Origin of the sequence: Pseudoalteromonas sp. THAF3, assembly GCF_009363775.1 — a bacterium.
GTDB classification, from domain to species: domain Bacteria; phylum Pseudomonadota; class Gammaproteobacteria; order Enterobacterales; family Alteromonadaceae; genus Pseudoalteromonas; species Pseudoalteromonas ruthenica.
In genome coordinates this window covers 2,417,599-2,475,001 of record NZ_CP045418.1, presented here as the reverse complement: position 1 = coordinate 2,475,001, position 57,403 = coordinate 2,417,599, and the positions used below count along the sequence as shown (strand labels likewise).

The following is a 57,403-nucleotide window of genomic DNA, read 5'->3' as shown; positions in this document are numbered from 1 at the left end:
CAGCAGATCACTCCGGCAGTCAGTCCGGCATACACGCCATATGCATGGCCTCGGCGCCAGTATAAGCCGCCAACAATAGCCGGAAGCAACTGAGTTACCAACGAAAAAGCAACCAACCCCATAGACGCTAACGTTTCGCCGTGACCAAATACTTGTTGGTACAGGTAGGAAAGCAGCAGGATGGCGGCAATAGTAAAGCGCCTGACTAACAAGATGCGGGCACGATAACTACGGTTAATTTGGTTGCGGCGAAACTTACGCTTGAGTATCAGTGGCAGCACCACATCGTTAGACACCATGGTGCTTAGGGTCAGTGTTGCTACTACAATCATCGCGGTCGCGGCCGATAGTCCACCGATAAACACGAAGGTAGTGAGTAACCAGTGTCCAGTACTTAACGGAAAGGCGAGAACAAAGCTATCAGCACTGTGCCCGTGGCCGATTTGCGGCATGATGGCGGCGCTAGCGATGGGTAGGATCATAGCGCCAATAAGCAAAAGGTATAGAGGAAAAGCCCAGCGTGCGGTCTTTAAATGACGGATATCCTGATTATCAACCACGGTGACGTGGAACTGACGTGGCAAGCAAATGATTGCAGCGGCGGCCATCAAGGTTTGACCGATAAAGCCAAAGCTGAGCATATCGGAGCTTTGCCAATGCTGCCAGATTGCGTCAAGGGAGACAGAACCGGGCAACGAATAAAGGGTGTACACCGCAAGGCCTGCGACGAAAATGAGTGCCAGCAACTTTATCAAGGATTCAAACGCCACCGCGAGCATCAGTCCCGAGCGGTATTCGGTGACATCGACCTTGCGGGTACCAAAGAAAATGGCAAAAACGGCCATGATTAGCGCACCACTAAGCGCCAATATAGTGCCGGATACCTGAGCCCCGCCGGGGAGTAACAAAAAGCTGCTGGAAAGTGCTTTGAGTTGCAACGCAATGTAAGGAATGGTGGCCATCAGCGCGATAAACGTGACTAAGATAGCGCTCAGTTGGCGTTTGCCATAGCGCGCAGAGATAAAATCGGCAATGGTGGTGATATTTTGTTTTTTACTGACCAATACCAGTTTGCGTAAAAAGCCCTGACAGAAGATAAACAACAATGCCGGGCCCAGCAAAATAGGCAGATAGCTCCAACCGCTGCTTGCCGCTGTGCCCACTGAGCCATAATAAGTCCACGAGGTGCAATAAATCCCCAAAGACAGTGCGTACACAAAGGGGTGGTGACTAATGTATTTGGCCCAAGGCGTAGTTTTGTCGCCCCAATTTGCCAGCCAAAACAGCAAAGAGATGTACACCAAGGATACGAAGATAAGAGCGAGGGTCATAAGCCGCAGCGTTATTGTTATTAGTAGCAAATACCATAGCAAACCCACAGCCTATTTAGCAGTGATTTTTAAGTGCTCAGCGCATGCGACTTAAGGTTATTAGACTAATGTATTAAGCCCTTGTTCACCTTCGAAAAACGTCCTGAGTTTATCTATATTAAACTCTAAACTCATGAAAATTATAACTTTATTTTAAATCGTGTTCTCGATGTTATTGACGTTAAGTTTTTGTTACGACTAAGGTCTGAATTTCCTCTGGCGCTGGCGTTGCTAGATTCAAAAGTGATGATAACAACCAGTCATACTTTTAGTGTGACGTGAAGGGGATACGAAAATGGCTTTTAAAGATGCAGATCACGCTAAAGCCTATTGGAACGAAAACCTCAGTCTAGTGTTTAAATTGCTAGTGGTGTGGTTCGTGGTTTCATTTGGCTGTGGCATTTTGCTAGTCGACGTACTCAATGAGGTGCGTTTCTTCGGGTTTAAACTGGGTTTTTGGTTCTCGCAACAGGGCGCCATTTATACCTTTGTGGTTCTTATTTTTGTCTACGCACACAAAATGAATGCGTTAGATAAAAAATACGGCGTAGACGAATAAGGAGCGCAGTGATGGATGTTCAAACGTTAACTTTTTTAATTGTTGGCCTTAGCTTTGCCATGTACATCGGTATTGCTATTTGGGCTCGAGCGGGCTCAACCAACGACTTCTATGTAGCTGGGGGCGGCGTACCACCTTTGGCAAACGGAATGGCAACCGCTGCAGATTGGATGAGTGCTGCGTCGTTTATCTCTATGGCGGGGATTATTTCTTTCGCCGGTTATGATGGCGGTGTGTATCTAATGGGCTGGACCGGCGGTTATGTGTTACTTGCGCTGTGCCTTGCGCCTTATCTTCGTAAGTTCGGTAAGTTTACCGTGCCGGACTTTATTGGCGATCGCTATTACTCACAAGCGGCGCGTATGGTGGCCATCTTCTGCGCTATCTTCATCTGCTTTACTTATATCGCAGGGCAAATGCGTGGTGTGGGCGTAGTGTTCTCACGCTTCCTTGAAGTAGACATTGAAACTGGCGTCTACATTGGTATGGTGATTGTGTTCTTCTATGCCGTATTAGGCGGTATGAAAGGCATCACTTACACCCAAGTAGCGCAGTACTGTGTACTTGTTTTTGCTTATTTGGTTCCGGCAATCTTTATCTCGTTGATGATGACTGGTCACTTGCTGCCACAAACTGGCTTTGGGGCGACACTGAGTGATGGCTCGGGAGCTTATATGCTCGATAAACTCGATGGCCTCAGTACCGAGCTCGGGTTTGCGCAATACACCGAAGGCTCCAAGAGCATGATTGATGTGTTCGCTATTACCGGCGCCTTAATGGTTGGTACTGCGGGCTTGCCTCATGTAATTGTTCGCTTCTTCACTGTACCTCGAGTGCGTGACACCCGTATCTCTGCGGCTTGGACTTTAGTGTTCATTGCCATCGTGTATACCACGGCACCGGCAGTTGCGTCTTTCGCGCGTGTTAATATGATTGACACTATCAATGGCAAAGATGGCAGCGGAACGCTATACAGCGAAGCCCCTACGTGGATTAAAAACTGGGAAAAAACCGGCTTAATCACGTTCAATGACAAAAATGATGACGGCCGCATGTACTACTCAGCAGGGGATGTTAACGACCCAAGCAGTGCCAACGAGGTGAGTGTCGATCGCGATATTATGGTGCTTGCTAACCCAGAGATCGCTGATTTACCGGCTTGGGTTATCGCCTTGGTTGCAGCCGGTGGTATTGCTGCGGCATTGTCGACCACTGCGGGTTTATTATTGGTCATTTCAACCTCGGTGTCCCACGACTTGTTGAAGCGTACCTTGAAACCAAATATCAGCGACAAGCAAGAGCTACTGGCAGCGCGATTAGCGGCAATGGTGGCCATTGGCATCTCCGCCTACTTTGGCATTAACCCGCCCGGGTTCGTGGCATCGGTGGTGGCCTTCGCCTTCGGCTTGGCAGCGGCCAGCTTCTTCCCTGCGATTATCATGGGCATTTTCTCTAAGCGCATGAATAAAGAAGGGGCGATTGCCGGTATGGTAACGGGTATCGGCTTTACCGCTGCGTACATCATCTACTTCAAGTTTATCAGCCCCGACCTAAATAGTGCCGAGCATTGGCTGTTCGGTATCTCCCCTGAGGGCATTGGTTTGCTCGGTATGGTGGTAAACTTTGTGGTCGCCGTGGTAGTTCAGCGTATGACTGCTGAGACACCAGAAGAGATTCGTGAGATGGTCGAGGGGATCCGTAACCCGAAAGGATCAGGTACCGCACACGCACACTAATGTGCGAAGCACACAAACAAGCCCGGCCTTAGACCAAGGTCGGGCTTTTTTTGTCGCTGTTTTCAGCCTAGATTTAAGCTATATGCAGGATGCGGTGTTTTTCTATGGTTGGCCAACACGCTGATAAATAGGTAGACACAGCAGTGATCAGTTGAGGTGTGGATAGTGAGCCCACAGCATCAAGATATTATCGATTTTGTCATTGAACAGGCCCCGTTTAATACGTTAGAGCGCTCTGCCTGTGAATACTTTTGTCATCACCTTGAAGTTATTTATGTCACGCGAGAGAACCAGCATCAGTGGCTTGATTCTGACGACCCAAAACTATTTCTTATTCGCAGCGGTAGCCTAGAAATCGTCGCACCAAGCGGAGAAGCGGTCGCGCGCTTAAGTGCGGGTGATTACTTCGGCTATCCATCGCTACTCAGCGGTGAGGCCATTAAAAACCGTATCGAGATAAAGCAGGAAGCTCTGGTATATATTCTCAGTCAGTCCAGTTTTGATTATTTGCGCCACGAATATAAACCCTTTGAGCAGTACTTTGTCCGTGCACACTCGAATCGCTTATTGTCATCGAAATATCAACATCACAGTGATAGCTGGTCAGAACGTAAAATTGCCGAGCTGATGACTCGCCAAGCCGTTACTCTGGGCCCTGAGGCCAGTATTAGGCAATGCGCCCAACTGATGAGTGACCAGCGGGTGTCATCGATTATGGTAACCCACAGCGAAGACACCAAGTTGCTCGGGGTGGTCACCGACCGCGACTTGCGCACTCGAGTTCTGGCAGCAGGGGTGGACCCTGAGCAACCTTTGCAAGCCATTATGACCGCCCACCCTAAATACATTTTCGAGAATAACCGGGTATTTTCGGCTATGCATTTAATGCTCAAGCACAATATTCACCATTTGCCGGTACTGAACGAGGCGCATCAGCCGGTGGGCATGGTGACCGCGACCGACTTATTACGGCAGCAAAAAAGCGATCCCGTGCAGCTCATCGGTCGCATTTATAAGGCGGCGGGGGTTGCCGATTTAAAACGCTATGCCGGTGAGGTACCGAGTCTACTCGATAGCTTTGCTTATCATATCGAAGACACCACCTTGGTGGGTAAGCTACTTAGTGGTATTAGTGATGCGTTGACCACGCGATTGATTCAATTATACCAACAACGCCATGGCGATGCGCCTAAGCGTTTTAGCTGGATTTGCTTCGGCTCACAAGCACGGGAAGAACAAACGCTGCACTCTGATCAAGATAATGGTTTGCTGTTGCCCGACCAATTGAGCGATGCTGAGGCTGATTATTTTCGTGGCATGGGCGAGTTTGTGTGTGAGCAGCTCGATGTTTGCGGCATTGTCCGCTGCCCAGGGAACATCATGGCCAGTAATCCGCAATGTCGGCTATCGATATCGGCCTGGTTAGAAAAGTTTGCTCGCTGGCTCGGTAGTCCCACGCCTGAGGCCATGCTCAACTGTAAAATCTTCTTTGATATTCGCTTTATCACCGGCTCCAGTGATTTGTTTGCGGCATTTACAACGTCGCTTGGCAAGCAAAACCGCGATCAGCTTTTTTACCGGGCTCTGGCCAGTGAGCTGAACCAAAATTCGGTGCCTATCGGACTGTTCCATCAACTAAAAACGCAAACCGACGCCCAGCATCACAAGTTTATCGACCTGAAAAAGCGCGGTATTGTGATTATTAACGACATTGTTCGCCTGTATGCACTGCAAGAGGGTATCCGCAGTGCCAATACCCTAGAGCGCTTGGATGCGCTGATAAAAACTCGGCAGTTATCGAAAAAAGACATTTTTGATTTAAAAGACTGCTGGCGCTATTTAACGCAATTGCGTCTTAAAGCTCAGCTGGATAAAGAGCCGGTGCCAAGTAACTGCATTAACCCCGATACCTTAACGTCGCTCGAGCGCCACCAACTTAAGGAGGCATTTTACTTGGTGCGCCAGGCCCAGCAGGCGGCGAGTTTTAAGTTCGCGCGAGGGAGCTTGTAACTATGACTTATGCATGGTGGCAAAAGCTCAAAGCGATGTTTGGCCAAGACCATTTTGGCTTTACTGATAGTTGGCATCGTCATCGATATGTGGTGGTGGATTTAGAGCTAACAGGCTTAAACCCTAAGGAGCATGAAATTGTATCCATGGCGTGGGTGGTGATCGAAAATCAACGTATTTGCCCGCGCCAAAGTGCCCATATGTTGCACAGTGGGGTGTCGCAGCTAGCGCAATCGCCCATTTATCACGGTATCACCGCGTCGCGTTTAATCAGCGAGGGCGATTCCATGGCGGCGATACTGAGCGCCTTTGATGCTGCCTGCGAAGACAGTATTTTAGTGTTCCATAATGCTTTGCTCGATGAGCGCTTTTTGCGTTGCGCTTACAAACAGCAGGGGCAAAAGTTTCGTTACTTGACGTTGGATACCTTGAAAATTGAGCAACGCCGTTTAGCGCGGCAGGGCACGGAAGTGGCGCTTGATGCATTATCGCTCAGTGCCTGTCGGCGTCGCTACCAGTTGCCGGTTTATCGGGAACACAATGCGTTGAGCGATGCGTTGGCTACTGCGGAATTGTTTCTTGCCCAAGTTAATCACATGAGTCGGCAGCAAAGGCTGCCGCTCAGCGCGTTGATTACTGCTGGTTAATTAAAGGCAGTTCGGCTTGTTGCCATTTTAAGAAATCACCCTCTAAGTGGTATAGCTGGGTAAAGCCTTGTTCTTTAAGCGCCTCCAGAGCAATACCTGCGCGACGACCACTGCGACAATACACCACAATGGCTGTGTCTTTGTTGAGTGTGGCGCCATTTTCAACAATCTCGCTATGGGGGATGTTTACCGCACCTTTGATATGTCCTTGCTGATACTCTTGTTTTGAGCGCACATCGAGCAGCGTCATTGGCGTGGCACTGAACCTATCCGCCATCAGTTGTTGCTGCGTAATCGTCTGTGCTGACTCAGCGTGCAGTGCAGGTGCAAAAACCAGGGTGCACAAGGCGAAGGCCAGCGATACCCCGAATGCAGTGAGTTGTGATGCGATTGTTTTTATCATAATAGCCCCTGTTGTTGGCGTGATTAGTCGTTCACAAAGCGATGACACCAAGTGTGTATGACCTATTCCACTTTGGCACAACGCGTAGCATTAAGGGTGATCATAGTCGCGAGCACCCACTGGCTGCAAGGTTTTCAGCTCCCCGCCAGCACAATCACCATTTATGTATACGGCTACCACCACCGTATTGAGCACATGTTTCCCATGATTAGCCATCGCTTGGTATTGTTGTTTCGTGTTAATATAGCCCCATTTAAAAGCATATAGCGGCTGATTCTGAGCAGCGGCTTGTTATACTATCACAGTTGTTTTTTATAAAAGAGTGAGTCGTCGTGGCTGAAGTAAGAGCTAGGGTCCAATTAAATGTGGGCAAAAACAGTGATATCCCGGCAGAAATTGTCTCATTTTCTGGGCTAAAAGATGGCCAAGAGCATGTTGCACTAATTTTTAATGAGGCGGACAAGCATCAGCAGACACCGCTTATTCGCATGCACTCTGAGTGTTTAACCGGCGACGTTTTCCACTCCAGTCGTTGTGACTGCGGTGAGCAGCTCAATGAAAGTATCGAATTAATGCACCAACAGGGCGGAATATTGTTATACCTGCGTCAAGAGGGGCGAGGCATAGGGTTGTACAATAAGCTCGACGCCTATGTTTTACAGTCTCAAGGTATGAACACCTATGAGGCCAACAACCACTTGGGCTTTGCTGATGATTTGCGTGAGTTTTCCGATGCGGTACTCATGCTTAAAGCGTTGGCTGTGACGCAGGTCAAACTGATGACCAATAACCCTAAAAAACTCAGTGCGTTAGCTGATAATGGCATCGATGTGAAAGCTGTCGTGGGCACGTCGGCGCATATTAAGGTGGGCTTAACGGGAAACCAAGCATACTTAGAAACCAAGATTAAGCATGGCTCGCACATGCTCGACATAAAAAAAATACAAAAACCATAAAGCACGACGCAAAGAAAGAGGAAACGCAGTCATCATGGCTATAGAAATTCGCGTACATAGCGCCAAAGCCGGCGGGCGCTGGATAAAGCAGGGATTGGATATCTTTGCCAAGCAGCCTTTCACTTTTATGTTTATGTACCTGCTCATTGCTGTTTTAGGGTTAGTTGGGCTGGTGGTACCGCTGTTGAAAATTCCAGCAGCACTGGCGACGCCTTTTCTAATGGCTGGTTTTTATCAGTCAGCACTTGCGCGTCAGCAGGGGAAAAACGTTGCCTTTGCCGACATCATCGATGTGTTTTCACAAAAAGGCCGACGTATGGGCTTGTTTCGGGTCGGCTTGTACCAAATGGGTGCGGGGATCTTACTAGGCTTGCTAGCTAGCGTGTTATTTGCGGATATGGCTGCGGTGGTGAGTGACCCGAACATGAACCCAGAGCAGGCGCTACAACTATTAGCACAAAGCCTGTCATTTCCTTCGTTAGCCTTGTTTTTGGTAATAACCAGTATTTACCTGTGCGCCTTCGCATTTGCCATACCATTAGTGTTTTTTGGCGGCCACACGTCGATGTGGGCGGTGATGAAAGCCAGCTTGATGGCGTTTTATCATAATGCCGCAGCGATGACGGTGTACGGACTTATTATGGGTGTTTTGATGCTGTTGTGTGCAGTATTGTCCTTTATTCCTCTTCTGGTTCTAATGCCGATTTGCTACATTAGCCTTCTGGTGGCGTTTCAGGCGATTTTTGCGCCGCAACTGGGCGAGCAGGATGCACCCACAGCGCAGCATGTTAATGCCATTAGCGACACCACCGACAATGGTCGGTTTGACGCCTAATGGACGATAGCGAAAAGCAAAAGCAAAAAAATTACGTTCTGTGGCTGTTAGGACGACAGGACTACAGCCGCAAAGAATTAGAGCGCAAGTTAAGCCGGCGCCAAGTGCCGCAGGCGTTTAGCTGCGAATTACTGGACTGGTGTGAGCAACATGGGTTCTTAGATGACAACCGGTTTTGTGCCGGTTTTGTCCGTCGCGCTGCGGACAAGCGCCATGGCCCGCGACGCATTATGGCTGATGCGCAGCAAAAGGGGCTGGCAAAAGAGCAAGTTAGTGAAGCCATCGATGCGTTAGACATAGATTGGTTTGAACTCGCTCTAGAAGCTTATACCCGGAAGTTCCGGACAACAGATAAACAATTAGATTACAAAGAAAAAGCTAAGCGCATGCGTTATTTAACAGCGCGTGGGTTTGACTACCAACAGATAGAATTTGCACTTGCAAGTGAAGCGAATGACGAGTGAGAAAAACGCAATGCAGCATTTGACGACCGCACAGCTAAGACAAAAGTTCTTAGACTATTTTGCCAAGCACCAACACCAAATTGTGCCTTCGGCTTCATTAATCCCTGGTACCGATCCAACGTTGTTGTTTAACAACGCCGGCATGGTGCCTTTTAAAGACGTATTTTTGGGCGCAGAGAAGCGCCCCTATACGCGAGCGACCAGCGCCCAACGTTGTGTCCGCGCAGGTGGTAAACACAACGACTTAGAAAATGTTGGTTACACTGCCCGTCACCATACCTTTTTTGAAATGCTCGGTAACTTTAGCTTTGGCGATTATTTCAAAGAGCAAGCTATTCAATTTGCCTGGACTTTTTTGACCGAAGAACTCGGTTTGCCTAAAGAGAAGCTGTGGGTGACGGTGTTTACCGAAGATGATGAAGCCGCCGATATTTGGATTAACAAAATTGGCGTGCCAGCTGACCGCGTCTCTCGCATTGGTGAAAAAGATAACTTCTGGTCCATGGGCGATACCGGTCCATGTGGTCCGTGCTCGGAAATTTTCTACGATCATGGTGAAGAAGTCTGGGGCGGTCCACCAGGGACGCCAGAAGAAGATGGCGACCGTTATATTGAGATTTGGAACTTGGTTTTCATGCAATATAACCGCCATGCCGATGGCACGATGGAAGCCTTACCTAACCCATCTATTGATACAGGCATGGGTCTTGAGCGTATCGCCGCCATTATGCAGGGCGTGCATTCAAACTATGAAATTGACCTATTCCAAGCGTTAATCCAAGCGGCAGCAAAAGTGACGAATGCGCAGGATTTAGAAGATAAGTCATTGCGGGTTATTGCCGACCATATCCGTTCGTGTGCGTTTTTGGTGCTAGATGGAGTTATGCCTTCGAATGAAGGACGCGGTTACGTGTTGCGTCGTATTATTCGTCGTGCTGTGCGCCACGGCAACAAACTGGGGGCAAAAGGCACCTTCTTCCACCAACTGGTTGGTGCGCTGATTGAACAGATGGGGGATGCATACCCTGAGCTTGCCAAACATCAGAGCATTATTGAAAAAGTACTGCGTATTGAAGAAGAGCAATTTGGCAAAACTCTAGAACGCGGCTTGGCTATTTTGGAAGAACACTTAAGCGCCTTAGAAGGCGATGTTATTCCCGGCGATGTGGTATTCAAGCTCTATGATACCTATGGCTTTCCAGCGGACTTAACCGCTGATGTCGCTCGTGAACGTTTTATGACCATTGATGAGCGTGGTTTCCAGCAGTGTATGGATGTGCAACGTAAAAAAGCACAACAAGCTGGCAAGTTTGGCGCTGATTACAACACGCAACTGCGCTCTGATAAGTCGAGCGACTTCAAGGGTTATGAAGCCGAGCATTACAGCGGCACTGTGGTCGAGTTGTTCGCTGCTGGCGATAAGGTCTCGGTATTGGAAGATGGTCAAGAAGGTATTGTGATACTTGATCGTACGCCATTTTATGCTGAGTCAGGCGGTCAGGTGGGTGACACCGGCGTGCTGAAAGCCGGTAATGGAGAGTTTATTGTTACCGATACACAAAAACTTGGCAATGCCATTGCGCACTACGGCAAAGTAAGTGGGCAAATGGGGGTGAACGATAAAGTGGATGCGCGTATCGATGCTGAGCGCCGTGACCGCATTAAGAAAAACCACACTGCAACCCACCTTATCCACGAAGCGTTGCGCCAAGAGTTGGGTGAGCATGTAAACCAAAAAGGCTCCTTGGTTGAGCCTGATCGTATGCGTTTTGATTTCTCTCATTTTGAGGGTGTCACGCGTGAGCAACTACAACGCATCGAACAACAAGTGAATATTGAAATTCGTCGTAATTTTGCTTTGCAAACTGAACTGATGGCCATTGACGAGGCAAAAGCGAAGGGCGCTATGGCGTTATTCGGCGAGAAATATGACGATGAAGTACGCGTCGTGAGCATTGGCGACTACTCTATCGAGCTGTGTGGCGGTACCCACGTGCAGCGCACTGGCGACATCGGTTTATTTAAAATCGTCTCAGAGGCAGGTATTGCCGCTGGTGTACGCCGTATTGAAGCAGTCACCGGTGATGATGCATTGAATTATGTTGCTGAGCAAGAGAACAAACTGGCGCAGATAGCGGCATTGCTCAAAGCGGATAATGCCTCGGTGCTTGATAAAGTATCGGGTTTAATTGAACGTAGTAAAGGCCTTGAAAAGCAGGTGGCGCAGCTTAATGATAAGCTCGCCAGTGCAGCGGGCGCCTCGTTGCTTAATAGTGCAATTGATGTAAACGGCGTTAAGCTGCTTGTGGCGAACGTTGCTGGCACCGAGAGCAAAGCGCTGCGTGGTATGGTTGATGATCTGAAGAACAAAATGGGTTCAGGCATTATTGCTTTAGGCGTTGCCAACGGCGAAAAAGTCAGTTTAATTGCTGGCGTCACCAAAGATCTTACTGGTCAGTTTAAAGCCGGAGAGTTGGTTAACCATATGGCGGCACAAGTCGGTGGTAAAGGTGGCGGTCGCCCTGATATGGCACAAGCCGGTGGCTCGCAACCAGAGCACTTAGATAGCGCACTGGCCAGTGTTCAAGCATGGGTGAGTGAACGTGGATAAACAACAGGCGCGTATTTATTCGTGGCACTGTTAGTTCAAAAGTTTGGCGGCACCTCGGTAGGCTCGATTGAGCGTATTGAGGCCGTCGCCGATATCATTATTCGCCAACGTCAGCAGGGCCACCACATTGTGGCTGTGGTGTCAGCAATGTCAGGCGAAACTAATCGATTATTAGCGTTAGCTGAGCAAGTTGATAGCTCCCCCAGTCCTCGTGAACTTGATGCATTAGTCAGTACCGGAGAGCAAGTAAGTGCTAGTCTTCTAGCGATGGCACTGATCCGCCGAGGCTACCCCGCCATCAGCCTGCTGGGCGATCAACTGGGTATTCGCACCGACAACCTCTTTACCAAAGCACGTATCAATGACATCAACAGTGCCCGCTTACGTCAAGAAATTGAACATGGTCGCATTGTTATCGCAGCAGGGTTTCAAGGCCGTGATTTAGAGGGAAATATTACCACTCTGGGGCGCGGCGGTAGCGACACTTCGGCAGTGGCCATTGCCGCTGCGATAAATGCTCAAGAATGTCAGATCTATACCGACGTTGACGGCGTATATACGACTGATCCTCGTATCGAACCAGGGGCATGGAAGCTGTCGAGCGTGTCAGTGCAGGTCATGCTAGAGATGGCTAGTTTAGGCGCGAAGGTATTGCATATTCGTGCAGTGGAAGCCGCTGCGCATTATAAAATGCCATTGCGGGTGTTATCCAGCTTTAGTGTTGGGGAAGGGACGCGCGTTGATTACGAGGATGAAGGTATGCAACAACAGACTGTTTCGGGAATTGCCTCCAAGCGTGAGCAAGCGCTTATCTTTATAAATGATTGCTCAAACGATGGTTCTACTTTAGCAAATATAGTGGAACTCTTGGCTGAAAAAGGCATCGAAATAGACATGATTAACCAAGTTAATCAAAAAGTTGGAAAAGTAGACTATGCTATAAGTGTACCCAGCTTAGAGTTGCAACAAGCAATGAGTTTATTGCAAGAAAGTGATGCTTTAAGCGGGGCCAAAATAGATAGTCGTGACGACCTCGCCATGTTGTCTATAGTTGGCGCAGGGATAAAAACGAACACGCCAATTACGGGGCGATTTTTTCGCGTGTTAGCCGATGAAAATATTGATGTAGTCGTCGCTAGCTCAGGAGAAATAAAGCTTTCAGTTCTTATTGAACGAAAGTACTTGGAATTGGGCGTGCGTGCATTACATGCGGCTTTTTTAACGGCAAGTGAATAATCGCTTTTAAGTTTTACTTACTTTTAGAGTGATTATTCTTTAGAATGCCGGAGACGGAATTTTTTACTAATTTGGAACTATGGGAGCAAGCGAATGCTAATTCTTACTCGTCGAGTTGGTGAAACCTTAATGATTGGTGATGAAGTCACAGTGACTGTTTTAGGCGTTAAGGGTAACCAAGTGCGTATCGGTGTAAATGCACCAAAGGATGTGTCTGTTCACCGCGAAGAGATTTACATGCGAATCCAAGCCGAAAAATCGGACTCAAATCCGGGCAACGCATAAATAAACGAATTCATAAAAGCCACTATCAAGTGGCTTTATTTTTATCAAAGATAAATGCAATCACTTCCTCATTGAGCACTCGTGCGGGAAAATAGTGCCTAGCTCCCTTATCGGTGACAATAATTATTCCCTTCTGCGTACTCAATACTTCTTTAATTTGTGGCCATGAGTATTGCTTCTTATGGGCATTAATCTCGGTACTAATTCCTTGCTCATCAATCCGCAGCGTCACTTCATTTCCAGCAGCTCTTGTTAATCGCTGTCGTGCTACCCACCAAGGTTGCTGATATTTGTAGGCAACCACTTCTAAAATAGCTAAAGCAAACAAAAAATAACCAAGGTAGTTATTTTGCAACTTAAACATGCTAAAAAGAGCAAGTCCTACGAGCAAGAGCACCAGTGGATATTTGAGTTGGCGGCGATGGCTGAAGGGCAAAGACTGCTCAAAGCTTTCGTGGTAGTAGTCTTTATCTAAAATATAGCTAGTGTGGTAATTCATAGTACTCGTTATACGAACTTGATTAATATAGAGGCAGGTATGCGCACGATTTTTATGGCATTAACGGCCGCGCTTTTCAGCGCTACGGTTGGCGCCCAACACCAATTTTTGGTCTTTGGCGATATGCCATATTCTCCTATCGATGAAGCGCTGCTCACCCCACCTGCAGGGCCATTATATCAAGGCGTGCGGCAAACCCCACATCATTTTATTGTCCACGTCGGGGATATTAAGGCTGGAGCTGTCGCTTGCACCGATCATGTTCTGCGCGGCAACTACCAGCTGTTATCTAATCTTAGTGAGCGGCCCTTTGTCTACACACCGGGTGACAATGATTGGACCGACTGCGATAGGAAAGGGCTTAGCACACGCTATGATGAGCTAGAGAGACTAAGCTTTGTACGTAAAGAATTCGCTGTTCATACAGTCGCCTTGCCCGGCTATGAACGCCAGCCTGAGCTGCCCGAAAACCAGGCTTGGCGTATAGAGCAAGTGCAGTACCTAACTGTGCATGTGGTAGGTACCAATAATGGTCGTGCGCAAATTCTTAAGTCTCATAAAAAACAAGCGCTGCAGGCTGTTAAAAAGCGAGATCAGCATAATATTCAATGGCTAACACGCCATGCTGATAAAGACCTAACCGCCATGGTTGTGTTTTTTCAAGCGGATATCTTTCGCTCAAGTAGCGGTCAGGGAGTGTGCAGTGACAATAACCGAAAATGTGATGGCTTTGCTGTCTATCGTCAATACTTAGATAAGCTCGCTCAACACAGTGATTATCCTATTTTAGTGGTGCATGGCGATACCAGTGAATTTTGCTTTTCACAGCGTCAGTCGCAGCTTTGGCATCTTAATGCACCTGGCGATTTTCAGGTTTTAGATATTGCTCATGTAACCGTTAATGTAGATTCCGCAAAGCCTTTTCAGGTGTCCCCCTTGGTGACAAATAGCGCTATTCCTCGCTGTGAAGATGACGGTTAGCTACTGCGGCAGGTAAGCATAAAAAAGCCGCGCTAGGCGCGGCTTTTGTTAACACTGCGAATTAGAACTGGAACCTTAGGCCCAGTTTAAACTTGCGACCAAGCACGTCATAGTTACTTGGGAACGTGTTACCTGAGTTAGAGCTGGTATCACCTGCCTCATTACCCACAACCGGTGGATCTTTCTCGAACAGGTTATCTATACCTAAACTTGCGGTGATATTATCGGTAAGGTGATAATTGGCATACAAGTCAAAGTAATCGTAGGAATCGATACTTCTAAACTCTGGGAAGTAATCGTCGGCAACGACTGGCTCTGCGTCAATGCCGTCAATGTGACGCCATTGCAATGACAGGGTAAAGTCGTCCATCGCCCACGTAGTACGTTGCACCCAGCGCATCTCTGCGAGGGGATCACAGCTGGCACTGTAATACCCTTTACAGTCGATAATTCGCGCTGTATCAGAGCTTTGCGATTCTTGAGTTAGATACTTGTTGATGGTTCCTGAGAACTGCAGCTCACCCATGTCCTCAAGTGGCACGAAGAAATTGAACCCCAGTTCAACCCCTTCAGCGGTCAAGTTCTTGAGGTTGGTAGTGAATTGTTCAATCCCGGCACCAGCAACGGTCAAATCGCCACCAACACGTTGTATTTTGGCACATTCTTGTGCATCACCTAACTTGTAACAGGCATCAAGGATTTCTTGTGCTGAAAACTCGCCGATGATGTCATCAATATCAATATCATAGTAATCTAAACTGATAGTGAAGTTTTGCAAGGTATCGAACTCTGGAGTCCAAACAATACCTGCTGTAAAGGTGCTTGCTTCTTCAGCGTCAGGTGGATTAAGTGGATCGCTTCCGGAGATCACTTGCACTTGACCTGATATCACATCTTGCACGTTACCCACTTGCGCATCGGTCATGCCAGTGGAAATACACAGCTGGCGCAGTTCAGCGCTGATGTTACCGGCGTTGGCAACCGAGCAAGGGTCGCTAGTCGCGTTATCAAGGCCAGTTACCACAGGAGAGGCGATTTCACCGACGTTCGGGGCTCGCGTCGCTTGCTGTTGCATAACACGTACTAATACACTGCTAACTGGGCGCCAGTTGAAACCAAGCTTCCAGGTTTCATTAGAGCCCACGGTATCGTAGTCTGCCCAACGGAAACCAAACTCCACATCAAGCGTATCAGCAAATGCCATACCGTCTAAGACTGGCAAGTAACCTTCCATGAACAGTTCATCAACACTGAAGCCACCTTCAATAGGCAACTGGTTACCTCCAGCACCGCCCTGACAGCTCGCTGGTGCAAGTTTCAAACATTCATCAGGCTCAAATAAGCCTTTTTCTTTGCGGTACTCGTAACCAAAGCTCATTGATAGCGGTGCGCCGGCGCCGGGCACTTCAATAAACTCAATCGGACCATTGATGGTCGCAGTTGCGATACGCTGGCTGTACTTTTGCTGCTGTAATGCAATAGCTGTAGCATAACCGGCCATTTCATCGGTAATGGTGCCAAAGCCACCAAACAGGTTGATGGGTACGCACGTTGGGTCGCCGTTTAAGCAGGTGACACCGTCTTCGGTTTCAAGGGCATTTTGGATGTTAGTTAGGTTGGTGTAGCCACCGCGTACGGTGGTACGGTTGGACTCACCATATTGGAAACTAACATCATACTCCCAGTCGTCAAACACATAACCTTTCACGCCAGTGACAAACTGGAACAACGAGGTGTCATAGCGCTCTGTACGGGGGCCGAGTTCGAGTGTACGCCGACGTAACTGCACAGTTAAATAGTCCTCAGAGTCGACGACGCCATTGCCGTTGACATCATTCCAGTTACTGTCACTTAAGAGACCATCAGCGAGCGCGTTGTTGCCCGTATCAATCATAAATTGCTGTGCTTGATCGCCAATTAACGGGTTAAATAGTGGCAATTCGAAACTAGCACCAAATGTGCCTGATGGCGCAACCTGTGTATCTACCGAGATCGAGCTGTAAGTGAGTGATGAATAAACTTCATGATCGTCGGTGAGGTTGTAACGAGCGAGAGCCGTACCTGAATAGCGCTCGGACGGTGTCTGATAGAAGTTATAGGGGTTGAAGTTGAACACGCTACAGGTATCAGCAGCAAGTGTGCCATCATTTCTAAATTGGCCTGCGGTACCCGCTCCGACAATACCAAAGCGTGTGGGCATGGCCGTTGTAGAACCACCACTTTCTACTGAGTTAGGGGCCTCACATTCAGAGGGCGCTGGAACGGGCGGTTGACCATTGAGGAATTGCTCATAGTTAGCGCCTGATGCGGTTTCGATACCAAGTAAACCCAACGGACGATCGCCAAGGAGTACTTGGTCACGCTTCATCCAGTCCAATGAGAGTACGACGTTACCTCTGTCATCAGCGAGGTTAGAACCGATGGTAAGCGATATATTACTTTTATCGCCGTCACTTTCGTCTGTTTGCTGGTGCGAGGTGTCTAAGGCTATCCCTTCAAAATTATCTTTAAGGACAAAGTTAACCGCCCCGGCAATGGCATCAGAGCCATAAACGGCCGAAGCACCACCAGTAACTACATCGATGCGCTCTACCAGTGCCGAAGGGATCACTGAGGTATCTACCGAACCGTTGTAGTTATATGGGATCATTCGTCGGCCATTAACCAGTATCAATGAACGCTGAGAACCCAAGCCTCTTAAGTTGACCGTTGCTGCACCGCCAGAGCCGTTGTTCACGTTACTGCCGTCACCGGGAATAGTGGATGGTAAAGTACGTAGAATTTGCTCTACTTCAGGTTCTTGTTGGAAGCGCAGCTCTTTCTCGCCAATGGACGTGATGGGGCTGGCTGAGACAGCGCCAGGCTGGCGAATACGACTACCAGTGATGGCAATGACCTCGATATCCTTGGCTTCTTCATCCCCCGCAGCGAGTGCTTGAGGCATAACGAATGAAGAAATACCTACGCCGAGCGCTACTTGTAGCGACAGCGCCAGTTTAGATTTTAACATTGTTTTTCTCCCTAGTTATTAGTACGACTAATACTTCAGGGCCAATCAAACTGCGGTTGTTCCTATTTAGCGTCATAAGCTTAGTCCGATTTGTTCAAACCTGCCAATGACTTAGAGTCAAAAAATAGAGCAAAAACCCTCAACGTAAACAATGTTAAATCAATTTTGGTATGACCAATTATCTTTTTTGAGATTCTCAGCATCATTTATGGCTAATGAAGATGATTTTTTCTCGTATAGATTTTATTTATATCCGCTATTTTTATTATCTATAAAGCTAAAATAACGGCATTGTTGGCGGTTTTTAAGTCTCCTTCCAAGAATTTCAAGGTTATAAATATTGGTATTACCAATTTACACTTATGTAGACATTCTCTTTTTTTTTGATATGGTGTTGGTTAAGTATCAATAAAAAGTAACTAAATTTGCACTGGGGTGAGCATGGATATTACAGCATTGTTAATTGAAGCCGCTTGGCTTATGGCGACTGGTATGGTGGTGGTCTTTGTATTTCTACTCATATTGATAGGTGCTTTACGCCTAATGTCATATATCTTTGCCGATACAGAACAAGCACAAGCGAATCAACAAGCTAGCGCCACTACCACGCATCACAGTAAGCGCCCTTCAAAGGCGCATATTGCAGCTATTGCTGCGGCTGTGCATCAGTATAAGAAGCAATAATAAGGGTCAATTATGTCTAAATTAAAGCTTACCGAATTAGTACTGCGAGACGCGCATCAATCTTTATTAGCAACACGCATGCGCTTAGAGGATATGCTCCCGATCGCTGATAAGCTTGATCAGGTTGGGTTTTGGTCAATGGAGTCATGGGGTGGGGCCACCTTTGACTCCTGTATCCGTTATTTAGGTGAAGACCCTTGGCATCGTATCCGCGCCCTGAAAGCGGCGATGCCTAATACTAAACAGCAAATGCTACTGCGTGGTCAGAACTTACTCGGTTATCGCCATTACAGTGACGATGTCGTGACTAAGTTTGTCGAGCGCGCTCACGCCAATGGCGTTGATGTGTTTCGTATCTTTGATGCGATGAATGATGTGCGTAATTTAGAGACGGCAATCAAAGCCGCTGTAAATATTGGCGCCCATGCGCAAGGCACTATCTCTTACACCGTTTCACCAGTCCACACGCTGGATATGTGGTTAGATCAGGCCAAGCGCCTTGAAGGTATGGGTTGTCATTCTATTTGCATTAAAGATATGGCGGGGCTGTTAAAGCCCTATGATGCCGATAAGTTGATCCGTGGCTTAAAGGAAACCGTGTCTTTACCCATTGCTATGCAATGCCATGCGACCACAGGACTAAGCACTGCAACCTACCAAAAGGCCATTGATGCCGGCATTGATATGCTTGATACGGCAGTTTCTAGTATGAGTCAAACCTATGGTCACAGCGCCACCGAGACCTTGGTTGCTATTGTCGAGGATACCCCGCGTGATACCGGTTTGGACCAAACGTTACTCGAGGAAATTGCGGCTTATTTTAGGGAAGTACGTAAGAAGTATGCGCAATTTGAAGGTAGCTTGAAAGGCGTTGATGGCCGCATCCTATTAGCGCAAGTGCCCGGTGGCATGCTCACAAATATGGAAAACCAGTTAAAAGAGCAAAACGCAGGCGATAAGTTAGACGAGGTACTCAAAGAAATCCCCAAAGTCCGCAAAGACTTAGGTTACTTACCTCTGGTCACCCCCACCTCACAAATTGTTGGCACTCAAGCCGTGTTGAATGTGCTTACCGGTGAGCGCTACAAGTCTATTACTAAGGAAACCGCAGGCGTTCTTAAAGGTGAGTATGGAGCAACACCCGCACCGGTAGATAGCCAATTGCAACAGCGTGTCTTAGAAGGTGCAGAGGCAATCAGTTGCCGTCCTGCCGACCTCATTGAGCCAGAGCTAGACAAGCTGACGGAGGAACTAGATGCTCATGCGAAAGAGCAGAACCTCGAGTTAGCAGACGAGGTGGTTGATGACGTTTTAACCTATGCACTATTCCCGCAAATCGGTTTAAAATTCTTAGCGAATCGAAATAACCCTGATGCTTTTGAACCGGCGCCCAGCGCCGAGCCGGAGCAGCCAAAGGCTGTGGCAAAGGTGGCACCGACAAAGCAAGGGCCAGAGCGTTATAGCATTAGTGTCGATGGTCAGGCCTATGATGTTGTCGTCGCCCCCGGTGGTGAGTTGGAGAGTGTGCGTGCTGTTGAGGGTGAAGGTGAAAACCCACCGCAGTCGGCTGCGATTAGTGGCGGGGAAACGCTGAATGCACCGCTAACAGGCAACGTCTTCAAGGTTTTAGTCAAACCTGGTCAGCACGTGAGTGAAGGTGATGTGGTTATGATCATGGAAGCGATGAAGATGGAAACTGAAGTGCGCGCATTGCACGGCGGTGAAGTCAGTGATGTGTTAGTGCGTGAAGGTGACTCCGTGAGCGCTGGCCATGCCTTAATTGCATTGGTTTAGGAGGGGGTATGGAAGGAGTATTAAATCTCTGGCATGCCACCGGTATTGCCAACTTTTCCGTCGCTCAACTGGTGATGATCTTAGTCGGTTGTGGGCTGTTATATTTGGCGATAGCGCGTAATTTTGAGCCATTACTATTGGTGCCTATTGGCTTCGGGGCAATATTAACAAATATCCCCGTGGCTGGTATGGCAGACCCTGGTGGCATACTGTATTACGTGTATTACATAGGCATTGACTCCGGCGTCTTTCCGCTGCTTATCTTTATGGGGGTGGGGGCACTTACCGACTTTAGCGCGTTGATAGCGAACCCGCGAATGCTACTTCTGGGCGCTGCGGCGCAATTTGGTATTTTCGCGACCTTGTTTGGTGCCATTGCTTTGAATTTTGTGCCGGGCTTTGAATTTACACTCAAAGATGCATCTGCTATCGCCATCATTGGCGGTGCCGATGGTCCGACTGCTATTTTCTTAGCCTCAAAATTAGCCCCAGACTTGCTCGGTGCTATCGCAGTGGCGGCGTATTCTTATATGGCATTAGTGCCCATTATCCAGCCACCCATCATGCGAGCATTAACCTCCGAGCAAGAGCGTAAAATTGAGATGCCGCAGTTACGAGCGGTTTCCAAAAAGGAAAAAATTATTTTTCCACTTATGGTTCTGGCGTTAACTGCGATGTTCTTACCGGCAGCAACGCCGTTGGTGGGAATGTTCTGTTTGGGTAACTTAATGCGTGAGTCAGGTGTCGTCGATAGGCTCAGTAGCACAGCGCAGAATGAGCTGATCAATATAACGACTATTTTCCTTGGCCTAGCAGTGGGCTCAAAGCTAGCTGCTGAGCAATTTCTGACGGTGGAAACCATTGGTATTCTAGCGTTAGGGGCTTTGGCATTTTCTATTGGCACGGCGTCAGGTGTATTCATGGCAAAAGGGCTGAATAGATTATCGTCATCACCCATTAACCCCTTAGTAGGGGCAGCAGGTGTATCTGCTGTGCCTATGGCTGCTCGCGTGGTCAATAAGGTTGGCTTGGAAAACAACCCACATAACTTTTTATTGATGCATGCCATGGGGCCAAACGTTGCTGGCGTCCTTGGTAGCGCTGTGGCTGCAGGTATTTTACTGGCTTTGGTGGGTTAACCTCTGCCGAGAAATTTATCTATTTAGGCACTTCCTAGCCATTTGCGCGTCCTATTCGAATTCGGTGGGGCGCGCTTTTTTATGGCTGAGGCCAGTTTCACAGTTTTGCGATTAAGTGTTATAAGTGCATGCTATAGCATGAGCTGAGACTAACAAAGCAGTCCATGACTAGCCATAACAGTCAAAATAGGGAGCGGCTATGAACGCTATTATCATCATCATTGTATTATTTGTTTCGCTGGCTATTTTGGTGCCGTTACTAGAGCGCTACCAACATCAGTTAGGGCTCAATAAAATGATGCGCTTTCGCAAGTATATCTTGCCACTCGTTGGCATAAGCTTAGTGGTGCAATTGCTTTATATGTTATTTAGGTAAGGACTTGTGATATAGCAGACATAAAAAAAGCACCCTAAGGTGCTTTTTTTATGGCGATGATTAGTTCATCGCCAGCTGCATTTCTCGCTCTCTAACCAGCTGCGCAAGCAGTGTATCGGCTACTGGTTTGAACTTAGCTAATTCGCCAGCGGGAAGCGGCTCAGATTTTGGCAGTTCAACGGTACGAGGATTACGATGTACACCGTTTACAAGAAACTCATAGTGTAAGTGGGGGCCGGTAACGCGACCGGTGGCTCCGACAGTGCCAATAAGCTGACCTTGTTTCACTTTTTGGCCATTTTTCACTTTGCGTTTATTTAAGTGCAAGTACTTAGTTACATAGGTATTGCCGTGTTTAATAAACACATAATTGCCATTAAAACGGCTATAACCTGCTTTAATAACTTTGCCGTTACCAGCGGCTACCACGGGCGTACCTGTACGCGCGGCGTAATCAATACCACGGTGTGGCTTCACCGTTTTAGTTACAGGGTGGAGGCGACGCGGATTAAAGCTTGAACTGATGTATTTAAAATTAACCGGCGCTCGTAAGAAGGCTTTTTTCATACTTCGACCTTCAGGCGTGTAGAAGTTGCCATCAGTGTGGCGCACAGCGGCATAACGTTCGCCTTGGTTGATAAATTCGGCAGCGATGATTTTTCCTGTGCCAATATACTCGCCGTCAACGTGGTGTGTTTCATACAGCAAGCTAAACTGATCGCCTTTACGCAGATCGTTGGCAAAATCCACGTCCCAGCCAAAAATGGTGGCAAAGTTCATAATTTGTTTCTCACTTAGCCCAGCTGAGATACCAGCTGTCCATAGGCTGCCATTGACTGTACCAGACGCTGTTTTAGTGAGGGTTTCAATTTCTTTGGAATCGATAGAGGTGTCGTAGCGTCCCTCTTCGTTAAGCGTAACAAACAAGGTGTCGGTTTTGCTCAGTACGTATTTGAGCTGCTGCAACTCACCCTTGTCGTTTTTTGCAAAACTTAACACTTCACCTGGGTGAATTTTGGTTAGTTTTTTCGTTTCTTCATTGGTATTAACCAATTTATACAAGGTTTGCGCGGAGAAGCCTGCACGTTTAAAAATCAGGGCAAGGTTGTCACCGTTACGTACTTGGTAATCGGTGTGCTCATAGGTTGGTAAAGTCTGAGCTTGCTCGGGGGAGTTCAAATCGGTGATTTGTTCGTCTTCCTCAAGCTTAACTTGAAGCTCGTAACGCTTACCCACTTCCAATGGCTTTGCGTCGTTATCCTTTGATGCTGTGGCTCTTTCCGTAGGTATCAACATCAGGGCAATAATCGTGACAAGAAAGCCCACAATGAGCAATTTGTGTTTTTTGGGGAGCTTGTGAACCACGTTTACCATAACCTACCTTTTTCTGCTGTTAAGGAAAACAAATCTAACCAAAGGCTGAGCATATACGTTATAAAGGGCAAATACCAGTATTTTGTGCATTTAAACCCGGCGCGAATTGCGCTAGAATCGCGCGGTTAGCACATTTTTTTATCGGAGAAATAAATGACAGACTTGCAGACAGCGCTGGCAGAAATTAAACGCGGTGCTGAGGAAATTTTACTTGAGGAAGAACTCGCTGAACGCCTTAAGTCAGGGAAAAAGCTACGAATTAAAGCTGGGTTTGATCCTACAGCGCCAGATTTACATTTAGGTCATACGGTGCTTATTAATAAGCTAAAAACGTTTCAGGACCTTGGCCATGAAGTGATCTTTTTAATTGGCGACTTTACTGGAATGATAGGCGATCCAACGGGTAAAAATGTGACTCGTAAACCTTTGACCCGTGAAGATGTGTTAGCTAACGCCGAAACCTATAAAGAGCAAGTCTTTAAAATCCTCGATCCAGAAAAAACCACCATTGCATTTAACTCGCAATGGATGGAAAAGCTAGGCACCGCAGGAATGATAAAGTTAGCAGCTCGCCAAACCGTAGCACGCATGCTCGAGCGCGATGACTTTAAAAAACGTTATGCAAGTGGTCAATCCATCGCCATTCACGAGTTTTTGTATCCGTTAGTGCAGGGGTGGGATTCAGTCGCACTTGAGGCCGATGTTGAACTTGGTGGCACCGATCAGCGTTTTAACCTGTTGATGGGCCGTGAACTGCAAAAAGACGAAGGGCAAAAGCCGCAAACAGTGCTAATGATGCCGTTGCTTGAGGGCACTGATGGCGTGCAAAAAATGTCTAAGTCTCTGGGTAACTACATAGGAATTACTGACTCTGCTAACGATATGTTTGGCAAAATGATGTCTATCTCCGATGATCTTATGTGGCGTTACTACGAGCTGCTGAGCAGTCAATCTTTGCAGCAAATCGAGCAGCTAAAAGAGCAAGTGCTTGCTGGTACCAACCCGCGTGATATCAAAATTGCTTTAGCGAAAGAGATCATTGCGCGTTTCCATGATGAGCAAGCGGCTGAGCAAGCTCACGCAGATTTTACCAAGCGTTTCTCTAAAAATGCGTTGCCTGATGATATCAACGAGCTAACCATTGAATGTGATGGCGATGAGATGATGATCACCGCCTTGCTTAAGGAAGCTCAGCTTGTGGCTAGCACTTCAGAAGCGATTCGCATGATTAAACAGGGTGCTGTGAAAATTAATGGCGAAACCAAGGTAACCGATAGCAAGCAAATGGTTGCTAAAGGCAGCACCGAAGTTTACCAGGTTGGTAAACGCCGCTTTGCAAAAGTGACTCTTGCCTAAAAATTAATACTTCGAAAAAGCCGCTTAAAGCGGCTTTTTTTTACGCCCACGCTATGTGGCTAAGTGCTATAACCGCCAGCCAAAGCATGTTAACACCGTCAATATATTTCAATGTTGCTTTGATTGTTTTGTCATCAGGCAAGTGATCCACACCAATGCGCATGCGCTCAAAACGATGGCCTTGATAAAAGGCTGGCCCGCCAAGCTGTACTTGCAGTAATGCACTGAAAACACTGAGAGTAAACCCGCTAACGCGGTGATAAGAGTGCCGGCCATATATCCGCAAGTAACGCCATAGTTTACGCTGTTGGGTCATCATCGCCAGCGGTAGCAAGTACATTATTAGGGCCGCGACACAGCAAAGAGTTAGTAACCATTTACTGGCGTAGAGATAAGGACTCGATGGTAAAGCATGCTTGCGCATGGCTGTGTGCAGAGTCCACGTTAAACTGTAGGCGAGGGCAGCCATGCCACCAAATAAACAATACAGTAATAGTGGTGCAAAGTAGGTATGAAGCATGCGCAGCACCACACTCTCAATGCAGGCTTTGGCGACTCCCTGACTATTCAAACGCTCACAATCACGTACCACAATAGTTGCAAGTAGTGCCCGAGCGAGTGATTTACGTTGCTGCTTTAATGCCAAAGCAATACGCGTGCTTTTGCTGCGGATTGTGTGGGAGTCTAGGCTCAGGTAGAGCAAGAGCGCAGATAATGCCTCTGGGTAGTAAACTAAATGGGAGAACAGCGCGATTAATGTCAGCGGCAACAACACACACAGAGCCAGTGACAGTATGGCTATCAGCAGATGGTAGCCAACACTATCTTGCGGATTGAAAGTGCGTTTAACTAAATTGTTGAAGCCCAGGCGCGCCAGGGTAAAAGGGTGATACCAAGGAGAGAGCGGCAGCCAACGCTCGCAAGCAATGGCTGCAAGTAATAATAGCAAACTAAGCTGAGCACTTAGCGCCTCAACCAGCATCTATAGGGTGACACCATCAAGTTTCGTTAGCATCGCCATCACCATAGCCGATGAATTCTTCGATGCGACTTCTAAGTATTCTTCGAATGAATGCGGCGACTCTTTGCCGGCGATATCAGACAGTGAGCGGATAACCACAAAGGCCGTATCAAGTAAGTGGCAGGCTTGAGCGATTGCGGCGCCTTCCATTTCCACGGCAAGCATCGCTGGAAATTGTTTGCGTGTTGCATCAATGCGTTCAGGATCACACATAAATGAATCGCCTGTACACACTAAGCCAACCAACGACTGACACTGTTGTAGCTGTGAAATTGATTGCTCGGCCACTTGTATCAACTGTGGGTGGGACTCATAAGCCGCTGGCATTTGTGGTACTTGGCCATACTCGTAACCAAATGCGGTAACATCGACGTCATGGTGGCGTAGTTCGCTGGCAATAGCTACATCACCCACTTCTAAACGCTGGTCAAAACCGCCTGCTGAACCTGTATTAATAACGCAATCAGGGTGAAAGTGGTCGATTAACAAGGTGGTTGCAACGGTGGCAGCGACTTTACCTATCCCCGATTGCACTAAAGTCACAGTCTGAGTATTGAGTTGCCCATGGTAAAAAGTAAAACCACCGTGTTGGTGAGTTTCTACGTCGCTCATGCGTTCACGCAAAATCGCGATTTCTGGCTCCATGGCGCCAATAATACCTACTTTCATAGCATCTCTGATTAATTAGCAAAAACAGCCCTTAGTATATCAAAGGCTGTTTTAATATGGCATTGGCTTAATTAGATCTCTGCAAGTTGGGTCGATGTAGCGATAGCTGAGCCGCTAGTCTGCGCTTTGGCTTGCGAAGGCGAGAGCACTGCTGGGCGCGTTGGCGTGCGCGTCGGTTTACGTTTTGTTGCTGTTTCTGGCTTGCCAATCTTAAATAAAATGGCGCTGCGTACGTCTTCAACGCGGTAGCCGCTTTTTACTTTCATACGAATATGAGGAATACCGGCGGTTTCTAGGGCACCGCTAACAAACCAATCGCGCTGTGCCTTGTGGCCGTCTTTATTGGCATTATTGACCAGATCTACGGCGGCGACTATGGTCATTTTCTGTTTATCTAACAGCACATAGTCGAGTTGCTTGTTCTTAGTTTTAGTCATGGCAATACGCCGTGATTTGCTAGAAAGTCCTGCCTTGCAATCAAGGACATCTGCTAATTTGACTCGGCTGACGATCCGATAGTTATCGCCAACCGCTCGCTCTAGAAGCGATAGAAAGGCGCTCTCAACCTGCGTATAGATCTCTTTTTTACGAACGAAAGGATAAGGGTTTTCGTTATTATCAGTGAACTTAGAAGCCACCACGGAAGCAACAACAACCAGCACCAATATAGATAAAAGCGCGAATTCCATTTTTTACTCCAAAACGAATTTTTGACACGCTTACATCAAAGCAATAAACGTGCCTAAAATTGAATTGGCTAGGGTTGATAACCCTGGGGCAGGCCTTTAGTGGTGATAGCTACCGCGTCATGGGCGTGAAGCGACTCATAGTGGTTAATGCGAACCCAAAAATCGAGCACGTCTGCCCGCTCATCTAACGCTGCTTTCACCTTACGAGCGGCATCTTCACAAAACATCAAATTGGCGCCATTTAATCGTGCAAACTCTTGCTCGTCTTCTCGTTTCACGGCGGTTTGCACGGGTGTTTTTAGTGTTTGCTCAATTTCATCGATGATGGCGACGAAGTCAAATTCGCCAAGCTGCGCATCCAATAACACCTTGGTTTGTGCGACGGAGCGTTGAGAATGGGGGGTGGCGCTGATCCCTTCTGTTGTGCCCAGCCACTTTAGCACTTGTTCAAAGTTCAGGTTCTCGGCGTCAAAGTCACGTTTAAAGTTTTCTTGAATCAATTGCCTTGCAAGGGCTGCTGAACAGGGGCAAGTAGACGAGTAGGTTACTTCAACACCGGCTTCAACACGCAGCTGTCCTTGATTTAACTGCATGTCTAAGATGATGGGATAGAATTTCCAGCCGCTGTTATCGCTTAGTAACGCACTGCGGCGCAATGGAAGCTCAAAACTGAGGCTGAGTCGCGCTCTATCGCTAATATCGTCATGGGAGCTGATAAACGCATCAAGGGTTGTTTTGAGTTGCGCAGGAGTCACGTTGGGCTCATTAGAAAGTTGGTCCAGAGCCAAAAATAAGCGCGACATGTGAATGCCCTTGGCATGGGTGTCAATTAAGTTCACAAAGGCTTGTGCTTTGGCATTAATAACGGTTGCTGCCATGCCCTTAGTCGCAATTTTTAAAGGTATTTCAATGGCGCTCATACCCACCCAATCAAGCGTATGATGTACTGAAGACGCGCTGGTGTTGGCGATATCTGGCATTGGATGTGGCATAGCCTTCCTCATTATTGAAGCAACGAAAAGGCGACATTCTACCTGAAAATGCGCAAATGTGGAGCGGCTCTAAGTTGCAGGATAAATAGCCAAAGAGGGGATATGTAAAGCAATGCTGGCAGCTAAGTGGCGACAACATGCTTCCTTTATTGTCCAGTAATTGTTAACATTGTGTGTTGCTGTTAAGACGCGCTATTTACACCCATAACTTGCAAAATAACAATAATGACCAGTCCGATGAAATCAATTCTAAAAAAAGCCGCCACTGTGGCGATGTTAAGTAGCTGTAGTGTTGCTGCGTTCGCCAAGCCTCAGCTGATGTTGTTTGCTGACGACCTGCAGGTGTGCTCCAGCGAAAGGCTGAGATATTGTAATTCTGAATCCCGCGAAAGCTTAAGTAAGGATACTTATAAACAACAGCCAATTTATCAAATTACAGAAGAAGGCCTAGGACGTATTGCCGATATGGCCTGGACCGAGCAGCCCGATATTCGCGCCCAGGCAGTCGAGTTATTAAATGCGGCGAAAAAGCATTTTAATGATGAAGCATTCGGCCAACGTGAATTCGAACGTTATCTGCGCCGCAGTGATTTCACCCTTACTGGTAGCGATATATCAGCACGTGAATTTTGGTTTAACTTATTTGATTTCGAACAGCGTAACTTTTTTGATTTACTCGAGCAAAAACAAGCGAATGGTAAGCGTCGTCGCCAAGGCGAAGTTGATGTTCAGGGCACGCGTAATTGGGTAACCAAAGAGGCGTTTGCGCAGCTGCTTAGTGATGCGCAAAAGATTGCCGATGCCAAACGCAAACCGCGTGTTGCCTTTATCACCGGTGGCAGTCGCGACCCTTATCGCGATGTTGATTATTATCAGTCCTTATTTGAGCAGCTTGGCTTTGAAGCGCATTGGCTCGCTATCGATGGGGCTATGCAAACGGTAATGAGTGCTCAAGATACCAAGTTATGCGATAGCTTGGCTGATTATCAGGTGTCGAAGTTAGCGAGCTTCCGCCGTGATGTGCTATACCCTGATCTTTATCAAAAACAGCAAAAACTGTGTCGCGATCCAGAGAAGCTATATAACCTTTTGCGCAAATCTGATGCGGTATTTATAGCCGATTCAAGCCCGCTACTGCTATATCATGCGTTTTATAAAAATGCTAACCAGCCCAGTGAGTTGCTAACAAAAATACAAGATATGGTGGCAAAAGGGCAATTAATGGTCGCCGCGCAGGGTGATGCAGTACATGCCTTGGTCGGTGGTAAAAACAATGCCACTGTACTCTCTGGTGATGGCGTGCAGGTGTTGACTGGGCGACCCACGGTGTACAGCAATGGTTTTGAAGCTTGTCGCTTGGGAGTGGACTGTATCTCAGTGGTAAACAGCCGTGAACTAAGTTATATGCAATCGGGTGTGCTTGGTTTGTTTAACTGGGGCACCTTGGATACTAAAGTAGCCAAGTATGGTAATCAGCCGCGTCTAATTAAAACCGGTATTGATAACAGCAGTAATTTAATTTTTGGTCTCGATAGTGACAGTTATGCCCGCATCAGCAGTGAAAGTGATGACGGCGAGTACATGCAGATGCAAGTATTTGGCGAGGGTGGGCTATGGCTTGGTGACTTACGCCAAAGCAATGACTCTATGGCTACAGCAATGCAGTTTGGCCCTTTTGATAGTTACTTCTTGACTCATGAAGACAAAGTCATGCTCCGTAATGACATGATTAACGTTGAATTAGCGCCATGGAAGCAAGCCATCAATACCACAACCGCCGGGCCATTAGTGAATTCGTCCACGCCATTTAGCCGCTCTAATTACCATAAGCTCGGACAAATGCAGTGCAATACCGGGGCTGCAACTGCCAGTGGTAGCACGGATATTGATTCACAGCGCTTTGAGTTAACCTTAAAAGCCAGTGGCGCTACGAACATGCGAAAAGGCGTGCTTGCAAAAGGCGGCAAACGCATCGGCGTATGCTCGTTTGCAAGAATCTCAACGCAGATACTGCCAAAGGCACTCTAAGTTGATTACAATAAAGGGGTTTGTAGCAAAACCCCTGTTTTTATGTTTGACTCTTCCCTGAGCCCTTGGGTTCGTGTATTAACTAATCTCCTTGCCCGATTTGGGATCTGGTACGCAGCCGCTATTGTTTATGGTGTGTTTATCGTCGCGGCCCTGATCCTTGGCTCAATGTATTATTACGTTGCCACCGGTGAAGTGACCCTACTGGATGTACTCGCAGTGGTGTTCTTCACGGCCATTACCGCACCTGTGGTGATTATGGTGGTGTTGCAATCAGTGGCACAGCTGCAAGACTCGCAAAAGTTTTTGGAAACCGCCACGAAGCAAGAAAAGCTATTAAACCAGTCACTGAAAGATAATATTCGTCTACTCAATACTGAGATTGATGAGCGTAAAATGGCGCTCAACGCTAAGCATCGGGCTATTGAAGAGTTGCGTCGTGAGATAGCGGAGCGCAAGAAAACGCAGCTAGAGCTAGCTCAACAAGGCATGCTATTGCGCTCAATTGTCGACTCGTCCCCTGACTTATTCTATTACCGCGACCAACAGGGAGTATTTGCCGGCTGCAACAAAATGTTTGAAAAGGTGATGAACCGCAGTTCAGGCGACTTAATTGGCAAAACTGCTGAAGATATTTACCCACCGCAGTTGCTACCTGAGGTGTTACACACCGATCATCAAGTAGAAACGACGCATGAACCCATAACGCTAGACGTTCAGTACCCTGTAGAAGGAGAACCCCATTGGTTTGAAATGCGCAAGCTACCCTTTATTAATGACGACGGCGAATATATTGGTCTACTTGCTTTCGGCCGTGATATCACGAGCCGTAAGGAAGCTGAACAAGCGCTCGAGACTGCTTACAAAGACAAAGGTAAATTCATTGCTACTTTGTCTCATGAGTTGCGCACTCCTTTAAATGGTATTGTTGGCCTCACTCGTATGCTGCTTGATACTGAATTAACGAAACAACAACGCAGTTGGTGCAATACGGTCTTCTCAAGCGCTGAAACCTTAGGCAACATCTTTAACGACATTATCGATTTAGACAAGATTGACAGAGAGCAACTTGATATTGTCACCGAACCGGTCGGTGTTACAGATTTTATAAATGATGTGGTGAATTTTGGCTCTCTCATTGCTGAGCAAAAGTCACTGTCTTTCGATGTATCCCGTGAAGGCGACTTGGACGTTTACGCCGAAATAGACCCAACGCGTTTGCGTCAAGTGCTCTGGAACCTCATCAACAACGCGGTGAAGTTTACCAAACACGGCGGGGTGACCTTGGGCTGCCGTCGCCACGACACTGGCAAACAAGTGTGGCTTGAGCTCAGTGTTACAGATACAGGCATAGGTATTCCACAAGAGCAACTGCGGCATATTTTCGATATGTATTACAAAGCGCCGGATGCCAGCGGCGCCAATGCCATAGGTTCGGGGATCGGCCTTGCGGTTACTAAAGCCCTAGTTAAAGCAATGGGTGGGGATATTCAAGTCAGCTCGATGGCGGGTGAAGGAAGTAGCTTTAAAGTACATATTCCTCTTAAGCTGACGCAAGCTCCGCAATTAGAAACATATGATTGTGCCAGCCTAAATATTCTTCTGGTCGAGGATGTTCCTTTGAATGCCGAAATTGCGACCAATTTACTTGAGCAGCGGGGGCACGAGGTCATCTGGGCTGAGACCGGTGAGGATGCACTGTCTTTTGTGCAAACAGAGGATGATCTCGATTTAGTGTTACTCGATATGCAGTTGCCAGATATTAATGGCGATGTGGTAGCTCGTGAAATCCGCGCCGATGAGCACTTCGATAATCTACCTATTGTGGTGTTAACCGCAAACGTGCGCAGTGCTGAGGAAGAGCTACGGGGCATTAAAGTGCAAGGCTCACTCGCCAAGCCGATTAATACCAACAAACTCGATAAGATGCTAGCGACGCTCTTTGGTATTGGCAAAGACTGTGCACAGCAGGCAGCAGCCAAACAACTAGTCGGTGCTGCATCGCCGCAAGCACTGGATGTGGATGAGATACACCTAGATAGAGAGATTATCTCTGAATTCTTGGACTCCATGGGGGCGAAAGCCTTTGCCCGCAGCGTTGACTTGTTTGCAAAGTTGGCACCTGGGTATCAGCAACAAATGCAAGATAACCTTGTCAGTGATGTGGATGAGTACAAATCAGTCGCCCATAAATTGAAAGGAGCCGCAGGCTCAGTGGGACTCAAAGCGGTGCAGTTGCAGGCCAAGGAAATGGAGAATAATTGTCAGCAGGTTGAACAAGGACAGCGCCAGCAATGGTTAACGCAGTTAGATGGGCAAATAAAAGAAGGGCTCAAGGCCCTTCAGTCATTCTTATCTCAGTTAGCTCAGTAATTACGAGTTGCTGTCGATTTTTCCGATAAAGCGATAACCTTCACCATGGATGGTGCTGATCAGCTCAGGCGTGCTGGCGTCGCTTTCAAAGTGTTTACGGATACGACGAATAGTCACATCAACAGTACGGTCGTTAGCACGAAGCTCACGGCCAGTCATATGTTTAATCAGCTGCTCGCGGCTAAAGATACGACCTGGTGAGTCTAACATTAGACGTAATGCGCGATACTCACCTTTAGGTAGGCGCTTAGATTCACCCGCCGGAGACGTTAAGCAACGGCTGTTTTCGTCTAATTCCCAACCGTTAAAGTTAAGCACACCATCAGACTCAAGTGCAGGGTCATCTTTGCTGGCTGCTGTGCGAGAAATAAGGTTGCGGGCACGAATAGTTAATTCGCGTGGGTTAAATGGCTTAGTGATGTAATCGTCCGCACCAATTTCAAGACCTAAAATACGATCGACATCGTTGTCACGGCCGGTCAAGAAAATCAAACCAACATTGCGTTTTTGACGCAATTCACGGGCGAGGATCAAGCCATTTTTACCTGGTAAGTTGATATCCATAACAACCAGGTTAATTTCATCATTGGTGGTGAGCTTATCATGCATATCATCACCATCAATGGCTTCAACTACAGTGTAGCCTTCCGCTTCAAATAAGCTAACGAGGTTCAGGCGGGTTACGTCTTCATCCTCTACGATCAGAATGACTGGCGTTTGCATTGTTAATTAACCTTTTCGGAATATTTTATTTACAGAAAAACCGGAAAAACGAGAATTCCGCGAATACTTGCGATTATAGGAGTATATCTAAATGTTAACAAGTAAAATCAATTTGGATAAAACTTAGATACTGTCATCAGCCTGGCTTGTACTTTAAAGCTTACTTGCTCGAGCTGCTCCCTGTTGATATACAGTCGAATCTTCTTACCTTCCTGAATTAAGGCAGCCACACCGCCTTGCTCAAGGAACTCGAAATTACTGCCAACGGTGAATGTTGTTAAAGGCCGAGTTTTGATCCAAGGCGACAGTATATCATTCTCTATTTTTCCATCAAAGTATGTGATGTCACATTGCCGAGAAAGTTCATCATTTTGTGAACTTTTACTGAGTTCGGTTATGGCAATTGGTTGTCCACGTATCAATAAGTTCTGTTGTTGCGCAAGAAATGCACCAGGCCCTTTGCTTAAGCTAGTAAAACAATAGCGCACCGAATCAGACTGAACATGAGTAAAGTCGATAAACTTGGCTATTTGAAAAAGCAGCGCCGAGCGCACTTGATCGGGCGTTCCTGCTTGCGCAGATAGGCTGCACATCAAGGCGGCTAAACAGACTACACGCATACTACTGTACCCCACTTAATGGGATCTGAACTATGAAGTGACTGCCTTGTTTATGCTCAGGAGCAAGCAGCACCTTGCCGCCAAGTGCTTGAGTTACGAGGTTGTAGACTAGGTGTAAGCCTAAACCACTGCCGCCAGAGCCTCGCTTCGTGGTCACAAAAGGATCAAAGACCCTGGGCTTTAATGTTTCGCTGATGCCGCTACCATTGTCTCGGTAGTCAATCTGCAGCTGTCCGGAGTCGGTTTGTACATCAATATCTATACGTGGATCTGGGTGATCTTTGAAGGCATGGATAAGAGAGTTACTGATAAGCTGCTGCAGTATCTGTTGGATAGGCCCAGACTTTGATTGGATATGTAAATCTTCGGGGCAGTGCACGTTTATCTGCGGGCTAATGTCATCAAGGTCGGCACGCATACTAATCATGACCTCGCCAATGAGCGCGCTTAAATTAACGTCGGTGATGCTCTCACTATCTTGGGTCACAGCGACTTTTTTAAAGCTGGCGATAAGCTCGGCTGCGCGGTTAAGGTTGCGATAAATCAACGACAGATTTTCTTCACCATCTACCAAGAAGCGCCCTAGTTGTTGCGAGGTGAGTGTTTTTTCTTCAAATGAATGGCGAATATCACCGAGCTTGTCACGCATTAATGTCGATGCAGTTATCCCCAATCCCAAAGGGGTATTGACCTCGTGAGCGACACCCGCAACCATTTGCCCTAGTGACGCCATCTTTTCATTCTCAACAATTTGATTCTGATATTGGTGCATCCGCTCTAGCGTACTGAGTAGCTCTTGGTTAGCGTCGCGCAGGGCATCGGTGCGCAGGTTCACTTTTTCCTCAAGGCTCTGGTTTAGGGCTTCTATTTCTTTTTTATCTGTCTCATTACGCTCGATTTGTTTTTCTGTGCGCCGCAGCATGGTGTTGACACTTAGCGCCAGCTGATTGAGTTCTGCTATATTACTGCTCGGGGCGCGAACGGTGTAGTTACGGTTTTTGGCAACGTCTTGCAGTAACTGGCTCAATGTATCAATAGGGTTACCGATATGACGCTGGAAAATACGCGCTATAACATAGGCAACAACCAGCACCGCTACGCTCAACATAATATCGATAATTATTTTGCGGTGCAGGTAATTCTCAATACTCTCTAAACTGGCTCGAACATACACATAACCTATGGTGTTGTCTTGGTTGGTGATGGCTTTAATGATTTCTAAATGGCCATCTTCGACTTCTCCCTTACCGATACTCTCGAGACGTTTGGTTTTTACTGGCACTGGTGGCGTGCGAGGGGCGTTATAACTGGCAAAAAACTCAACTTCGTCATTGAATTCATCTATACGATAAATATGAATGTTTTTTATTGCCTCTACAGCCTGAAAGGCTTGTAGGCGCTGCTCTTCGGTTTTGCTGTCGTCAAAAAGAACCGTCACTTGAGCGTTAAAAGCGGTGAGCTCAGCAAAGGTTTCTACGCGCTCTTCCAGCTGTTCTCGCTGCTCTTGAATGTCAATGTAGGTAGAAATAGTAATAGACAAAATGAGCGACAATGACGCAACAGACATGACCGCGTAGATCAATGCCTTTCTTATACTAGTTGTTGAGCCTTGAATACTCATGAGTGTGCGCGGTTCACTAATAGCTGTGTTACAACATTAAACTAGTTTAGCAAATCATTGAATAGTCGAATGTTAAAATCAGAAAAATGCATAAATAAAAGCACTTTTGTCAGCATAGATAAGGACACCTTAGCGGCCTATGAAAATCCTTACTTCTGGTTTGCTCAAAAACCTAGTTATATCGCGTCTGGGTTTATTATAACCGCTTGGAATCCACAGGGACTGCGCCTTGGGCAAAGACAAAATCACTTACATACGCGGCGCTTGGCTAAACGGCTCGCAGGCTTTGACCCGCACTGGGGGTTTGGTGGCAACCAAGAGATGACCTATCGCGAGCGCAGCGCCTTAGTGCGAGCACCTCACAGTTATGGCAAGAAACTAATGAGGGAATTTAGCCAAAATGCTATCTACCTAATAAAAGGTGGGCGACTATCTTTGTATTTCTATAATGCTCAAGAAACATCGGTCAACGGGGATTGGCAGCGCCGTGTAAGCCATCTAAGGCAACTGCCACGGCGTAATTATGCTATTGGTTTTGATACACCGCAAAACGCTTTGTTTTAGCAATTGTTTGGTGAGTGTTAAATTGTTGCTGTAGTTGCTCTGGGTAGGCTAAGAAGCTATTAGCGACTAGAGTAAGCGCACCGCCTTTATTCAGGTGTACTTTCGCGCTGGCAAAAAAGCGAGCGGTGATATCATAATCGGTCTTTAGCCCGGTATGAAAGGGCGGGTTACTGACGATGATGTCAAAGCGCTCGTTGATATTGGTTAGGCCATCGCTGAGCACAATATTGCCGTGCAGGTCATTGGCGCGCAGGGTTTGCTCACTGGCATATGCGGCTAAGGCGTTTACATCCAAGGCACTGCCTTTAATGTGGGCAAAGCGCTTCAAGCAAAAGCTGATAATAACTCCGGCGCCGCAACCAAAATCAAGTAAGGATTGGGTGTTAGTTAAATCAGGTAAGTTATCCAGTAACAACGCCGTACCATCATCCAGTTGGCCATGGTTGAATACACCCGGTAGGCTAACTATATCACAGCTCACTTGTTCACCAGCTATGCTGCGAGTAAGACAAAAGCGCTTCTCGTAGCGGCTGATATCGAACTTGGGCAGCGGGGTGATATCGCTGTATTGGTATAATTGACAATGTTTGGCAGAGTCAACCTTATGGCCATGAGCGAGGCCTTTAAGCTGTTTATCAATGGATTTTACGCCGCCTTTTTTTTCCCCCACCACCAGTAACTGCGCATCATCATTAATACAAGCACGAATATTATCTAAGGTCATTAAAGCTTCGGCTTTGGCCTTAGGATAATAGTAAATTACCAAGTCGAAGCGGTGTTTAGGAAGCTCATGAGACACCAGAGTTTGGGCCTGATGTTGCTGGGCTTGGCGTTGTGCAAAGTCGCCATTCGCTTGGTTATAAGAGAATAAATGAATATCAGCTGTTGGGTTCAGCTCACGCAGTTCACTTGCAAACCCATCACAGTTAAAATTAACCACTAAAATGGTTTGCGCGACTAACAGCTCAGGGCTGCGCAGTAGGATCTGCGACGGGTTGCTCAATACCATATTATTTCACGCGCTCAAACATTAAATCCCAAACACCATGGCCAAGGCGATGGCCACGTTGCTCAAACTTAGTTAGTGGGCGAAAATCTGGGCGTGGTACATAGTCATTCGTGCTTGATTGGTTGCTAAAATGGCTATTGCCTTGCATGACTTCGAGCATGTGCTCAGCATAGTTTTGCCAATCTGTCGCCATATGAAAGACCCCGCCAATTTTTAGTTTGCTGCGCAGGTTTTCGACAAATTCAGGTTGCACAATGCGACGTTTGTGGTGACGTTTTTTATGCCATGGATCGGGGAAGAACAATTGCACTTTAGCTAGGCTTTCATCGCTGATACAGTCCGCTAACACTTCCACCGCATCGTGTTCAAAAACGCGCAAATTGGTAACGCCTTCGGCATCAGCGTCCATCAGGCAAGCACCTACTCCAGGGCGGTGAACTTCGATGCCGATAAAGTTTTGCTCTGGTGCGTTTTTAGCCATTTCTACGAGCGATTTACCCATACCAAAACCGATCTCAAGAACAACATCATTGTCATTGCCAAACACTTGGCTGAAATCAAGTAAGCCATTTTGGTGCTCAAGCCCCATTGTCGGCCAGCATTTCTCTAGTGCCGCTGCTTGACCTTTGGTCAGTCGGCCTTCGCGTTTTACGAAGCTGCGTACCTTACGGATATACTTTCCTTCGCGCTGTGCTTGCTCCAATGCTTGTTGCGTAGATTCACTCATGGTCTTGGCTGTCTCTGTAAAAATGGGTGCGTATTATCCCCAGTTGTAAGAGGAAGTACAAGTAAAGGGTATTGATATTTACCTGCACAATTATAGACTGAGCGCAAATATGTACAGGGGCGTTATAAAAGTAGTGGAAATAAGTAAAAGCACGCGTGATTGGTTTGCCACTCAAGTACTCGATTGGTACGACAAACATGGTCGCAAGACGCTGCCTTGGCAGCTAGAAAAAACACCCTATAAAGTTTGGGTATCAGAGATTATGCTGCAGCAAACGCAAGTTGCTACGGTGATCCCTTACTTTAACCGCTTTATGGCGCGTTTTGAGACTATCGAGGCGTTGGCTGAAGCGCCGCAAGATGAGGTTCTCCATTATTGGACCGGTTTAGGGTATTACGCTCGAGCACGTAATCTACATAAAACCGCACAGTTGATCTGTGAGCAGTACCAGGGTCAGTTTCCGCACACCTTGGAAGAAGTAATGGCTCTGCCTGGGATAGGGCGCTCTACTGCGGGTGCTATTTTAAGCCTATCGCGCGGCGAGCATCATGCGATTCTCGATGGCAACGTAAAGCGGGTATTAACGCGGTTTTTTATGATTGAGGGCTGGTATGGTGTCAAAAAAGTGGAAAATCAACTTTGGCATCTAAGCGAGCAATTAACACCAAAGCACGGCGTCACTCAGTTTAATCAGGCGATGATGGACTTGGGAGCAAGCCTGTGCTCACGTAGTAAATATGACTGTCAGCCCTGTCCACTCAATGATAAGTGCCAAGCGCGAATCAATGACAAAGTAAACGAGTTCCCACATTCAAAACCCAAAAAGCAAGTGCCGAAGAAGCATTGCGTAATGTTTATTCCCGTTTATGAAGGGCACACCTACATGGAAAAGCGTCCCGATCAAGGTATTTGGGGAGGACTACATTGCTTTATCGAGTTTGCGAGCCAGGATGGGGTTAAAGAGTTTATGGCAATCAATGGCATTAGCGGTAAAGAACATAGGTTAGAGCCATTTACCCATGTATTTTCACACTTTCAGTTAACTATAGAGCCTGTTGTTGTGCATTTGCACAAACCCATACAACAGCTTGCAGAGCGTGCAGTACTAACTTATCCACTAGTGCAGCAACCTGAGGTGGGGCTAGCAGCACCGACAAAGAAATTATTGAAACAGCTAAAGCAGCACCTTGCAGGTGCGAGTGTTTAAGCATTAGGTTACACTACAGAGCAATATGTATTAGATAATCGTAAATGAGGATAAACATGGCACGTACGGTATTTTGTCAGAAGCTGCAAAAAGAAGCTCCGGGACTTGCTTTTCAACTTTACCCTGGTGAAGTAGGCGAGAAGATCTTCAACAATATTTCTCAACAAGCATGGGATGAGTGGCAAAAGAAGCAGACCATGTTAATTAACGAAAAGCATCTAAATATGATGGATCCGGAGCATCGTACCTATTTAGAAGAGCAAATGGTTGGCTTTTTGTTTGAAGGTAAAGATGTAGAAATTGAAGGTTATAGACCACCTGAAAAGTAGCAACTTAGCCGGGATTTTCGCCAATAAATCTCGGTTTGCATGAAAACTGTGCAAACGGTTTGTTTATTTTAAAAAATGGTTGACTTGATACCCTAAAAACCGTTTAATACGCCGCACGCCCAGATAGCTCAGTCGGTAGAGCAGAGGATTGAAAATCCTCGTGTCGGTGGTTCGATTCCGCCTCTGGGCACCATTATTAAAGGTGTTTTTGACAATTCAGAAGCACGTGCTTTTGCACACAGTTTTGTGTGCCTGCTTAGCTCAGTTGGTAGAGCAACTGACTTGTAATCAGTAGGTCGCCAGTTCGACTCCGGCAGCAGGCACCATTCATTTGCCCAGATAGCTCAGTCGGTAGAGCAGAGGATTGAAAATCCTCGTGTCGGTGGTTCGATTCCGCCTCTGGGCACCATTATTAAAGGTGGCGCTCAATGGGCGCCATTTTTATGAAAAACTTTTGCCCAGATAGCTCAGTCGGTAGAGCAGAGGATTGAAAATCCTCGTGTCGGTGGTTCGATTCCGCCTCTGGGCACCATGATTTAAGAAACCCTGATCAGTAATGGTCGGGGTTTTTTTATTGCTTGGAGCATAATGCAAGGCGTAATCTCACGCTTATTAGCTCGGGTGGTTTTGACCAACCAGCCTCCTTCCTCATTAGCTTGCTTTGCTAACACCGTATTCGCTACTACATCAGTACCTGAATAACGTAAGAAAGCATTCAGGAGCCAAGAAGGTTTTGCAACCGGCCAGTATCAATGCCTCAGGTAGTCAAAGCACTAAGCTGGCAAGCCAAGGGTAGTAGATAGGCACTATGATAGGCGAGAGCAGTGCACTTAACGCCATGGCTGCCGAGGCGTAGGCGGCGCTGGTTTCATTGTCGGCAATAGCGGTGGCGGTGCCAATGGCATGGCAAGCACCGCCGAGGGCCACGCCCTGAGCTCCCTTATGCTTGATGCCAGTCAGCTTTAGCGTGTTGAAGCCAACAATAGCACCGACAATACCAATGAGAATGACCATGGATGCGGCAATGCTGCCAAGCCCGCCTAACTGCTCGGTGACAAGTAAGGTGATAGGGGTAGTGACTGCAAGGCTAGCAAGGGAGGCCTGCAATTGTTCGGGTACCCTAAGCAAAGAGGTGATCACAACGGCGGTGGTGGTGGCCGTGATTATTCCGGCAGCCACAGCGATAAACATCAATAAAAGCTGTCGCCTCAACTGGTGGATTTGCTTATAAAGTGGCACTGCTAAAGCAACGACGGCCAACTCCAAAAGATAATCGAAAATTTGCGTGTGAGCGCGATACTCGTTGATGTCGATGTGCCAGGCCGACAAGATAAATGCCGAGGCGGCAATAGTGAGCAAGATGGGATTACATAGTGGCGAGCGTACCTTGGTGTGCAGGGCTCGAAACGCTAAAAATAAGGCCACTGTCATAGGGATAGCCAAATACATCATTGCTCTTTACCCAAACGTTGCATTATCGTCCCGATGATAAACAGTCCAATCAGCGGGACGATTACTAAGCACAACAACAGTGGCAACCAATAGCGGGCGACCAATTCGACATGCTCTATAATGGCAGCGGCTGCGGGCACAAAAAACAGCGGCATATAATTAAGTAAGGGATGAGCACTGCTAGTAAGCCAATGCAGTTTAACAATGCCTAATTGCAAAGCTAAGAATAGCGCTAGCATGGCACTGAGTGGTGCTGGGAAGCTCACCGAGAAGTAGTCGCTGAGGGCATGGGCTGAGAATAGAAAAGCGCTAATTATAGCAGCACTCAACATGAATCTAGCGCTGTGTTTAATGATCTTTTTACCAGCGCCGACGCGGTTGGTACTCATCGAAGGAATCATCCTTGCGCGAAGCATTTTTAATAGCAATACGGGTATTTTTACACATCAGCAGTTTAATTTGCGAGAAAGTTTCCTTAGCCAATAGTCTACGATGGGGCTGTCGGTAAGCGCTCTGCGTTAACCGTTTGATTGCACTGATGGCATCCGGTGAACGCGCGCTAAAGGTGTCGATGATGTGTGCAGCTCGTTGCTGCAAATTGTTATCAACATAAGATACCAAGCCTAAATTGAGGGCTTGTTGCGCGGTAACAGGCTCTGCAGACATGGCAAGCTGTAAGTAGTTGTCGGCACTGAGGACTCCTGGAAGCACTAAGCTTGCACCCATATCGGGGCATAACCCCCAGCGTGACTCCATGATTGCTAAGCTAGCATCCTCACTGGCGATGCGAATATCAGCACCTAAGGCTATTTGCATCCCGCCACCCCAACATCGCCCTTGTAGTAGAGCAATTACCGGAATACTTAACGACTGCCACCCAAGCACCACACGTTGAGCGAGGTTTTGGTTGCCTGGCAGCGGTTTAAACAGCAATTTGCAGATATCGGTGGGTTTGCTGATCACACTTTTAACGTCTAGCCCAGTGCAAAAATCCGGCCCTTGTGCTTGAAGTATCACCGCTCGCAAATCACGCTGCTTCTTGATTTGTTTAATCACCCCATCAAGTTGTTTGAACATCTCAAAGTTCAGTGCATTACGTTTACTTTCATTGGCCAAGGTTACATAGGCGACTTGCTTAGCAGTGGTTAGTGTTATCATTATTATCTCCTCTGACCAGTATCAATTTACCTCAACATCTGATTGATGTCATGTTCCCGTTACTAGCACTTGATATACTCTGCTTGCGCAATGCACTGTACTCATTTTTAAATATCGGTATAACTTAAATACAGTGAGTTACAAAATAGTCTATATTTCTCAGGGAACTAGATTTATTTTATGTCAGTCTATTGAGCGCCTATCTGGCCATTGAAAACAACATTGCTAGCGACATAACGATTCTAAGGAGACACGCGATGCACTTATCCCCTTCGGGCCCAAAGTATTTCTATCATTCAGTTTTAGCTGGGCTCTGTTCGTTAGCCTTGGTGGGCTGCTCTGAACCGCAACAACAAAACCAGAGCATGCCAGCGCCGGCGGTGTCTGTTTATGAAGTGGCGATGCAAGAGGTTGGTAATTATCGCGAGTTTGTCGCTCGCACCGAGGCCTTTCAGGAGGCAGATATTCGTGCTCGAGTTGAGGGTGAACTCATTGAGCGGACTTTCCGTGAGGGCGCATATGTAGAAAAAGGCCAAACGTTATTTAAAATTGATGCATCGGAATACACCGCCAGTGTGAGTGAAATTGAAGCGTCCTTAAAAAGTAATCGTGCAGCGGCCTCTCGAGCTGAGCGAGATCTTAAGCGAGGGCGTGAAATTGCCAAAGATGGGTTTATTTCTGAGGCAGACTTAGACAAATTGCAAACGAACTTAGATCAAGCCCAAGCTGCTGTTAAGTCCAGTGAAGCGGCATTAGAAAAGGCCAAGCTGAACCTCAGTTACACCACTATCGACGCGCCATTTAGTGGCCGCATAGGTAAAGTGAGCTTTGATGTGGGCAATATCGTTAACCCACAATCCGGTGCCTTGGCACAACTAACAGATATCGACCCCATTTATGTTAGTTTTCAAGTAGAGGAATCCGATTACATCAGTTATCAACAGTCGCATCAGCAAACTAATAATAGCCCCGAAGATGTCCCTTTAGATTTAAGCCTGCGCTTACCCAATGATACTGACTTTGAACAGTCGGGTACGCTGGATTTTGCCGACACTAAAATTGACCGTAGCACGGGGACGGTTGAGTTACGTGCCAAATTTGATAACCCCAATGGCATTGTAATGCCGGGCTTGTTTGTGACCTTAGTGGTTGAGAGTCAAGACAAGCAGTCGCAAGCCTTGGTGCCCCAAGCAGCAGTGCAGGAAAATCAACAAGGCAAATTTGTCTTGGTTGTCAAAGATGACAATACAGTGGCGCAGCGCTTGGTGGATTTGGGTCGACGCATCGATGCGATGTGGGTGGTTAAATCAGGTATTGAGCAAGGCGAGCGGGTTATTGTCGAAGGCCTACAAAAAGTGCGCTCAGGGGTGGAAGTAAATCCTGTTGTTAAACAAGTCGACGCCAAAACCGGCACCATCAGTGACCAACAATAAGCGAGTCGAGGATGATCAGTAAAACTTTTATATCCAGGCCCAAACTGGCGCTGGTGATCTCCATTGTTATTACATTGGCTGGGCTTATCTCTTTGACCCAGCTGCCTGTCAATATGTATCCGCAAATCACGCCGCCGCAGGTATCGGTGACTGCGATTTACCCTGGCGCCAGCGCACAAACCATTGAAGAGACAGTTATTCGTCCCATTGAAGAGCAAATTAATGGCGTCGAAGACATGATGTACATCGAGTCCACATCCAGTAACAATGGCTCGGCAACCATCACCGTTTACTTTAATGTCGGTACGGACACCGATATGGCCCAAGTGAATGTGCAAAACAGGGTGGCGTTGGCAGAACCTAGTTTGCCTCAGGAAGTACGCCGTCAGGGAGTAACGGTTAAGAAAAAATCTAGCAACATGTTGATGGGCATAAGTTTGTACTCAGAAGACCCCAACATGGATGCTATGTTCTTAAGTAACTACGCCACTAATTATCTTACTGAGCCACTCGGGCGTATCCCTGGGGTTGCCTCTGCCGAGGTGATGGGTGAGAAAACCTATTCCATGCGTATTTGGTTACGGCCAGATAAAATGGCCTCCCTAGGAGTAACAGTTGCGGAAGTGAAGGCTGCACTGGAGGAGCAAAACACCTTGGTTGCCGCCGGTAAGCTGGGCGCTGCTCCGGCGCTACCCAATCAACAATTCGAATATGCGATTCAAGCTCAGGGGCGGCTTGTCTCTGCCGATGAGTTCGGTCAAACCATTGTGCGTGCTAATATGGACGGTAATTTTGTGCGTCTTAAAGACATCGCGCGCATAGAGCGGGGCTCAAAAAGCTATTCAGGTAGTGCTACATTCAATCAAAAAGACACCGGTTTTATTGTTATTTATCAGCTCACCGACGCCAATGCCACGGCGGTTGCTGAGCAAGTTAAAAAACGTATGGCGGAACTGTCTAAGCAGTTTCCTGATGGCCTTGAATACAAAGTGCCTTATGACACCACTGAGTTTATTAATCGCTCCATTGATGAGGTGGTTGTAACTCTTTATCAAGCGGTGGCATTGGTCATCTTGGTGGTGTTTCTATTTTTGCAAAATTGGCGTGCCACCTTGGTACCAACTGTGGCGATCCCGGTATCGCTCATTGGTACTTTTGCGGCGATGATGGCGATGGGCTACTCCATTAACCTGATTACGTTATTTGGTTTAGTACTGGCGATCGGCATTGTCGTGGATGATGCCATCATCGTGATAGAAAACGTTGAGCGCATACTCAGAGAAGATAAGCTGCCCATTAAGGAAGCAGTGACCAAAGCCATGGAGCAGGTGAGCGGGCCCATTGTGGCCACAACGTTGGTGCTATTAGCGGTGTTTGTACCCGTAGGCTTTATGCCAGGGATCACCGGAGAGTTATACAAGCAATTTTCTGTCACCATTAGCTTTGCTGTACTGATTTCATCAATCAATGCCCTGACACTGAGCCCGGCGCTCTGTAGTTTGTTGTTGTCAGCTGAAAAAATGAAGCCAATAAAATGGTTACGACCTTTTGAAAACGCCATAACCCGCTCCACGAAGAGTTACACCGGTGTGGTTGGATTTATGCTCAAACGAGCAGGGCGGATAGGTATTGTTGTGGTGGCGCTATTTGTTGCCACCGGTTGGTTTGCTACTAATGTACCTACCGGATTTGTGCCCCCAGAAGATCAAGGCTTTGTCTTTGTTGATGTGCAGTTGCCAGATGCCGCCGCGATTAATCGTACCGATGCTGTGGTAAAGAAAATCAGCGATGTGATCATGCAAGACCCAGCCACCGAAGATTTTATTGGCGTCTCCGGGTTCTCTTTACTTGGCGGTGCTGGCTCAAACAACGCGTTGGGCATTATGGTGCTCAAAGACTGGGAGCAGCGAACGGCTCCAGATATGGGCTTAAAACAGATTATTACCCGTATCCAAGGGCAGTTATGGGCCATGCCAGATGCCCAGATTATGGTGTTTAACGCGCCGCCTATCCCAGGGTTGGGGAATAGCTCGGGGTTTGAGTATCGATTATTAGACTCCGAAGGTAGAGATCCAGCCGAGCTAGCACAAGTTATGAATGGTTTGATATACGATGCCAACCAACGCCCTGAACTGCAAAATGTATTTAGTACATTCCGCGCCAATGTGCCGCAATACTTTTTAGAGGTCGATCGCAATAAAGCGAAAGCACAAGGGATCACCTTGAGCAATATTTTCTTAACCCTGCAAGCGCAGTTAGGCTCGCTCTATGTGAACGACTTTAATCAGTTTAGCCGCACTTATCAGGTCACCATTCAAGCTGAGGCTCAGTTCCGTGCTGAACCTGCTGATTTGCAGCATTACTATGTACGCAATAGTGAGGGGGATATGGTCCCTCTGACGACCATAGCCACACTGAAGCCTATTCTTGGCCCCACCAGTATGAACCACTTCAATTTATATAGAAGTACCAGTATCACCGGCAGTGCTGCACCTGGTTATTCCAGTGGGGATGCCATTGCGGTCATGAAGGAGCTCTCCGCACAGCTGCCTAATGGGTATATTTTTGATTGGGCAGGGCAAACACGACAAGAAATTTTAGCGGGCGACCTCGCGCCGGTACTCTTCTCACTGGCGGTTCTCTTTGTGTTCTTGTTCTTGGTCGCGCAATACGAGAGTTGGACGATTCCGTTTGCGGTCATAGCCGCTGTACCCTTGGCTATTTTTGGGGCCATGGCTACCTTGTTTACGGTGGGAATGACGAACAATATCTACGCCCAAGTCGGCTTTGTACTGCTAATAGGTATGTCGACTAAGACAGCTATCTTGATTGTTGAGTTTGCTATGGAGCAACGCAAGGCGGGGCAGAGTATCTTTGATGCCGCGCAGATAGCCGCATCGCAGCGTTTCAGAGCGGTCTTAATGACGGCCTTGTCTTTCGTCCTAGGTGTGTTACCGCTGGTGTTGGCCAGTGGCGCAGGGGCGGCAAGTCGAGTGTCTTTAGGTGTCACAGTGATGTCAGGCATGATTGCCGCAACTGTGTTTGGTACCTTGTTTGTGCCCCTATTTTACACCTATATTCAGCATATGCGCGAGGGTGTTAAGAGGCGACTCGGTATTAATAGCTAAAGTATAAAGCAGTGCACTAAGAGCCGGGAATTTCCCGGCTTTTTATTGGTCGCGAGACAATGCACATTCTTATCAAGTTTTGTTATTATCGCCAGAAATAAGCATCAACGGGATCAGCACCATGTCAGGGCCGCGCCTATTCACTGAACAAGAAATAACTCATCATGCCTATGAAGTATTCTTGGAGCTTGCACCTGAGCACTTGTCCGAGCAGGATATCAACGATTTTAACGAGCATCGTGAGGCTCTGGGGTTTATAGAGGAAAGTGCGCCAAGTGAGCAATGGCAAGGGATTGTGGCGATGGAAATCGAGCCGGAGTTTTACAGCGAAGTGAGCATCGGGCTCGAGCTGGAGAATGAAGACTTGGTATTCGCACGGGTATTGATCAGCCGTGATAAAGATGCGCCATTTTGTCACGTTATTTGGAAAGAGTAAGCACTAACTATGCGTTTTATCGCTCTATTAATTGCTTGTTGGAGTGTAAGTTGTTGGGCCGTTGACCCATTTGAAGACTTTCATGAATACGGACAGTTGACGGATGCAGAAATCCACGAAATTCACCAAGGTGAAATGTTTTACGGCGATGCCGAGTTTGGCTTTATCGTGACTCGAGGTAACACCGATTCAACGAGCTTTAAGCTACGTAGCAATATTTACCAAGATTTCACCCATTGGCGCAATCAGTTCAAATTTGACTCTTTATACCGTCGTGATGTTGATGCTGAAACCGGCGAAGAAACTATTTCGGCGCAACGATTTTTTGGCTCTGCACAAACGAACTACAAAGTAGGCGAAAAAAACGCCTCGTTGTTCTTTTACGCCGATTACGAGGAAGATGAATTCAGTGGTTTGGAGTACAAAGCCACAGTGGCAACCGGCTATGGTAATCGTCTCTACAAAGGGGTGAAAAACACCGTGGACTTTGACATCGGCCCAGGCCTATATCGCTCTGAGGGCAAACCCGCTGAAGAAGGTGAAGAGCCGACTGAAAGTGAAACCGGGTATTTATTGCGCTTAGCTTTACAGTGGGAGCGCACGGTCTCTAAACGTACTCGTTTTAATCAGTTTATCAGTGCTGAGCAGTCACTCTCAGGGCTGAATTCGCGGCTAAAATCAGAAACTTCTTTGATTAGCCAAATTATGGGGCAGTTATCACTTAAATTTGCTTATTTATATCGTTATAACTCCAAACCGGAAGAAGATAAGCGCAATTTTGACTCAGAATTAAGCGCCACTTTCGTCTATAGTTTCAATTAATGTTAGCGCTGCGCTGACACAAAAAGGAATAGTATGTATCAACATAAGCAAACTGCTTGGGCCATTCTCATTATTTTATTGTGGGTGGGTGGCTTTTTGGGATTAGCCTTTTACCTGATGGAAGGGGATGGTCCGATGATGCTGTTTGCGGCCATTTTAGTGATACTGGCATTTTTATTTCATGGCTTAACAGTGCGTGTAGATGAACAGGGCGTGGAATGGTTCTTTGGCCCCGGTATCGCTAAAAAGCGACTCGCATTTGATGAGATTAAATCGGTTGCTGTTGTCAGTAACTCGTTTCGTCATGGGGTGGGCATTCGCATTACTCATGATGGCTGGGTATACAATGCCAGTGGTTTTGCTGCTGTAGCCATCGAGCTGCATGACGGCACATTTTATCGCGTTGGCAGTAATGACGCTGATAATCTGGCTAAGCACATTAGTGCTCACTTACCGGCTCAGGAACAAAGCTAAAAAAAGGCGCTTAAGCGCCTTTTTTTAAAGAGTCACAGACAACTATTCGTGGTCGTGATCACATCCCCCTTCGCCGTGAACATGGCCATGGGCTAATTCATCAGCGGTGGCATCGCGTACATCTACAATTTCCACGTCAAATTTTAGGTGGACACCTGCAAGTGGGTGGTTACCGTCAACGATCACATCTTCACCTTGAATATCGACGATAATAACTGTTTGCTCACCGTCATCAGTGGTGGCGCGGAACTGCATGCCTACTTCAATATCCATACCATCGAACATTGATTTAGGTACAGCCTGCATCAATTGCTCATGACGCTCACCATAGCCATCTTCCGGCGCGATTTCGACACTCAGGGTATCACCTGCTTGTTTACCAATTAGCGCATTCTCTAAGCCCGGGATCAAAAAGCCAGTGCCAACGATAAAGACTAATGGCTCACCATCAAAGGTATTGTCGATGGTGTTATCGGCTTTGTCGACTACGCTGTAGTGCATAGTTACGACTTTCTTCTCGGCTATATTCATAACGTTTCCCAATTATTCTTCAGTGAGTGAGTAAGGGAGTGGCTCAATACTGAACATCACCTCAGGTGCGTGTTTTGCACGAAGTTGACTGTCGAGTTCAAGATCGTTTGGCAACACTGCCAAGCCATAAAGTCTGCCTTGATCAACCGCTTGTGCTATCAAGGTGCCACCGCGACGCCAATTGTCACCGACCTGACGTTCTAAATCCACTGGCTGTACTTGACCCTCTGTGAGCGGTGGCGCTAGTTTGCTGTCTGCTTGCGCAGAGAGTACGAACATCGCGCGTTTGTTTTTACCTAGGTACTTCATGCGCGCGACAGTCTCTTGACCAGTGTAGCAGCCTTTACTAAAGCTGATGCCGCCAAGCGCATGTAAATTAACCATTTGCGGGACGTATTCATCAATTGCGGCAGCACATAAGCTGGGCTCTGCGGCCTTAATTTGCGCGCACAAAAAAGCCTCGCTTGAGTGCGCGGGTGCTAAGGTGTCGGCATCGGCTACAACAAGGTAACGGTCATCGGCAAGAGTGAGCACCAACCCTTCAGGTAGGCTAGTCGCGGGATTATCAAGGTTGACTCCTAAGTGCGCACCTAGAGCTTGTTTGTCACCTAACACGCCAGATACCTGTTGCGTCATAGAGGTGATTTCAACTTGGCTAAATACCGCATATTTCTTTAGCTCTCGCAGCGCTGCTTCGGCTTCATCGGCGCTACAAATTAATAAATAGCCTTGCTGATAAGCTGCGATGCGAAAGCAGGCCCATAGCTTTCCTTTTGCGCTGCATTGCCCTGCCCACAGCCAAGTGTTTGGCTCAACAAGGTTGATATCTTGTGTGAGTTGTCCTTGCAGGTAAGATTTAGCATCAACACCACTAACGTAGATCGCAACATAATCTGTTGCGTAAACAGTAAATGCAGACATACACGACTCCTTAGGTACGCAAGCTAATGACAAGCGCAAGTGTATCGTAAGCGTCGCAGTGATGACACCCGATAGACGCAAAATAGCTGTGAGTAGCAACAGTTTTTGCTAAACTGCGGCGCAGTAAACCATAAAGAGGTAAACCATGGCGAAGTTAGACAGTAAAGCACGCTTACGTTGGGCGTGTCGCAGAGGCATGCTTGAGCTTGATGTGTTGTTTATGCCCTTTGTTGAAGAGGCGTACGACTCCCTTAATGATGATGACAAGGCGACGTTTCAACGTTTGTTGGCGGCTGATGATCCCGATTTATTTGCTTGGTTTATGGGTCATGAGCAATGTGAAGACGCAGAACTTGCGCGTATGGTTAAAATCATTCTAGACCGCGTACGTGTATAGAGGTGTATTTTCTGCCAATACGGCGAATCACCGGCCATTGTTGGGGCTAGTCGGGCTTATCTACATAATACTCGTGTTTAGTCAGCCGCAATGGTTATGGGCTTTGCTATGTGCAATTGTGCTCATGATCGCGAGTTGGCATGGCTGGCGGGTATATAAGCGTTGCTGGCCGCGCTATGGCATTATTACTATTGATAATCAGCAAGTAGAATTACATGGCCAAGGCATTGAGCTCAGTGGCAAGCTATTAAAGGGAACTAAGGTATTCAATGGCCTAGTATGGCTGCATTTGCAAAGTACCTACACCGGCGCCAAGCGGCACGTGTTTATAGCGGATAAGGCGATGGTGCCCGAGCAGTTTCGTGACTTCGCTCGGGCTGTTAACGAAAACCTTAACGACCCAGTGTCGCAGGATTAAGCTCGGTGATATGGCTGTGTGGTAAACGTTCTGGGTAGTCCAAGGTGTAGTGTAGGCCTCGGCTTTCTTTGCGCGCTAAGGCACTGTGGATAATAAGCTCGGCAACTTGGACGAGGTTACGTAGCTCCAATAAGTTATTGCATACCCGGAAATTCGCATAATACTCATGGATCTCTTGTTGCAATAACTCTACTCGACGTAGTGCACGCTCAAGGCGTTTGGTCGAGCGCACAATGCCGACGTAATCCCACATAAATAGCCTGAGCTCATGCCAGTTATGGGTAATGACGACCTCTTCATCGGAGTTAGTCACCCGGCTTTCGTCCCAATCGGGCAGGGTGCTAGGCTCTGCGGGTAACCCCAATTTTGCGACAATGTCTTTGGCTGCAGCTTGGGCAAAGACAATACACTCCAACAACGAGTTGCTAGCCATGCGATTCGCTCCATGCAGACCCGTGTAGGCGACCTCGCCAATGGCATAGAGGTTGTCCAAGTCGGTTTTGCCGTTAAAGTCGGTCATCACGCCGCCACAGGTGTAGTGCGCTGCAGGGACTACCGGAATGGGTTCTTTGGTGATATCGATTCCCACACTTAGGCACTTGGCGTAAATGGTGGGGAAGTGCTCGATGATAAATTCTTTATCACGATGGGAGATGTCTAAATAGACGCAATCAGCCCCTAAACGCTTCATTTCAAAATCAATGGCTCTGGCTACGACATCGCGAGGGGCTAGCTCGGCGCGCTCGTCAAACTCCGGCATAAAGCGTGTACCATCTGGGCGCAATAAATAAGCTCCCTCACCGCGCATTGCCTCGGTAATTAAAAAGTTCTGTAATTTTGGATGATACAAGCTTGTGGGATGAAACTGGTTAAACTCCATGTTAGCCACTCGGCAGCCTGCTCGCCACGCCATGGCAATGCCATCGCCACTGGCAACATCAGGGTTCGAGGTATACAAATACACCTTACTGGCGCCGCCGGTGGCCAAAGCAATAAAGCGAGCGCTGAGAATTTCTACTTGCTCTTTGGCACGGTTATAAACATACACGCCATGACAATGTTTGCCGTCGCGGCCAAGTTTGGCGTCGGTAATAAGGTCGATGGCGTTGTAATTCTCTAACAAGGTAATATTAGGGTGTGCTTGCACCCGCTCAATCAGCGTTGTTTGCACTGCTTTACCAGTGGCATCGGCGGCGTGCAGAATACGGCGATGGCTGTGTCCGCCTTCACGAGTTAAATGGTAACGCTCATGACCTTTGTCATCGGTTTCCATATCAAAAGGGACACCTTGCTCTATTAGCCAGCGCATGCAAGCCTTCGCATTCGATGCTGTGTAGTGCACAGCCTCACGATCGCACAGCCCAGCACCCGCTTCTAAGGTGTCTTCAACGTGCGACTCAATGCTGTCGTTTTGCTTGTCGAAAACGGCAGCAATACCGCCTTGGGCGTATAAAGTCGACCCTTCTCGCAGTGCACCTTTACTAATAACCGTAACTTGGCAATGGTTGGCAAGTGACAAGGCCAGTGATAAACCAGCGGCACCGCTACCTATGACGGTAACGTCGCTGTGATGTTGTTTGTTTGGGTTCATGTTATAATGTGGCTTGAGGTTTTTATACCTACGTGGCTCTATATGTATCATATTTACGGGTGTCACACGACTTTAGTTGCTTGCCAATGCAAAAATATTTGCCCAAGCGCGAACTTTTTCATTTTACTCAGGTCAGACACAGTGTATTTGGTAGCAAAGATGCAGCAAGAAAAGCACGACAACGCAGAGGAGTACCGGCTCGAATGAGCGAGCAGGATTTGGATTTAGCGCTGGTAAGAAAGGTTCAACAAGGAGATAAAAATGCTTATAACCTGTTGGTCACCAAATATCAGAACAAGGTTGCAGGATTGATTTCTCGTTACGTTGCCAATCAAGGTGATGTTGCAGATGTAGCTCAGGAGGCGTTTATTAAAGCCTACCGGGCCCTGCCTAACTTTCGGGGCGACAGTGCGTTTTATACTTGGTTATACCGTATCGCGGTGAACTGTGCGAAAAATTACTTAGTAGCACAGGGTCGTCGGCCGCCTGCGAATGATGTAGATGCAGATGAAGCAGAGTTTTACGAGGGCGCTGATTTATTGCGCTCAAATTCAACGCCCGAGAATTTGCTTCTGAGTGACGAAGTCAGAGACGTTATTTTTGCAACCATAGATAAGCTACCAGAAGATTTAAAAACGGCCATCACTCTGCGGGAGCTAGAGGGGATGAGCTACGAGGAAATCGCTGCGGTGATGGATTGCCCTGTGGGTACGGTACGTTCGCGTATATTTCGTGCCCGAGAAGCGATAGATAATAAGTTAACTCCGTTAATAGGTGAGTCTTAATATGACTAAAGCAAAGTGTAGTGAGCAGGATAAGGCGTTTGTCTCTGCTTTGGTTGACAACGAAGTGTCTTTGGACGATGTCCAAACTGACGATATTGATTCGCAAACCTTAGCCCGCTACAGCCTGATTGGCGACGCGATGCGCTCAGAGACCGCGCCTTCAATTCAATTAGATATTGCCGCTTCGGTTGCTAAGCAATTAGAAAACGAACCTGTCCATGCTGAATTCGGCCAACAACAAGCACAACAACAGCCAGCCGCATCACAGCAAAGCGCTCAGGTTATTTCTGGTGGATGGTGGCGTGGTATCGCCCAAACAGCGATTGCCGCAAGTGTTGCTGTGGTTGCTGTAGTGGGTGTGCAACAATATGGCACTTCTGGTTCAGAGCAAAGCGACTTGCCACCTTTGCAATCGCAGCCATTTTTAGGTTCCGCATCGCCGGTAAGTTATTCTTCGGAGCCGGCGCTTGATAATGCCGAGCGTGGTTTAAGAGATTTGCAAAAGCAGCGTATTGGTGCGCTTGTTATGGAGCACCAGCGACAAACCCGTGAAGCGGCGCGCATCGCTGCTAACGACGAGTCACAAAGCAAAAAGGACCAGTAACAAGTAATGAAGTACCTGTATGTTGCGCTTTTTAGTCTGTGGCTGACTCCTGCGTTGGCCATGTCCGAGATGACCGCTAAACAGTGGTTGGATAACATGGCTACGGCCGTTAAGCAGCGCAACTTTGTTGCTTCTTTCGTGGTCGTCAAAGACCGTGCCATGGAGCCTTATCGTTGGAGCCATGGTATTTATCAAGAGCAGGAGTTAGAGCTTCTTACGCTGTTAAATGGTGCCGGCTTGGAAATGGTGCGAGTTGATGATCAGGTCACCTATTACGAGCCGCAAAATCAGCCATATTCAATCGCTACTAATACCATCGCTGGGCCTATTCCCGAAGTCTTATTTAGCGATATTGATAAGTTGCAAAGCAACTACCGCTTTGTGCTTGGAAATAAAGGACGTATCGCTGGGCGACCGGCACAGCAAATTCGCATCGAAGCGAAAGACCAAGATAAGTACAATTACTGGTTGTGGCTGGATACTGAAACTTCGTTATTGCTCAAATCCGCTTATGTGAATCACAGTGGTGAGTTGCTAGAGCAGTTACAGTTAAGCCATATCAGTGTGACCGAGCAACCCGCTCCGGAGCTGGTGGAAATCAGTCAACGTGAATTTCCCACGCCGCTGCCGAAACTAGATGGGCAAAGTGGTGAAAGCAGCTGGAGTATCGGGTGGCTGCCGCAAGGGTTTGAACTGCTTAAAGCCGACCGCCATAAACTGAACATGAATAATGAGCTGGCCGATTACTACCTTTATTCTGACGGCTTAGTTGATGTCTCGGTGTTTGTGCAGCGGCCTCTAGCTAGTCAGCGTCCCAGCGGTGCACTGACCTCGGGAGCAACTACCGTGTATATTCATAATGCCGGAGCATACGATGTTTCGGTGATAGGAAATATCCCGACGGCAACCGCGAAAAACATTGCCGAATCCGTCCAGCGTCCTCTGTAGATTATGATCGAGCAAACCCTAACGGTGGTATCAGTGAAAGGGGATACCGCCTTTTTAAAAAGCGAACAAAAGCCAGCTTGTGCAGGGTGCAATGGTAAATGTGGCGCGCAAATCTTTGCCAAGTTATTCAAAACCGACAAAAAAACCTTCCCGTATCAATTTTCTGAACCTGTCGTTGTGGGGCAAAAAGTGAAGTTAGCCTTGGATGACTCCCACATTGTCAGCAGTTCGTTTGTTGTTTATATCTGGCCATTGTTGGCGGCATTGGTGAGTGCCGTGCTTGTGCAAAGTGTTTTAGGCTTAAGCGAACTGGCGCAAATTGGCACTGCTGTGGTGGCCGGTTTCGTTGGCTTTGTCATGGCAAAACAACGTCTTGCGCAGGTTGTTCATGATGTAAAAGTATTAAAAATTTACCCTTTGAGCCTACCTATTTCGCAAAGAGTTGGTGATTAGCGTCAATTAAAGGTAAAATCGGGCCTTTATTTACACGAGCTCAAGTTTAAGAAGTCAGAATCCAATTTATGAAGCATATCCGTAACTTTTCGATTATCGCCCATATCGACCATGGTAAATCGACCCTTTCCGATCGTTTGATCCAAGTATGTGGCGGGTTAACCGACCGCGAAATGCAGCAGCAAGTTCTGGATTCAATGGACCTCGAGCGTGAGCGTGGTATTACCATCAAAGCGCAAAGTGTAACCTTGAATTACACCGCCAAAGACGGTGAAACTTATCAGCTTAATTTTATCGACACCCCAGGGCACGTTGACTTCTCCTATGAAGTATCGCGTTCTCTTGCGGCCTGTGAAGGCGCGTTGCTTGTTGTTGATGCTGGCCAGGGTGTCGAAGCACAAACCTTAGCCAACTGTTACACTGCCATTGAAATGGACTTAGAAGTGGTGCCTATTCTTAATAAAATAGACCTACCACAAGCAGATCCACTGCGTGTTGCCGAAGAAATAGAGGACATTGTCGGGATTGATGCCACTGATGCCGTGCAGTGCAGTGCAAAAACAGGAATTGGTATCGACGACGTGCTAGAGCGTATCGTTCGCGATATCCCGCCACCGCAGGGCGACACCGACGGGCCTCTTAAAGCGCTTATTGTCGACTCGTGGTTTGACCCTTATCAAGGCGTTGTGTCTTTGGTGCGCATTGTTCAAGGCGAGCTGAAAACGGGCGACAAGATTAAAATCATGTCGAACGAGCAAGTTCATATTGCTGACAAGGTGGGTATCTTTACCCCTAAACAAACTAATACTGGCACACTGAAAACGGGCGAAGTAGGCTTTGTAATCGCCGGTATTAAAGAAATCCATGGTGCGCCAGTCGGTGATACGATTACCTTGGCGAAAAACTCAGCACAAGAGCGTTTACCTGGCTTCCAGCGCGTTAAGCCACAGGTATATGCAGGCATGTTCCCGATCTCTTCGGATCAATACGAGGCATTTCGTGATGCTCTTGATAAGCTCAGTCTCAATGATGCATCGCTGTTCTTCGAACCGGAAAACTCAACCGCATTAGGTTTTGGTTTCCGTTGTGGCTTCTTGGGCATGTTGCACATGGAGATCATCCAAGAACGCTTAGAGCGTGAATATGATATTGACCTCATTACAACCGCGCCTACGGTAATCTATGAGGTTGAGACCAAAGACGGCACGATTCAGATTGATAATCCATCGCAGTTGCCAGCTGTAAACGATATTCTTGAAATTCGCGAGCCTATTGTTGAGGCCAATATTCTTGTGCCACAAGAATACTTAGGCAGCGTCATTACTTTGTGTGTTGATAAGCGCGGCGTGCAAACGCGTATGAATTATCATGGTAACCAAGTGGCTATCACATACGAACTGCCGATGGCTGAAGTGGTGATGGATTTCTTCGATAAGCTGAAGTCGACCAGCCGTGGTTTTGCCTCTCTGGATTATAACTTTAAAGAATTCCGTACCTCAGACATGGTGCGGGTTGATATTCTTATTAACGGCGACCGTGTTGATGCCCTAGCGATGATTTGTCACCGCGATAATGCTCAAGGGCGAGGCCGTGAGCTTGCAGAAGCACTGCGCGAACTTATCCCAAGGCAGATGTTTGATATCGCAATTCAAGCGGCTATTGGCAATCACGTTATTGCCCGCTCAACAGTTAAGCAATTGCGTAAAAACGTAATCGCGAAATGTTATGGTGGCGACGTGAGCCGTAAGAAAAAGCTCTTGCAGAAGCAAAAAGAAGGTAAAAAGCGTATGAAGCAGCTTGGTAATGTGGAAGTGCCACAAGATGCCTTCTTAGCAATTTTAAAAGTTGGCAAATAATAACAAAAGGAAATGCCTCTGATGGCCGGATATTTCTCCATATTTTTGGTGTTATTAACCCTTGGCTCTGGGTTAATTTGGTTGGTTGACCATCTTGTATATGCACCTAAACGTAAAGAGCGTATAGCCCTAGCTGAAGGGGCGGCGGGTAAAGAACTTGATGAAGAGTTGAAGCAAGAAATCGCACCTGAGCCTGTGCTTACCGAGCATGCTAAGTCGATTTTTCCAATGATCGCTATCATTACGGTGTTTCGCTCTTTCATTTTTGAACCCTTCCAAATTCCATCGGGGTCAATGATGCCGACCCTTTTGGTGGGGGACTTTATCCTCGTACAGAAATACTCTTACGGCGTTAAAGACCCGGTCTGGCGCAGTGAACTTATTGAGACCGGCAAGCCGGAGCGCGGAGATATTGCGGTATTTAAGTTTCCACCAGATCCTAAATTAGACTTTATTAAACGTGTCATTGGGCTGCCTGGCGATGCCATTGTGTATCGCAATAAGCAGCTGTATATCAAACCAAACTGCGCCGAGGGTGAGCGTACTCAAGGTGCATTGCAATGTGGCGAATATAATAAAATTGCGCTAGAGATCATCAATAAGGATGAGTTCTCGCTCAGAGGACAATCGCTGGTGCGGCTGCAAGAGAGTTTGGGTGAAGTTGAGCACGACATTCTGATTAACCCAACTTTGCCAGAATTTAAGAGCAAATATTATCGCCAGCAGGGATCAAAAATTGATGAATGGATTGTTCCCGAAGGCCATTATTTTATGATGGGTGACAATCGCGATAACAGTCAAGATGGACGCGCTTGGGGGTTTGTACCTGAGGCTAACCTTGTCGGTAAGGCCGTGTTTATTTGGATGAGTTTTGAATTTGAACATGAACCAGATAGCGCGCTTCCAAGTTGGGTTCCAACCGGCGTACGATTCGAACGCCTAGGTAATATTCAGTAACAATGAAGAAAAACGTAGCAGAACTTTATAAAAAAATTGGTTATACCTTTAGTGAGCAAAACTTACTAGAGCAAGCCCTTACACACCGCAGCCATAAAGGCCAGCATAACGAGCGCTTGGAGTTCTTAGGTGACTCTATCCT

The 57,403-nt window shown here is 47.3% G+C and carries 55 protein-coding genes and 4 tRNA genes (2 of these 59 running past the window's edge); 39 read left to right on the top strand and 20 right to left on the bottom strand.

The features are described 5' to 3' along the window. Positions 1-1,331, bottom strand: the 5' end (the start) of a protein-coding gene (locus FIU82_RS11545; protein ID WP_152441113.1) for a PAS domain-containing hybrid sensor histidine kinase/response regulator. The gene continues 2,098 nt to the left of window position 1, outside the view; 1,331 of the gene's 3,429 nt are visible here — the first part of the coding sequence; it begins with the start codon at positions 1,329-1,331; its stop codon lies beyond the left edge, outside the window. A gap of 334 nt (positions 1,332-1,665) precedes the next feature. On the opposite strand from FIU82_RS11545, the gene FIU82_RS11540 reads away from it, so the two are divergent. From FIU82_RS11540 to FIU82_RS11525, 4 genes are all read left to right on the top strand, one after another. After that, entirely contained in the window at positions 1,666-1,929 is a 264-nt protein-coding gene (locus FIU82_RS11540; protein WP_022946945.1) for a DUF4212 domain-containing protein, read from the top strand. Positions 1,930-1,940: 11 nt separating this feature from the next. Beyond that, positions 1,941-3,665: a sodium:solute symporter family protein gene (locus FIU82_RS11535; protein WP_022946944.1), complete on the top strand. Its 1,725-nt coding sequence runs from the start codon at positions 1,941-1,943 to the stop codon at positions 3,663-3,665. Between the two features lie 165 nt (positions 3,666-3,830). Then, the gene (locus tag FIU82_RS11530) at positions 3,831-5,675 is read left to right on the top strand and encodes a DUF294 nucleotidyltransferase-like domain-containing protein (RefSeq protein WP_152441112.1); all 1,845 of its coding nucleotides are present in this window, start codon (positions 3,831-3,833) and stop codon (positions 5,673-5,675) included. Positions 5,676-5,677: 2 nt separating this feature from the next. Continuing rightward, positions 5,678-6,322 carry a 3'-5' exonuclease gene (locus FIU82_RS11525; RefSeq protein WP_152441111.1) on the top strand — a complete coding sequence of 215 codons (645 nt, stop codon included), beginning with the start codon at positions 5,678-5,680 and terminating at the stop codon, positions 6,320-6,322. On the opposite strand, the gene FIU82_RS11520 is transcribed toward FIU82_RS11525, so the two are convergent. Beyond that, a complete protein-coding gene (locus tag FIU82_RS11520; protein WP_152441110.1) occupies positions 6,309-6,725 on the bottom strand; it encodes a rhodanese-like domain-containing protein in 417 nt (138 codons plus the stop codon). The genes FIU82_RS11525 and FIU82_RS11520 overlap by 14 nt on opposite strands. A 332-nt stretch (positions 6,726-7,057) precedes the next feature. Between FIU82_RS11520 and ribA the strand changes: the two genes are divergently transcribed. From ribA to csrA, 6 genes are all read left to right on the top strand, one after another. Beyond that, entirely contained in the window at positions 7,058-7,681 is a 624-nt protein-coding gene (ribA, locus tag FIU82_RS11515; protein ID WP_022946939.1) for a GTP cyclohydrolase II, read from the top strand. Positions 7,682-7,715: 34 nt separating this feature from the next. Then, the gene (locus tag FIU82_RS11510; RefSeq protein ID WP_053910693.1) at positions 7,716-8,516 is read left to right on the top strand and encodes a BPSS1780 family membrane protein; all 801 of its coding nucleotides are present in this window, start codon (positions 7,716-7,718) and stop codon (positions 8,514-8,516) included. Next, positions 8,516-8,980, top strand: coding sequence for a regulatory protein RecX (locus tag FIU82_RS11505; RefSeq protein WP_152441109.1), 465 nt, complete (start codon positions 8,516-8,518; stop codon positions 8,978-8,980). The genes FIU82_RS11510 and FIU82_RS11505 overlap by 1 nt, the downstream gene beginning before the upstream one ends. A gap of 10 nt (positions 8,981-8,990) precedes the next feature. Beyond that, on the top strand, positions 8,991-11,591 hold the full coding sequence (alaS, locus tag FIU82_RS11500) for an alanine--tRNA ligase (protein WP_152441108.1): 2,601 nt from the start codon (positions 8,991-8,993) through the stop codon (positions 11,589-11,591). A gap of 21 nt (positions 11,592-11,612) precedes the next feature. Beyond that, positions 11,613-12,827 (top strand): aspartate kinase, encoded by a 1,215-nt coding sequence (locus FIU82_RS11495; RefSeq protein ID WP_022946935.1) that lies wholly within the window; start codon positions 11,613-11,615, stop codon positions 12,825-12,827. A gap of 93 nt (positions 12,828-12,920) precedes the next feature. After that, entirely contained in the window at positions 12,921-13,112 is a 192-nt protein-coding gene (csrA, locus tag FIU82_RS11490) for a carbon storage regulator CsrA (protein ID WP_022946934.1), read from the top strand. Between the two features lie 25 nt (positions 13,113-13,137). On the opposite strand, the gene FIU82_RS11485 is transcribed toward csrA, so the two are convergent. Further along, positions 13,138-13,611, bottom strand: a complete 474-nt coding sequence (locus tag FIU82_RS11485; protein ID WP_053910695.1) for a YcxB family protein — start codon at positions 13,609-13,611, stop codon at positions 13,138-13,140. Positions 13,612-13,650: 39 nt separating this feature from the next. Between FIU82_RS11485 and FIU82_RS11480 the strand changes: the two genes are divergently transcribed. Further along, the gene (locus FIU82_RS11480; protein ID WP_152441107.1) at positions 13,651-14,592 is read left to right on the top strand and encodes a hypothetical protein; all 942 of its coding nucleotides are present in this window, start codon (positions 13,651-13,653) and stop codon (positions 14,590-14,592) included. Positions 14,593-14,653: 61 nt separating this feature from the next. On the opposite strand, the gene FIU82_RS11475 is transcribed toward FIU82_RS11480, so the two are convergent. After that, positions 14,654-17,602, bottom strand: coding sequence for a TonB-dependent receptor (locus tag FIU82_RS11475; protein ID WP_022946931.1), 2,949 nt, complete (start codon positions 17,600-17,602; stop codon positions 14,654-14,656). Between the two features lie 441 nt (positions 17,603-18,043). Here FIU82_RS11475 and FIU82_RS11470 point away from each other — a divergent pair, with 441 nt between their 5' ends. From FIU82_RS11470 to FIU82_RS18655, 4 genes are all read left to right on the top strand, one after another. After that, entirely contained in the window at positions 18,044-18,286 is a 243-nt protein-coding gene (locus tag FIU82_RS11470; protein WP_022946930.1) for an OadG family protein, read from the top strand. A 12-nt stretch (positions 18,287-18,298) separates the two neighbouring features. After that, positions 18,299-20,080 (top strand): sodium-extruding oxaloacetate decarboxylase subunit alpha, encoded by a 1,782-nt coding sequence (oadA, locus tag FIU82_RS11465; protein ID WP_152441106.1) that lies wholly within the window; start codon positions 18,299-18,301, stop codon positions 20,078-20,080. A gap of 8 nt (positions 20,081-20,088) precedes the next feature. Next, positions 20,089-21,219, top strand: a complete 1,131-nt coding sequence (locus tag FIU82_RS11460; protein ID WP_022946928.1) for a sodium ion-translocating decarboxylase subunit beta — start codon at positions 20,089-20,091, stop codon at positions 21,217-21,219. A gap of 199 nt (positions 21,220-21,418) precedes the next feature. After that, complete coding sequence (locus tag FIU82_RS18655) at positions 21,419-21,595, top strand: hypothetical protein (protein ID WP_022946927.1); 177 nt, start codon at positions 21,419-21,421, stop codon at positions 21,593-21,595. 60 nt (positions 21,596-21,655) lie between these two features. On the opposite strand, the gene FIU82_RS11455 is transcribed toward FIU82_RS18655, so the two are convergent. Continuing rightward, a complete protein-coding gene (locus tag FIU82_RS11455; protein WP_022944145.1) occupies positions 21,656-22,969 on the bottom strand; it encodes a peptidoglycan DD-metalloendopeptidase family protein in 1,314 nt (437 codons plus the stop codon). Positions 22,970-23,122: 153 nt separating this feature from the next. On the opposite strand from FIU82_RS11455, the gene tyrS reads away from it, so the two are divergent. Next, entirely contained in the window at positions 23,123-24,325 is a 1,203-nt protein-coding gene (gene tyrS, locus FIU82_RS11450; protein WP_022944144.1) for a tyrosine--tRNA ligase, read from the top strand. A 40-nt stretch (positions 24,326-24,365) separates the two neighbouring features. Here tyrS and FIU82_RS11445 read toward each other — a convergent pair whose 3' ends face one another. From FIU82_RS11445 to folE2, 4 genes are all read right to left on the bottom strand, one after another. Next, positions 24,366-25,307: a cobalamin biosynthesis protein gene (locus FIU82_RS11445; RefSeq protein ID WP_152441105.1), complete on the bottom strand. Its 942-nt coding sequence runs from the start codon at positions 25,305-25,307 to the stop codon at positions 24,366-24,368. Continuing rightward, complete coding sequence (gene mtnN / locus FIU82_RS11440; protein ID WP_022944142.1) at positions 25,308-26,015, bottom strand: 5'-methylthioadenosine/S-adenosylhomocysteine nucleosidase; 708 nt, start codon at positions 26,013-26,015, stop codon at positions 25,308-25,310. Positions 26,016-26,086: 71 nt separating this feature from the next. Then, positions 26,087-26,704: a DUF2726 domain-containing protein gene (locus tag FIU82_RS11435; protein WP_152441104.1), complete on the bottom strand. Its 618-nt coding sequence runs from the start codon at positions 26,702-26,704 to the stop codon at positions 26,087-26,089. Positions 26,705-26,772: 68 nt separating this feature from the next. Continuing rightward, positions 26,773-27,696: a GTP cyclohydrolase FolE2 gene (gene folE2, locus FIU82_RS11430; protein WP_152441103.1), complete on the bottom strand. Its 924-nt coding sequence runs from the start codon at positions 27,694-27,696 to the stop codon at positions 26,773-26,775. A gap of 237 nt (positions 27,697-27,933) precedes the next feature. Between folE2 and FIU82_RS11425 the strand changes: the two genes are divergently transcribed. Next, on the top strand, positions 27,934-29,724 hold the full coding sequence (locus FIU82_RS11425; RefSeq protein WP_152441102.1) for a hypothetical protein: 1,791 nt from the start codon (positions 27,934-27,936) through the stop codon (positions 29,722-29,724). Between the two features lie 42 nt (positions 29,725-29,766). After that, positions 29,767-32,097 carry an aerobic respiration two-component sensor histidine kinase ArcB gene (arcB, locus tag FIU82_RS11420; RefSeq protein WP_152441101.1) on the top strand — a complete coding sequence of 777 codons (2,331 nt, stop codon included), beginning with the start codon at positions 29,767-29,769 and terminating at the stop codon, positions 32,095-32,097. Here the strand turns inward: arcB and arcA are convergent, their stop codons facing one another. The 3 genes from arcA to FIU82_RS11405 all read right to left on the bottom strand — a co-directional run bounded on the left by arcA (position 32,098) and on the right by FIU82_RS11405 (position 35,061). After that, positions 32,098-32,820: a two-component system response regulator ArcA gene (gene arcA, locus FIU82_RS11415; RefSeq protein WP_022944137.1), complete on the bottom strand. Its 723-nt coding sequence runs from the start codon at positions 32,818-32,820 to the stop codon at positions 32,098-32,100. A gap of 107 nt (positions 32,821-32,927) precedes the next feature. Beyond that, positions 32,928-33,440: a YfiR family protein gene (locus FIU82_RS11410; protein ID WP_235419847.1), complete on the bottom strand. Its 513-nt coding sequence runs from the start codon at positions 33,438-33,440 to the stop codon at positions 32,928-32,930. Position 33,441: 1 nt separating this feature from the next. Next, a complete protein-coding gene (locus FIU82_RS11405) occupies positions 33,442-35,061 on the bottom strand; it encodes an ATP-binding protein (RefSeq protein ID WP_022944135.1) in 1,620 nt (539 codons plus the stop codon). A gap of 69 nt (positions 35,062-35,130) precedes the next feature. Here FIU82_RS11405 and FIU82_RS11400 point away from each other — a divergent pair, with 69 nt between their 5' ends. Continuing rightward, a complete protein-coding gene (locus tag FIU82_RS11400) occupies positions 35,131-35,625 on the top strand; it encodes a DUF3293 domain-containing protein (protein WP_152441100.1) in 495 nt (164 codons plus the stop codon). Here FIU82_RS11400 and FIU82_RS11395 read toward each other — a convergent pair. Both FIU82_RS11395 and trmB read right to left on the bottom strand, forming a co-directional pair. Continuing rightward, positions 35,588-36,634, bottom strand: a complete 1,047-nt coding sequence (locus tag FIU82_RS11395; RefSeq protein WP_138507770.1) for a methyltransferase — start codon at positions 36,632-36,634, stop codon at positions 35,588-35,590. The two genes, FIU82_RS11400 and FIU82_RS11395, sit on opposite strands and share 38 nt — an antisense overlap. A 1-nt stretch (position 36,635) precedes the next feature. Then, entirely contained in the window at positions 36,636-37,361 is a 726-nt protein-coding gene (gene trmB / locus FIU82_RS11390) for a tRNA (guanosine(46)-N7)-methyltransferase TrmB (protein ID WP_022944132.1), read from the bottom strand. A 109-nt stretch (positions 37,362-37,470) separates the two neighbouring features. Here trmB and mutY point away from each other — a divergent pair, with 109 nt between their 5' ends. The 6 genes from mutY (at position 37,471) to FIU82_RS11360 (ending at position 39,429) form a co-directional block, all read left to right on the top strand. Further along, entirely contained in the window at positions 37,471-38,568 is a 1,098-nt protein-coding gene (mutY, locus tag FIU82_RS11385) for an A/G-specific adenine glycosylase (RefSeq protein ID WP_152441099.1), read from the top strand. A 56-nt stretch (positions 38,569-38,624) separates the two neighbouring features. Further along, positions 38,625-38,897, top strand: coding sequence for an oxidative damage protection protein (locus FIU82_RS11380; protein ID WP_022944130.1), 273 nt, complete (start codon positions 38,625-38,627; stop codon positions 38,895-38,897). A 117-nt stretch (positions 38,898-39,014) separates the two neighbouring features. Continuing rightward, positions 39,015-39,090: transfer RNA gene (locus FIU82_RS11375), tRNA-Phe, on the top strand. Positions 39,091-39,147: 57 nt separating this feature from the next. Continuing rightward, positions 39,148-39,223: transfer RNA gene (locus FIU82_RS11370), tRNA-Thr, on the top strand. A 7-nt stretch (positions 39,224-39,230) separates the two neighbouring features. Beyond that, positions 39,231-39,306, top strand: a tRNA-Phe gene (locus FIU82_RS11365). 47 nt (positions 39,307-39,353) lie between these two features. Further along, a tRNA-Phe gene (locus FIU82_RS11360) sits at positions 39,354-39,429 on the top strand. A gap of 233 nt (positions 39,430-39,662) precedes the next feature. Here FIU82_RS11360 and FIU82_RS11355 read toward each other — a convergent pair. The 3 genes from FIU82_RS11355 to FIU82_RS11345 are packed head-to-tail and all read right to left on the bottom strand — an operon-like array spanning position 39,663 to position 41,507. Beyond that, positions 39,663-40,349: an LrgB family protein gene (locus FIU82_RS11355; RefSeq protein ID WP_152441098.1), complete on the bottom strand. Its 687-nt coding sequence runs from the start codon at positions 40,347-40,349 to the stop codon at positions 39,663-39,665. Continuing rightward, on the bottom strand, positions 40,346-40,738 hold the full coding sequence (locus FIU82_RS11350; RefSeq protein ID WP_022944117.1) for a CidA/LrgA family protein: 393 nt from the start codon (positions 40,736-40,738) through the stop codon (positions 40,346-40,348). Before FIU82_RS11350 ends, FIU82_RS11355 begins: the two co-directional genes overlap by 4 nt. Beyond that, positions 40,710-41,507 (bottom strand): crotonase/enoyl-CoA hydratase family protein, encoded by a 798-nt coding sequence (locus FIU82_RS11345; protein ID WP_152441097.1) that lies wholly within the window; start codon positions 41,505-41,507, stop codon positions 40,710-40,712. Before FIU82_RS11345 ends, FIU82_RS11350 begins: the two co-directional genes overlap by 29 nt. A gap of 257 nt (positions 41,508-41,764) precedes the next feature. Between FIU82_RS11345 and FIU82_RS11340 the strand changes: the two genes are divergently transcribed. From FIU82_RS11340 to FIU82_RS11320, 5 genes are all read left to right on the top strand, one after another. Further along, positions 41,765-42,940, top strand: coding sequence for an efflux RND transporter periplasmic adaptor subunit (locus FIU82_RS11340; RefSeq protein WP_022944115.1), 1,176 nt, complete (start codon positions 41,765-41,767; stop codon positions 42,938-42,940). A gap of 11 nt (positions 42,941-42,951) precedes the next feature. Further along, a complete protein-coding gene (locus FIU82_RS11335; RefSeq protein WP_152441096.1) occupies positions 42,952-46,068 on the top strand; it encodes an efflux RND transporter permease subunit in 3,117 nt (1,038 codons plus the stop codon). A 121-nt stretch (positions 46,069-46,189) separates the two neighbouring features. Then, positions 46,190-46,504 carry an HI1450 family dsDNA-mimic protein gene (locus FIU82_RS11330; RefSeq protein ID WP_022944113.1) on the top strand — a complete coding sequence of 105 codons (315 nt, stop codon included), beginning with the start codon at positions 46,190-46,192 and terminating at the stop codon, positions 46,502-46,504. A gap of 9 nt (positions 46,505-46,513) precedes the next feature. Continuing rightward, positions 46,514-47,326: a YdiY family protein gene (locus FIU82_RS11325; protein WP_045978550.1), complete on the top strand. Its 813-nt coding sequence runs from the start codon at positions 46,514-46,516 to the stop codon at positions 47,324-47,326. 33 nt (positions 47,327-47,359) lie between these two features. Then, entirely contained in the window at positions 47,360-47,800 is a 441-nt protein-coding gene (locus tag FIU82_RS11320; protein WP_045978551.1) for a hypothetical protein, read from the top strand. Positions 47,801-47,842: 42 nt separating this feature from the next. On the opposite strand, the gene FIU82_RS11315 is transcribed toward FIU82_RS11320, so the two are convergent. Beyond that, the gene (locus tag FIU82_RS11315; RefSeq protein WP_022944110.1) at positions 47,843-48,331 is read right to left on the bottom strand and encodes a peptidylprolyl isomerase; all 489 of its coding nucleotides are present in this window, start codon (positions 48,329-48,331) and stop codon (positions 47,843-47,845) included. A gap of 12 nt (positions 48,332-48,343) precedes the next feature. Continuing rightward, entirely contained in the window at positions 48,344-49,252 is a 909-nt protein-coding gene (locus tag FIU82_RS11310) for a folate-binding protein YgfZ (RefSeq protein WP_045978552.1), read from the bottom strand. 145 nt (positions 49,253-49,397) lie between these two features. On the opposite strand from FIU82_RS11310, the gene FIU82_RS11305 reads away from it, so the two are divergent. Together FIU82_RS11305 and FIU82_RS11300 are read left to right on the top strand one after the other, a co-directional pair. Further along, a complete protein-coding gene (locus tag FIU82_RS11305; protein WP_022944108.1) occupies positions 49,398-49,649 on the top strand; it encodes a succinate dehydrogenase assembly factor 2 in 252 nt (83 codons plus the stop codon). After that, entirely contained in the window at positions 49,642-50,067 is a 426-nt protein-coding gene (locus FIU82_RS11300) for a protein YgfX (protein ID WP_152441095.1), read from the top strand. The genes FIU82_RS11305 and FIU82_RS11300 overlap by 8 nt, the downstream gene beginning before the upstream one ends. Here FIU82_RS11300 and nadB read toward each other — a convergent pair. Continuing rightward, positions 50,042-51,658 (bottom strand): L-aspartate oxidase, encoded by a 1,617-nt coding sequence (gene nadB / locus FIU82_RS11295; protein ID WP_022944106.1) that lies wholly within the window; start codon positions 51,656-51,658, stop codon positions 50,042-50,044. The two genes, FIU82_RS11300 and nadB, sit on opposite strands and share 26 nt — an antisense overlap. A 203-nt stretch (positions 51,659-51,861) precedes the next feature. Between nadB and rpoE the strand changes: the two genes are divergently transcribed. From rpoE to rnc, 7 genes are all read left to right on the top strand, one after another. Continuing rightward, on the top strand, positions 51,862-52,443 hold the full coding sequence (rpoE, locus tag FIU82_RS11290; RefSeq protein WP_022944105.1) for an RNA polymerase sigma factor RpoE: 582 nt from the start codon (positions 51,862-51,864) through the stop codon (positions 52,441-52,443). A 1-nt stretch (position 52,444) separates the two neighbouring features. Beyond that, a complete protein-coding gene (locus tag FIU82_RS11285; protein ID WP_022944104.1) occupies positions 52,445-53,047 on the top strand; it encodes a sigma-E factor negative regulatory protein in 603 nt (200 codons plus the stop codon). A 60-nt stretch (positions 53,048-53,107) separates the two neighbouring features. Next, positions 53,108-53,995, top strand: coding sequence for a MucB/RseB C-terminal domain-containing protein (locus FIU82_RS11280; protein ID WP_231658110.1), 888 nt, complete (start codon positions 53,108-53,110; stop codon positions 53,993-53,995). A 3-nt stretch (positions 53,996-53,998) separates the two neighbouring features. Then, positions 53,999-54,448, top strand: coding sequence for a SoxR reducing system RseC family protein (locus FIU82_RS11275; RefSeq protein ID WP_130145178.1), 450 nt, complete (start codon positions 53,999-54,001; stop codon positions 54,446-54,448). Positions 54,449-54,516: 68 nt separating this feature from the next. Then, a complete protein-coding gene (gene lepA / locus FIU82_RS11270) occupies positions 54,517-56,304 on the top strand; it encodes a translation elongation factor 4 (protein WP_022944101.1) in 1,788 nt (595 codons plus the stop codon). A 21-nt stretch (positions 56,305-56,325) separates the two neighbouring features. Next, positions 56,326-57,261, top strand: a complete 936-nt coding sequence (gene lepB, locus FIU82_RS11265) for a signal peptidase I (RefSeq protein ID WP_022944100.1) — start codon at positions 56,326-56,328, stop codon at positions 57,259-57,261. Positions 57,262-57,263: 2 nt separating this feature from the next. Continuing rightward, a protein-coding gene (rnc, locus tag FIU82_RS11260; protein ID WP_022944099.1) for a ribonuclease III crosses the window boundary here: on the top strand, positions 57,264-57,403 show its 5' portion. The gene runs 538 nt beyond the window's last position; the window shows 140 of its 678 coding nt (coding positions 1-140); it begins with the start codon at positions 57,264-57,266; the stop codon falls past the right edge of the window.

Bases quoted from the DNA above. Each gene is read 5' to 3' on its own strand.
- FIU82_RS11330 (WP_022944113.1), top strand. From the start codon at position 46,190: ATGTCAGGGCCGCGCCTATTCACTGAACAAGAAATAACTCATCATGCC.
- FIU82_RS11425 (WP_152441102.1), top strand. From the start codon at position 27,934: ATGAAATCAATTCTAAAAAAAGCCGCCACTGTGGCGATGTTAAGTAGC.
- FIU82_RS11340 (WP_022944115.1), top strand. From the start codon at position 41,765: ATGCACTTATCCCCTTCGGGCCCAAAGTATTTCTATCATTCAGTTTTA.
- FIU82_RS11325 (WP_045978550.1), top strand. From the start codon at position 46,514: ATGCGTTTTATCGCTCTATTAATTGCTTGTTGGAGTGTAAGTTGTTGG.
- FIU82_RS11455 (WP_022944145.1), bottom strand. From the start codon at position 22,969: ATGGTAAACGTGGTTCACAAGCTCCCCAAAAAACACAAATTGCTCATT.
- FIU82_RS11540 (WP_022946945.1), top strand. From the start codon at position 1,666: ATGGCTTTTAAAGATGCAGATCACGCTAAAGCCTATTGGAACGAAAAC.
- FIU82_RS11380 (WP_022944130.1), top strand. From the start codon at position 38,625: ATGGCACGTACGGTATTTTGTCAGAAGCTGCAAAAAGAAGCTCCGGGA.
- FIU82_RS11280 (WP_231658110.1), top strand. From the start codon at position 53,108: ATGTCCGAGATGACCGCTAAACAGTGGTTGGATAACATGGCTACGGCC.
- FIU82_RS11305 (WP_022944108.1), top strand. From the start codon at position 49,398: ATGGCGAAGTTAGACAGTAAAGCACGCTTACGTTGGGCGTGTCGCAGA.
- alaS (WP_152441108.1), top strand. From the start codon at position 8,991: ATGCAGCATTTGACGACCGCACAGCTAAGACAAAAGTTCTTAGACTAT.
- FIU82_RS11350 (WP_022944117.1), bottom strand. From the start codon at position 40,738: ATGAGTACCAACCGCGTCGGCGCTGGTAAAAAGATCATTAAACACAGC.
- FIU82_RS11535 (WP_022946944.1), top strand. From the start codon at position 1,941: ATGGATGTTCAAACGTTAACTTTTTTAATTGTTGGCCTTAGCTTTGCC.
- trmB (WP_022944132.1), bottom strand. From the start codon at position 37,361: ATGAGTGAATCTACGCAACAAGCATTGGAGCAAGCACAGCGCGAAGGA.
- FIU82_RS11470 (WP_022946930.1), top strand. From the start codon at position 18,044: ATGGATATTACAGCATTGTTAATTGAAGCCGCTTGGCTTATGGCGACT.
- tyrS (WP_022944144.1), top strand. From the start codon at position 23,123: ATGACAGACTTGCAGACAGCGCTGGCAGAAATTAAACGCGGTGCTGAG.
- FIU82_RS11435 (WP_152441104.1), bottom strand. From the start codon at position 26,704: ATGGAATTCGCGCTTTTATCTATATTGGTGCTGGTTGTTGTTGCTTCC.
- FIU82_RS11335 (WP_152441096.1), top strand. From the start codon at position 42,952: ATGATCAGTAAAACTTTTATATCCAGGCCCAAACTGGCGCTGGTGATC.
- FIU82_RS11405 (WP_022944135.1), bottom strand. From the start codon at position 35,061: ATGAGTATTCAAGGCTCAACAACTAGTATAAGAAAGGCATTGATCTAC.
- mutY (WP_152441099.1), top strand. From the start codon at position 37,471: ATGTACAGGGGCGTTATAAAAGTAGTGGAAATAAGTAAAAGCACGCGT.
- FIU82_RS11315 (WP_022944110.1), bottom strand. From the start codon at position 48,331: ATGAATATAGCCGAGAAGAAAGTCGTAACTATGCACTACAGCGTAGTC.
- FIU82_RS11275 (WP_130145178.1), top strand. From the start codon at position 53,999: ATGATCGAGCAAACCCTAACGGTGGTATCAGTGAAAGGGGATACCGCC.
- FIU82_RS11475 (WP_022946931.1), bottom strand. From the start codon at position 17,602: ATGTTAAAATCTAAACTGGCGCTGTCGCTACAAGTAGCGCTCGGCGTA.
- FIU82_RS11505 (WP_152441109.1), top strand. From the start codon at position 8,516: ATGGACGATAGCGAAAAGCAAAAGCAAAAAAATTACGTTCTGTGGCTG.
- FIU82_RS11525 (WP_152441111.1), top strand. From the start codon at position 5,678: ATGACTTATGCATGGTGGCAAAAGCTCAAAGCGATGTTTGGCCAAGAC.
- lepB (WP_022944100.1), top strand. From the start codon at position 56,326: ATGGCCGGATATTTCTCCATATTTTTGGTGTTATTAACCCTTGGCTCT.
- FIU82_RS11510 (WP_053910693.1), top strand. From the start codon at position 7,716: ATGGCTATAGAAATTCGCGTACATAGCGCCAAAGCCGGCGGGCGCTGG.
- oadA (WP_152441106.1), top strand. From the start codon at position 18,299: ATGTCTAAATTAAAGCTTACCGAATTAGTACTGCGAGACGCGCATCAA.
- csrA (WP_022946934.1), top strand. From the start codon at position 12,921: ATGCTAATTCTTACTCGTCGAGTTGGTGAAACCTTAATGATTGGTGAT.
- mtnN (WP_022944142.1), bottom strand. From the start codon at position 26,015: ATGAAAGTAGGTATTATTGGCGCCATGGAGCCAGAAATCGCGATTTTG.
- FIU82_RS11310 (WP_045978552.1), bottom strand. From the start codon at position 49,252: ATGTCTGCATTTACTGTTTACGCAACAGATTATGTTGCGATCTACGTT.
- FIU82_RS11480 (WP_152441107.1), top strand. From the start codon at position 13,651: ATGCGCACGATTTTTATGGCATTAACGGCCGCGCTTTTCAGCGCTACG.
- arcB (WP_152441101.1), top strand. From the start codon at position 29,767: ATGTTTGACTCTTCCCTGAGCCCTTGGGTTCGTGTATTAACTAATCTC.
- FIU82_RS11410 (WP_235419847.1), bottom strand. From the start codon at position 33,440: ATGCGTGTAGTCTGTTTAGCCGCCTTGATGTGCAGCCTATCTGCGCAA.
- lepA (WP_022944101.1), top strand. From the start codon at position 54,517: ATGAAGCATATCCGTAACTTTTCGATTATCGCCCATATCGACCATGGT.
- FIU82_RS11460 (WP_022946928.1), top strand. From the start codon at position 20,089: ATGGAAGGAGTATTAAATCTCTGGCATGCCACCGGTATTGCCAACTTT.
- FIU82_RS11400 (WP_152441100.1), top strand. From the start codon at position 35,131: ATGTTAAAATCAGAAAAATGCATAAATAAAAGCACTTTTGTCAGCATA.
- FIU82_RS18655 (WP_022946927.1), top strand. From the start codon at position 21,419: ATGAACGCTATTATCATCATCATTGTATTATTTGTTTCGCTGGCTATT.
- FIU82_RS11520 (WP_152441110.1), bottom strand. From the start codon at position 6,725: ATGATAAAAACAATCGCATCACAACTCACTGCATTCGGGGTATCGCTG.
- FIU82_RS11345 (WP_152441097.1), bottom strand. From the start codon at position 41,507: ATGATAACACTAACCACTGCTAAGCAAGTCGCCTATGTAACCTTGGCC.
- FIU82_RS11485 (WP_053910695.1), bottom strand. From the start codon at position 13,611: ATGAATTACCACACTAGCTATATTTTAGATAAAGACTACTACCACGAA.
- FIU82_RS11320 (WP_045978551.1), top strand. From the start codon at position 47,360: ATGTATCAACATAAGCAAACTGCTTGGGCCATTCTCATTATTTTATTG.
- FIU82_RS11355 (WP_152441098.1), bottom strand. From the start codon at position 40,349: ATGATGTATTTGGCTATCCCTATGACAGTGGCCTTATTTTTAGCGTTT.
- rpoE (WP_022944105.1), top strand. From the start codon at position 51,862: ATGAGCGAGCAGGATTTGGATTTAGCGCTGGTAAGAAAGGTTCAACAA.
- FIU82_RS11285 (WP_022944104.1), top strand. From the start codon at position 52,445: ATGACTAAAGCAAAGTGTAGTGAGCAGGATAAGGCGTTTGTCTCTGCT.
- folE2 (WP_152441103.1), bottom strand. From the start codon at position 27,696: ATGCCACATCCAATGCCAGATATCGCCAACACCAGCGCGTCTTCAGTA.
- nadB (WP_022944106.1), bottom strand. From the start codon at position 51,658: ATGAACCCAAACAAACAACATCACAGCGACGTTACCGTCATAGGTAGC.
- FIU82_RS11395 (WP_138507770.1), bottom strand. From the start codon at position 36,634: ATGGTATTGAGCAACCCGTCGCAGATCCTACTGCGCAGCCCTGAGCTG.
- arcA (WP_022944137.1), bottom strand. From the start codon at position 32,820: ATGCAAACGCCAGTCATTCTGATCGTAGAGGATGAAGACGTAACCCGC.
- FIU82_RS11445 (WP_152441105.1), bottom strand. From the start codon at position 25,307: ATGCTGGTTGAGGCGCTAAGTGCTCAGCTTAGTTTGCTATTATTACTT.